Origin of the sequence: Brenneria sp. L3-3C-1 (assembly GCF_016456245.1) — a bacterium.
Taxonomy (GTDB): domain Bacteria; phylum Pseudomonadota; class Gammaproteobacteria; order Enterobacterales; family Enterobacteriaceae; genus Brenneria.
Window position 1 is genome coordinate 1 of the sequence record NZ_JAEMHF010000008.1, and the last position, 55620, is coordinate 55620.

Sequence of the window (55620 nt, forward strand, 5' to 3'; positions counted from 1 at the left end):
TTCAGGGCAAAAGCAATTTGCTCTTCAGTACAGCGGATCTTTTTCATGGCCGGATTGCCTCTTTTTTAAGGAAAAGAAGGGCAGAAAACTCCAGTTTAGCCTGGTCCTGTTTAATGGGAAGAGATCACAATGTGCGATAATGAAATGGACACCTCCCCACAATCGGCTTCAATGAGTCATGCTGTCAGTGTGTGCCAACAGCAAAATGGAAGAGGTGTCCAATGGAAAAAATTATCGGAATTGATCTGGCAAAGCGAGTTTTTCAATTACACATTGCCACTTTGCAAGGACAGATAAAAGCCAACAAAATGGTAACCCAGTGAAAAACTGATGGCTTTCATTGTTCAACAACCACCGTCAGGGATAGTCATGGAAGCCTGCGGTAGTGCAAATTACCGGGCTCGTCAGTTCAGAAAATACGGACATGATGTTAAACAAATCAGCCCCCGGTATGTTGTCTCGTTCAGAATGGGGAATAAAAACGATAAGAATGATGCCATTGCCATCGTTGAAGCTGATAGCCATCCAGGGATGCGCTATGTACCGGGAAAAAGTCTGGAGCAGCAGGATATGTAATGCCTGCTCCGGGGTCGCCAGCGTCTGATGAAAAACAGAACTGCTCTCATCAATCAAATACGAGGGTCAGGGCTGGAATACGGTATCGCCATACCGGAAGAGCCACACAAAGTGGCATCATGCCTGCCCGATTATCGGGAAGACGCAGAAAATGAACTGACGGCAATGAGCCGGCAGTTATTTCATGAGTTGTTGCAGGAGCTCAGGTAATATCAGCGGTGATTAAAAGAACTCGATAAACGCCCTGAGCATATCGGGTCACTGAATGAGGATACAACCCGCTTACAAAGTTTACCGGGCATTGGTGTCTTGAGCGCATTCGCACTGACGATTGCACCGGGGGACCGTTCCGATTTTTAAAACGGCCGGCATTTTGCCAGCTATTTGGGACTGGTCCCGAAGGAGTACAGCCGTGGTGGAAAAGTTAAATTGTTGGGCATAACAAAACAGGGTGATGCTTACCTGCGTGGTCTTCTTATCTATGGCGCTCGCTCAGTGGTGTACCGAATCGGTAACCTTCCCGATGAACGTTGTAACGGCCTGCAACACTGGCTCAGGGGGATAATAGCCCGAAGTTGCGTGAACAAAACCGTTGTCGCTCAGGCAAACAAGAATGCCCGAATGGCCTGGGCAGTGGTCAATCAGCAAACTATTTATGTACAGACGTGATATAAATTTTTAAGTAAAGTCAAAGAGCTGATGTGATGACAGGTAGAACCGACTCTCTGTGAACCTGACAAATAATCTGGTTATAACAGACCATTGCGATAATGAGGCCAGAGAATACGGATGTTCATCAGGGCTCGTTGACGCCGAATATAGGTTTGTGACTACATTGTCAGAGAAAAGGAACGCCCACGCTTGCATTGGGTCTGTGTCCATATGAGTTATTTAGGCGTTAAATATCATGCCGACATTTCCCGGATATTATCCACCGCAAGCGTATATCCAGAGAAACGAATTGATATCAAGCGTCATGGTGAAACCGCGACTGAGTCCAGCAATAACGTTTATCCGTTTGATGTGGTGTCCGCCGTTTTCCGTCAATCGACCAAGGCGACGACACGATCCCCTGCGCCCGGCTGACATTCTGCCGCAATAGGAGACCATCCGTGGCTCACGACGACTTGCTGGCCATCGAGGCAAACCTCCAGGCGTTCGCTGCCTGGAATTTTCTCCTGAATGAAGGTTTCGACAGTTTGCGGTAAACTGATTTTCAGGCGCATGGCCTCACGATCCTCCTTGGGGTGATCGTCCAGATGTACCAATGGCACAAAAGTCGATGCCAACATCATCCAACGCGAGGGGATCTCAATGGGGTCAGGCGTATAGGGTGCCTTACGAAGCCAATCTTGCGCTCGCCCGCGTAAGTCCGCACCATCGGCAAGGTTTCCCCACGCCACAGCAAGCAACTCCATGACCCATTGGTTACAATTCTGATAGTCTAGGCCAAAGGCATAGGCGTTGGCGCTGTAGTTCGCAGCCAGCAACCGTAAGGCCAGCCGCTTGTCGAGTGCCGCTGAACGCAACTTCCGTGCGGCTACCGGAGGGATCTTGATGATCGAGATATAACCGAGAGATGCATTTTCGGTTCCCATAACGAACCCAGCCAGCCCTTGATCATAGATTCGTGGGCGTCCTTCATCGCAGGCGTAATAGAGCTGGCGAGCGGTCCAGCGACCATCCTCGCCACGCAGCGCCACAGCAGCATGTGAATAGCGGATATTAAAGCGTGACAGGTCAAGACCGGAGCGACTAATCAATACCGTATCCCCGTCGGTTGCGGCGAGTTCTTCGTTCACGACCGCAGCGAATCGCAGCAAGCGATCCTGCTGAACCGCGGAAAACTGCTGTGTGCGATCACAAAAGTCTGACCCCACTGAAGTCTGGGGAGACGATGTGACAGGACGTTTCGCGCACCCGGTGGCGAGCATGAGCACGGTTAGAATCCAAGCTACCTGGCAGCGCTTCCTCATCACTGGGTAACGGCGCGCGCGGCGAGATCGTCATGCCAGTTGTCAGCAAGTACCAGGTAAAAAGCTTCCTGCGTATCGCCACGAGCGAATTCGAGACCATAGACCCTCTGCTGCGCAAGTACGATGTCGCCGGCCTCCAGGTCTTGCGTGTCGAGAACCGCCTGGGGCAGATCTAGCACGAGATGCCGCTGAGCATTATTGCCTTGCATGGTGACACGGCGAAATCCGGTGCGGTCAGGCGCGTCAGCGACATCAATGATGCGGTAGTTGCCGCCCGCCGTCTTTTCATCATCCTTTGAGCTGTCGCTCGATCCACTTAACGAATCCGATACGCTCCCACTGGATGCCGAGCCGGCACTTGAGGCGGAGGATGCGGATGAAGCGAAGATTTCAGCCTGCGCGTGGAATGAAGCAGCGGTGATTGCCATGATACAGACAAGACGAAAAATCGTTAGAGACGCCATAGTGGCTCCTTAAGTAAAGCAAACATTGACTACGTTGCTCTTGCTAAGAAAAAGTGGCGGTTCAATGCCGACACCTTTCTTTATGCTTTATGACAACCCCGCAGCAACGACTATTCCGGCTTAAGATTTGTGTCGTGCGCCATGGGTTTGTGGTCGATACGGTCAGCCCCAGAGTCTGATGCTCGAGGACGATATTGACTGTATAACGATAGATTACTAATGACCGATCGTTCATTATCAATCTAATCTACTACCGAATGATCGGACAGTAAATACCCGAAGCGACAATATCAACATATCTATTGGCGACAGACTCGGGGCCAGAGACAAAGAGATCGTATGGCCACTCCGAGTGCGAAAGGAGCAGGCAGCCCGCCCCTAGCGAGCTGCACAAACCGGGGAAGGAGACAACGCGGAGAGTAACTATTCGCCAGGGCGTAATAATAAAGTCAACAGTTTGCGATGCGTTTCTTTGATTGCTTGCAGTTCGCTCTGTGCCTTCTCCTTACCCATTACCATCTGAGCCACGGCCGAATAGACAACGGGGGCCATCACAAGGTTGAAATTCTCGGTCAATGGACTGGACTTTACGACTCCGGCCGCCACGAACCCATCAATAAGCGCTTGACGCTCCCTGCGCCCCTGCATATTCCCCGCATCCCATTTTGCGAGCAGGTGCGGCACTCGATGCCCTTCGGTGATGAGAAGTCGGGCAATCGCAATTGTGTCGTCGGTTAACCCGCCGTAGGCAAAATCGACAAGGCGCTCGACCAGCTCGTCAGCGTTCTCCACATCCCGCAACAAGCTCCAGTTGCTTTCCGAGCGGCTCATCAATTGCTCAAGGAGCGTCTCGAATATATCGTCCTTGTTGGCGAAATGAACATAGACGTTGGCTTTGGATATGCCAGCCCGGCGAGCGATCCTGGCAATGCTGGCGGCGGTAAAGCCCAATGCACTGAACTCAATCAGCGCCGCTTCGAGGATCTGCTGGCGCCGAACCTCAAGGGGCAAACGTGTTCTTTTCTTTTTGGGAGCAACCTCGGCCAAGGAGGCTGATGGATTTTTTTTCTTCATGCTGCCGTGTCATGTAAGCGCCGGATCGCAAGATCTGTGCGAAGCACCTAAACATATCCGACGAAATTAACGGGGCCAGGAGGAAAGCATTTCCCTCGCTTTGGCGTCGTTCAAGGCTGTCAACATTGAAACGAATGCAACGTCGCGCGCCATTTATCGCAGACCACTGCATCACTGACGGCGAGAAATGCGACTAAACGGGTATTGGCTAGCCGCCTCGTGGCCAACAAGCTATGGGCGCAGCCCTGGTTCGTCAGAGTGTAAAGCACGGGGGCGTCCAACGCTCTCTTTTATTGACCGCTCTCGCATACCGGGCGTTTTAAACCATCAATGAATAGCTCCCCAGCCCGGGGCAACCTATGTTTCCTCTCATCACAAAAAATCAGCAACTGAAGTTGATGAAACTTGCTGAAAAAGTTCTACTGACCGATCGTTCATTATGGTATAAGGTTTCTCACCCCCTACAGCACCGCCTGTTGCGGGAAGAACATGGCAAGCAGATGTGTTTTCCCGCTCCCTGCTGCATAGCCGGGCCACGTTGCTGAATGGGGGCGCGTCAGGCGGCCAGACTGCTTGATGATAATTCCGGCTTGACCAACGCCTTCTTCACAACAGGAAAGGAATACACTTATGAATGCATGCCGCTTCATCCTGCTTACCCTGGTTGTGCTGGTTACCAGCGCTTGCGCCGGCGATAACGTGCAGCAGAAAGCCGTCGCTTCAAGTTCCCCTACGCCGATTGTCGTTGGTCGGGCCGATGAGTCTTCAACCCCCGACTTGAAAGCCACCCGCGCAATGGGGATAGCGGGTTCCGCTAGAACTGAGACGGCTGCGGCACCAGCCGCATCTCGGTCTGCGGGAGATGCGCCAGTCGCCCGGACGATGCCCCCCCTTATGTCGGCTAACGACACTATTCCGCCCGGCCCGAAAGGCTCCACGCGGGATCCGTGGGAGGGATTCAACCGTCGGATGCACAGTGTCAACAATGGCATCGACAGATACGTGACCCGTCCCCTAGCGATCACCTATGAGAAGATCACGCCAGAGTCGGTGCAATCAAGTGTGACGCGGTTCTTCAAGAACCTGAGCGAACCGACAACGGCGGTCAATCACACCTTGCAAGGCAGGCCGGGCCAGGGCGCCCAATCATTGGGGCGCTTTGTTGTCAACTCGACCATCGGGATCGGCGGCCTGTTCGATCCGGCGTCCCACATCGGCTTATCCAGGCAATCCAGTGAGGACTTTGGGCAAACGCTTGCCACATGGGGCTGGCGCGATTCCCGTTATCTCGTGATGCCTTTACTCGGCCCTCGTACCGTCCGCGACACCGTGAGCATGGTCGGCGACCAACCTCTGTCTCCCATCGGCTACGTGGAAAACAGCGGAGTGGTATACACGCTGCAAGTCATGAAACTGGTGGATGGGCGCGCGCGCGCGTTCCCCATGGACGAAGCCCGCAAGCAGGCGGAGGACGAATATGTGCTGGTGCGTGATGCCTGGATACAGCGACGCGATAGTCAGATAGCTCAGGATCCGTGATGAACGCCAGAGGGAGGGGTAAAAACAGCCACGGCGATCGGCATCTTTCGCCAGATTAATTAGTTACGAACATAACTCGCACCACATTTAACTGTTAGGCCTTATTCCAAAATATTGAGAGGGAGCCTGGGGTTATGGCTCCCCCCGACTTTTCTCCTGTTGCGCGGATAGGATATGAGTTAGGCTGTATCCCTTAGCTCAACAGCCTCCTCAAAAATAACTGGATCGTCCCCAGTTTGAGCATGCTCAGATAGTTTCTTGCTGTTTTTTCTGAACGTATAGCGATCCGACGATTTTCTTTTAATGTTGCAAAGCAGCGTTCCACTACATTGCGTTTTTCGTACAACCGGATATTGAGTTTTCTGCGCCAGAACACAGAACCCAAAATATGCCATTCATAACATGTCTGTGTGCAAGGTAAGGTCGCCCACCTCTGGAAGAGCCTCTCTCAGGAGGCAGCATGGGGGAAATTAGAAACCATGCATCATCAGGAAAATCGTAACGAGCCAAATTAAAGGACTTTTTGTGGTTGAACCATGCTCCGTTTTGTACAAAAAATAGTTATGGGACACAGCCAAGTATGATTATCAGTGCAAAAATGCCAAGCTAAGTGGATAGTCAGATTAGCTGCACAGAAAATCCGCTTAAGTTTCCTTTAGCGGCCTTTTTGCTACAGTAGGCGATTTGGCAGGTTAAAGCGAAAAGTATCGCTCGATATCCTGAAGCAATTCCGGATGGGCTGGGTGCCAGTCTAGGCGTTTCCGGGTCAGCGCACTTGATGCCCGCATATCCATCTGTGCAAACATCGCCAGCCAGCCAAAATGGGCGTTAGCGGCTTCCGAGGAGAGGCTGGCCAGCGGGACATCCAGGCCCACGCTAATCGCTTCCGCGATATCACGAAGAGGAATGCCTTCTTCTGCTACCGCATGGTAACGCAGCCCGGATTGCGGTTGTTCCACCACAAGCCTGTAAAGCGTAGCCACATCAAGAAGATGAGCGGCGGCCCACTGATTGGTACCCTCACCCACATAAGCGGATACCCCTTTCTCTCTGGCAAGCGAGATAAGTGAAGTGACGAACCCTTGTTTACACTCATTATGGACCTGCGGGAGCCGGACAATCGAAACGTTGACTCCATTGTCTGCTACGCGGGCCCCGGCCAGTTCGGTTGACTTACGCGGATTCCGCGTCGCGGGATCATAAAAATCTTCGGTAGCCAGTTGACCCGGCGCGGCACAGCCCATGGCTGCAACAGAAGTAATGATCAAGGGGCGTGTAGAGCCCTGTAGCCCTCTTCCCAGCGCTTTGATGGCCTGGGTTTCTTTTTTCACCATCTCTTCCGGATGGCTAAAAGTGTTGTCATAAGCACAATGAATCACCGCATCGGCCTTTTGTGCCCCGTCAACCAGACTTTGAATATTTTCCAGCGCTCCCCGATGAGTTTCTGCTCCGACACGAGCAAGAAGTTGTTCGCCTTTATCCGAACGAGCCAGGCCCATTACCCGATGGCCAGCCCGAATAAGTTCTGTGGTGATCGCGAGTCCAATAAAACCGGTGGCTCCCGTTAAAAATATATTCATAATTTCCCCCGGTAAGCAGTTCAGATTAACTATTTCACCCTTAAGTGTCAGTGTAAAAGAGGATGATCGGTACGGTCTCTGCTATAAATTCGTTATTCTATGCAGATCGTACGGTATTTTATGGATCCTCTTTCAGAAGTTCTGTCATTGCTCAAACTGGAGGCTTATATCTCCGGCGGTTTTCCCCTAACTGCGGGAACCGGGCTTGAATTCAGGCGACACCAGGGCATCAAATGCTACGTTGTTATCGACGGAAACTGCTGGGTCGCTGTCACCGGGAGCCAGGAGGCAATCTTTCTAAAATCGGGCGACTGTGTGTTTCTGCCTTCCGGCGCCCCCTTTTGTCTGGCGACCGCTCCCGACAGTCTACCGCAGCCTTTTATCCCGCCGGACAAGGAGACGGGCTCAGCGCTAACAATGCAAGCGCCCCGGGATGGGGCGTTTATTCTTGGTGGACGTTTTACCTTCAGCAGCGCCCATGCCAATATCCTGCTGCATTCCCTGCCCCCACTGATACCGGTCACCGAAGGTATCGGGCAAAAGGTTATGCGTAATGCCATGGAATGTCTGCGAGAAGAGATGCGCGTGCCCCAACCGGGTGGTGATTTGATCGCGCAGCAACTGGTACAAATCATGCTGGTTCAGGCGCTAAGGGTATTCCTTCAGCAGAAAGGGAATGAACACGTTGGCTGGATGTTTGCCCTTTCCGATCCGCAGCTCAAAGCCGCGATTACTTATATGCACCAAGAGCCAGCTTTCCCCTGGACTTTGCAGGAATTGGCAAAGCGGGTTGGTATGTCCCGGACCGTTTTTACCGAACATTTTAAGCGCAAGGTCGGCATCACGCCGATGAAATATCTCTCCCAATGGCGAATGTTGCTTGCAGGAGAGCGCCTCAGAAATTCCCGCGATTCAATCACTCAGATCTCGCAGTCCGCCGGGTACAATAGTGATAGCGCGTTTGGTCGGGCGTTTAAAAAAGAGTGGGGATGTTCTCCGCGTGAGCATCGCCAACAACTTCTTCGCGCCTTTACCAGCCACGAACAATGACAGACCGTCGGTATCCGTTCAGGGTCTAGATTTTGCCGGTGGTGCTGGCCTGCCGGACGACGGCATTGGTTAATGCCATGGAATATGCCTCCTTTAGGGGGAAAAGAGGTGTACAGCGTACAGGGAAGTAACTCAGCAAACTTCTAATCCCGCTCATTATATTGTCATCAGCCCCCGCTTTTCATCCAGTATTTGGGCCACCAGAATAGCGGCGTCCAGTTCGCTGATCCCTTGCTCCCGCATCAGTTGAGCCCGTTGCGCTTTTTCGTGTTTTTCCGTCATCCCCAATGCCAGAAACAGGCTGGGCGGGACCACCCGAAACAGCGCTTCCACTTTGCTGGCTAACACTACGCCTTCGGTGTATTTACCGGGGGCTTTCTGCGCGGACAACAGCAACAGGCGCTGTTCTTCGGTCAGGATTTTGAAGCGCTCAAGTTGTTCTACTTCCTCGGGCGGCATAACCAGCAGTTCCCACCATTCAATCATGTTCAGCAGCTTTTTCGCGTCATCCGGAAAGTCAGCCAGGTTTTGCGTCGCCAGCCACAGCCAGATACCGAGTTTACGCCACATTTTTGAGCCTTTGGTCAGAAAGCGCGCCAGCAGCGGGTTGACGGTGATGATATGGCTTTCATCGGTAATATTGACGATAGCGCGGGACAGGTGCTGATCGCGTTCACCGATATTGTTGATGTGATTAATCAATGAAATATAGGCGATGGCAAGCTGGGCCTCGTAGCCTTCGCGGGCGAACGTGGCCAGATCGACCAGAGTGATATCGGCATCGGGCCAGGGCTGTCCTTCCCGGTTAAACAACTCACCCTCGAAGCCGGAGCAGAACATGTTCATGGATTCCGCCATTTCATAGGCCCGGTTGCGGCGGGGTTCCGGCAGCGTGGCGTCGCGGGAGAGGTCGAACAGCGCATCGCGCACATCCTGCGTCAGCGTCTGACGCCCGACCCGGTGGCACGTCGTGGCGGCATTGATGATCGCCTGGCGGATCATGGCGCGGTCAGGGCGAGTGAGACGCGCGTCTTCCCGCGCTTCGCCACCGGTAATCATCAGTCTGGCGGTGATCTCCATCTCACCCAGGATATCGCGCTGGTCGTCATCGTCCTGTTTTTCCTCCTCGTCGCTATCCGGCAGGTCGGCGCTGATATCCTGCTCCGCCAGCCGCCATGCGTCGGCGAAGACCGGCAGGGTGAGCCCGCTGCCGGGTCTGAGGCTAATTTTGTTGACCGTCAGTCCGTGCCGTTTCGCATAGTCAGCGATCAACCCAAAACTGTTTCCCGCCTCGACGATAAACAGGCGGGGGCGGTGCAGCGCCATCAACTGGGCGATTTTGCCATTCAGGGTGGCCGATTTCCCCGCCCCGGTCGGCCCCAGCAGCAACAGATGCGCGTTTTTGGCTCGATCGGCCGGATTCAGGGGATCAAAGTCGAACGGCGCGCCGCCCCGGTTGAAATAGCTGATGCCGGGATGCCCGGTGCCGGTTTCGCGTCCGAAGACCGGCAGCAGATTGGCGATATGCTGCACGAAATTAAACCGGGTATGCAGATGACGCTTGTCGCGGCCCGGATCGAAACACATCGGCAGCCAGCGCAGGTAGCTGCTTAACGGCGCCACTTCATCACCGTCCTGTACCGGCACCAGTCCGGCGTTGAGCAATACGCTGTTCAGTTCCCGGCTTTGCCGGTTCAGTGCCGCAACGTCCGGGCCCGACAGATAGAATGCCAGCGTACTGCGATACATTTTATGGCCTGCTTTCAGCCATTGTCTGACGTCCCGGCAGTCTTTCTTTGTGTATTCCGAATCGACATTTTCACCGATGGCGCGGTCTGCCAGGCGGTTCAGGTGCGCTTCCAGCCGGTCCTGCGGATAAACCACCATCGTCAGCGCCATGATGGCGGATTCTGGCAACAGGTCGAACAGGGCATTGATGCCGTCGCCCTTGCGGTTTTCCCCGGTCAGATGGCCGATACGCGGTGGTTTGCGTAAACGATCAACCGTCACAATCTTGTGAGGCAGCCGGTCAAAGCACCAAATCCCTTGACGCGCGTCGGAAACAGGTTCGCTGAACAGCAGTGACTCGGCAAAATCAGTCATGACCGGCGGCGTTGCTTCGTCGAGGGGATCTTGTTCCGGGGCCATGCCGTAAAATGCCTGGCGGTCGTCGCACGGCGGGGCAGGATTAAACCAGCGCGTCAGCCAGCGCTGAACGTCGGCGCCGGTCTGACGTCGTGCGTGAAGTCCGGCGCCCGCCAGCGCGGATACCAGCCTGTCGCCAGCATTATTCAGCGCCAGCTCCGGCGACAGGTCGCTGGGCTGCGTTCTGGCCGGCGAATAGCGGTAAATCACCAGCCGGGTGCGGCGAATTTGCCCCCGCCACGGCGTGCGAGTCACCACATCGTCAAAAAACAGACCGCCGGTGCGAGTGATGCCGTTCAGGTGCTTTTCCATTTCGCTCAGCCAGGCTTCGCTGAATGCCGACCCTTGCGCTGCCGGCGTCACATAGTCGCGTAGCTGTTGCAGATAGCCGCTGAAATCGTCCTCGTTCTGACAGAAAAACTGCACTACCCACGGACAGCTATCCAACTCCTCAAAGGTATCCTGAAGCGCGTCTTTGACGATATCCCGGATCTCGGATAAATGCTGCTGCGAGCGGCCTTCGGTGCCGACAGGGGTGATATTGTAAACAGCGCCCACCGAGCGGCCGTCGTCAAGCAGTAACGTCTGGCTGTCGTGCTGGTATTCTACCCACGGCAGCAAATCGACAAAGGAGGGGCCTTTCTGATACGCGGCGTTCGCCGCCTGTTGCGTGAGTTTCCCGGTACGAGGCTGTGCGGTCTGCATAATTACAGCGCCTCCGTGCGTTCGCCGGGCATGGCGTACTGCACCCGCGTGTAGAAAGGAAATACGGTGGAATAGCCCGGCACCGGCGTGGGTTCGCCGTCCGTCAGGTGTGGGTAGACATACATCAACATATCGGGGTTGGGCAGGCGTCGGAACTGCGCCCGGATTTCGTTTCCGGCGGTGCGGGTATAGGACTGCTGCTCTTGCGTCAGGGGCTGTTCCAGCGGGCGGCGCAGCAGGCTGCGCTGGTCATACAGCGTGCGGTTGTCGCCGGTTTGACGTCCCCACAGGCTCAGCATGGTGGTGTTTTCATCCACCGGCAGCAGGGTTTCCTGCGAGGTGCTGCATCCTGTAGCTGCCAGCGTCAGCAGCAGAAGAGAAAGAAAGTGGCGTTTCATCAGTCCAGTCCTCCTTTATTGCCGGTGGCCGGCGCGTATTTCACTTTGCGGCCCTGTTTTTCGTAATCAATGGCGAGTTGTTGCGTGATATGTAAGGCGACCGGGTGGCCGGGTTGGACGTAAACGGCATCGAACATCTGACCGTAGCGCTGTTTGAACCAGTCGGCGGATTCTTTCAGGCCGCCGCCCAGCGCCTGCCCCAGGACATACTGTCCGCTGTTGCCGGTGACGGCGGAGGTGATCGAACCGTCTTCCACGGTGGAGGTGGTCTGTCCGTTGGCGAACGCGCTGGCGGCTGCGGACGATCCCGACAGTAAAAATTGCGACGACAGATACTCTGCGGCGTTGGATTTACGCTCACCGGGAATACAGGGCAGGCCGTGTGGATCGGACAGCCAGCCGATCCCGCTGCCGCTGTTTTGTGAACTGTTGCCGCCACGGCCTGATTGACCGGCGGCCTGCGGAACGGTACGCACGGTGCCGTCGCGAAAGACGAAGGTGATGCTGTGAAGCGTACCGCGCACACAGGAGAGCGTCCAGTCGCCGGATGCCGTACCGGAAACGATAGCGCCTTCGACGTCGGGCAGTTCGATGCCGTTGGCGGTCAGGTTATCGCGGCCGATCAATACCTTGAAGGGATACGGATCGCTGACCGTGCCGTTAATCGGGATCCGCCCCAGCAGCGCGGTCATGGCGACCGAACCCGTCAGGGTGCTGTTTTCTGGCAGCGTGTAAATCGGCACAACCTCTTTAGCTGCACGTTTGCCTGACGTGTCCTCACCCTGAGCCTCCTTCTGCCGACCGTTCGCGCTATCTCCGGCTAAGCCGAACGGCATCGGGAACTGCACGCCGGAAACGGCGGGTTGACCGCGTTTGTCCACGGGCATGGCATCGGCAGGCTCTATCCAGCGCAGGGCGCCAGCGGGAACCCCCTGATTTTCCAGCCCCAGTCCGAGAGGAATATCGTCCGCGGCGGCGGGCTTCTGCGTCAGCTGGCTGAGTTTCTCCTGAACGCTGTCCAGCAGGGTACTCTGCTGCTTTTGTAGCGCTGAACTGAACGTCTCGCGCTCCCGGCTGATGGCGTTATTGATGCGGCTTTCCACATTCTGGTCGCGTTCACGTAGCCGCCGGTTCTCCTGAACCAGCGCGGCGCTGTTCTCACGCATTTCCGCCATTTCCTGACGGTACTGTTTCATCTGGCCGACCAGCGTGGCGACGGTATCCCGGGGCGTATCGCCGTCGATGCCCAGCGCGGTGAGCTCGTCGCCGCTTAAATCGGCCGCGGCATGTTCGTCCTGCTCGCTTTTTTCGCTGCCGGCGGGCTGGCAGGATTTCAGTCCGATAAATCCTGCGCCCAGCAGCAGGCAGGGGAGAAGCAGTTTCAACAGGTTGTTGGCCTGTAATTTCATCGTTTTGCCCCCTTGTTCCCTTTTTCGACAGCGGGCGGCTCCGGCAGTATGGCGCGATCCGCGCCGCCGTCTGTGACCAGGTACGCCACGGTGGTGTCTTGCGGCGTACCCTGTGCGCCGATCCAGTCGTGCTGAAACGTGGCGGCGACAAAGGCACCCTGTAACGTGCGTGGATCGAGGTGAATACGGCCCGGACTGCGGTTTTGCAGCCTGATGGCCGTGACCGCGTAGCCGTCGAGTTGCCAGGCCGCCAGGGGCGTGGCGGTTACCGGCTCAGTCGGCAGCAACGTGGTGACGGTAGCGGGCAGACGCGCGGGAGCCTGGCGAATTCCCGCGACCGGCTCGACGGTGCGCAACGGCGCATAGAGCATTTGCGCCGCATAACGGGTGAGCGCGACCGGCACGGGGAAAGGCGTTTCCGCGACGCTATCGGCCGGGGCCTCGGTATCCGGCCTGTCGGGGATATCGTTACGGTAAACCGCTTCGTCGTAACGCAGTTCCAGCGGCTCCAGCGCATCGCCGTCAGCGGCGCGCACATCCAGTAAAATCAGCTCGCCGCTCTCCACGTCATGGAGCTGAAGACGGGTATCGGTAAACGGTTTACTGGCCCGCAGGTAGACCGTTCCGCCGCTGCTCTGGATCCGTAGTTTGTCGCCGAGCTCGGCGGGGTAGCCGACGCGGACGTTTTTGTTGATAAGCAGCACGCGTTCATGGCCGACATGCAGTTCAACCGGCAGAGGGATGCGTTGCCATTGCACCAGCTCTGTTGCGGTAGCGAAGAAAGGGCAGAACAAAAGCAGGAGAGGCAGGATGACCTTTTTCATTTTTCCTCCGTTGCGCTCGTCGCTTCCAGTTTTTGCGGGGGGCGGGCAAAACAGTCGAGTGCGAGTCCCCAGGGATTTTTTTCAGCGTCCACGTCATAGCGCACGACGCTTAACGGGTAGCGTGCCAGCGCACGCTTGACGGGCTCCGCGCGATAATATTCATCCACGGTAAGATCGAGGGTGACCGTCCAGCGATCGCGATCCAGCACCTCCACGCGTTTGTGGTTAAAGCCGCGTCCGGGGATTTCATAAACGCCGCGCACCCGGTCGCGCAATTCTCCGGCGTCCCGGCGCTGACGGTAGTCTTGCTCCAGTTGCGCCCGGCAGGCGGGCGTCAGATAGGCGCTCAGTGCGGAAAGATTGCGCGGATAATCCCGATCGCCATCAACGGGCCAGCGGTTAATTTGCTGAAAGATGTAAAATGCGAAGGCGTAGACATTGCCCGGCGGTACCTCCCACCACGGACGGGTGCTGCCGGCGCGCAGATCGGGCGGATTATGAATGGTCAGGTGTCGTGGCGCGCTTTGCCAGCCGTACCAGAGTGCGGCGATAATCACCAGCAGCAGGCCCAGCGCCAGACGCAGGGTGATAATATGCGCATCGCGGGCGGCCAGCGCGTGTTTGAACTGGCTCATGATTTCACGCTCCTGCGGGTAGACCAGACCGCATTGCTTTGCACCAGACGGGGATCGCCGAAACCCTGACGGGCCAGCCAGGCGTCCGCCGAGCGGTATAGCCAGGTATCCGGTCGCCCCCGTTTCAGGCGCGCCAGATAGCGTCCGCCGACCAGAATGGCGAGCGCGGCGCCTGCCAGTCCGCCGGTGGGGATCAGCGCCCAGACGCCGAGTAACAGCGCGGGTGGTATTCCGCCGGTTAGTCCCGACAGGAAGCCGGCAGCCAGCGAGATAAAAAGCTCGGAAGCCGTCATCCCGCGAAACACGACCGGTTCGCGATTGAGGCGGTCCGGCAGAAAATCGATCGTCAATGTCATCACAGCACCTCGCTGGCCTGCGTCAGCAGCCAGATGGTCACGACCAGCAGGATGGCGCCGACGCCCGCCATGGCGCCCAGATCCTTCCACTGTTTTTTACCGTTTTGGATCTCCGAATAGGTGGCGATGCAACTGTTGGCGACGACCAGAAAACCTACGGCGCAGACGCCCAGCGACAGCAGGATCACGATGTCGTAGCCGTAATTTTTAAGCGTATCCATGATGCCGCTGCCCTTGCCGCGAGAGGGATCTTCCATCGTGGGTAAATCGGCATAGGTGGAAAATGAACAGGCGGACAGCAAGACGGCGAAATAAAAACGACGGATCAGGTGTTTTGTAGACATGGCACTCTCCGGATGAACGGCATTAAAGAAGACGGGGTATTAGCTGAGAACCAGCCAGAAGCAGACCAGAAGCAATAGCGTGGTGCGGGCGGCGATCCCGCCGAACTGGCGTAGCGTCAGCGCGTTGCCGGAATAAGCCTGCCAAGAGCGCAGCAGCACCCAGGCGGCCCACACGAAGAGCGCGGCGCACAATAATCCCAGCACCACCACGTTGACCTCGGCGGGCTGTGCGGAACTTCCCGCCTGAAACGCGGTGATTTGTTCAGACGTCATTGCGCGGCATCCTCAAGCCGGTAACGGCCTGAAAGTGGGATGATGTGGCGAGGCTGCGCCCGGGCCGGCATCAGATAGTGCTCAATACCGGTACGGATAGTTCCGATATCCGCGTAGGCCTGCGTGTAATCGAAAAAGAAGCGTTCAGCCGGGGCCTGGGCGGCTTGTGTCTGCGCACATTGCAGGGTGGACTCGATATGATTGAGTTGCGTTAGCATCAGGGCAAGACTGGCCTGTTCCGTCGTCGGTGCGGCATAAACCGGACCGGCCAGCAGCATGGCGGATAAACACAGTCGCGAAAGAAAAGTCATTCTGGCCTCCAGAGACAATTGAGGGGAGGCTTGCAGCGTGCCAGAGCGGTTAAACGGTTTCCGCAATCAACTGATTAGCGGAAAAAAAGAAAATTCTTGGGGAAGGCGTTTGGAGCATCAGACGCTATTGTGCTGAACGAGTAGTTCAGAATCCTGTCTCTCCTGTAAGATAACGCTGATTGATAACCATCAGGATGACGATAAATGAGTGAAACTCTTAAGGTATTAAATAACATACGCTCCCTGCGCGCTTTGGCACGCGAAACCGATTTGGCAACGCTGGAAGAGATGCTGGAGAAACTGACGGCCATTGTTGAAGATCGCCGCGAGGAAGACTCCCGAAATCAGCAGGAACAGACTGAACGGCAGGCTAAAATAGAGGCTTTACGCGCCAGATTGCTGGAAGACGGTATTGATCCTGCTGAATTGCTTGGCGATGTAAAAAACCGGCCAGCCAAAGCCAAACGCACGCCTCGTCCCGCCAGATATCAATACACGGATGAAAACGGCAACGAGCGGACATGGACTGGGCAAGGCCGAACCCCTGCCGTCATCCGTGAAGCCATTGAAAAGGACGGCAAGACACTGGAAGATTTTGCCATCTGAAGTCTGGCTCAGATGTTCCCGGGCATGAGTGACATCGATTACTGCGCCAAATACATTGTCAAATCATTCACCCGGCTACGATAATCGTAGTATCGGTAATTCTTCATAACTACGATTATCGTAGTTATGAATGCTCATCGATCGCACAGTGATATTTTCAGTAAACGTTTAAAGGATGCCCGTCAGCTTCGTGGGCTGTCCCAGAAAGGGCTGGGTATCGCCGCCGGGATTGACGAGTTCGTTGCCAGTACGCGTATCAACCGGTATGAAAAAGGCGTACACGAAGCCAATATCGTGACAGCCGGCCATCTGGCGCTGGCTTTACAAGTCCCGCTGGCGTACTTCTATGCAGACGACGATAATCTGGCTAAGATGATCCTGAAATTTGCCGAACTATCGGCAGCTCAACAAAATGCGCTGCTTGCCTCGCTGGAAAATAAATGGATCAGGTAATGCGTTCGTGTTACTTAGCCCGCTTCCCTCTGATTTTTATCTTACGGTCGATTAATCTTCCCTCAGAATCATAGTAACGACTTGGCCAGATCTCGGCAGGGTAAATGCCCAACTTCTCGGCGATTAACCATTCTCCTTTCGGCCAGGGACGTGTCAGAACATTTGCCAGCGTCGATGAACTCAATCCGGCAGAACGAGAAAGCGCGGCCATGGTCGTACTCTGTTTGCGTAAGGCGGCGATGATATCCGCCTGATGCCAGTCGTTTTTCATGTAAATCCCCTAACTTTTCGTCGTAAAAGGAACATGTACCACCTGATGCTACATTATTCGTAGTATGACGTTCAAGCAAAAAAACTACGATTATCGTAGCCATGAAGAGCAAACCCAATTACCACGCTATTTTCTATCAGCGGCTTAAGCAGGCGCGCCAGGGGAAGGGCTATCGCAAAAACAACTCGGCATTGAGGCCGGGATCGATGAGTTTGTCGCCAGTCCCCGTATCAATCGCTATGAAAAGGGCGTGCATGAGGCCGACTCCGAGACGATTCAACGGCAAGCGGATGTGCTGGACGTGTCGTTAGCCTATTTTTATACCGCTGATGATGAACTGGCTGGCCTGAGCCTAAATAGCTGCGCGGAATAGTAGATCAATTTGTGGGAACTCCGTCCGGATTATGCGATCTGATCAATCACCAAACATCACAAATCACCAACCGGACTGAGCGATGCCGAACATTGCACCAATACCCCGTACCGAACGGCGCCTGATGCAGAAAACTATCCATAAAACACGTGATAAAACCATGCCCGCAGACTGACCGCCATGTTGATGTTACATTGGGGCGAACGTGTCAGCGACGTCGCCAGAACGCTCTGCTGTGCCCGCTCATCAGTGGGACGCTGGATTAACTGGTTTACGCTGTCGGGTATTGAAGGTCTCGTCTCTTTACCTGCGGGGCGCGGGCGTCAGTGGCCGTATGAGCATATTTGTGCGTTGCTGCGTCGACTGGTAAAACACACGCCAGGCGATTTTGGTTATCAGCGTTCCCGCTGGAGCACAGAACTGATGGCAATAAAAATCAATGAGATAACCGGGTTTTCAGGTGCATGCCGGGACACTCCGCCGCTGGTTACCCGCTATCGGACTGGTGTGGCGAAAAGCTGCTCCCACACTGTGCATCCGCGACCCGCACAAAAAAGAAAGAATGGCGGAAATTCATCAGGCGCTGGAGAAATGCAGCACAGAAAACCCGGTGTTTTACGAAGATGAGGTGGATATCCATCTCAACCCCAAAATCGGCGCGGACTGGCAGGTACGCGGCCAGCAGAAACGCATAGTGACGCCCGGTCAGAATGAAAAGTACTATCTGGCAGGGCGTTACACAGCAGCACAGGTAAAGTCAGCTATGCTGGAGGCAGCAGCAAAAGTTCAGTCTTATTTATCAGCCTGTTAAAGCATTTGAAGACAACGTACCGGCGGGCAAAAACGATCACCCTCATTGTGGACAATTATATTATCCATAAAAGCCGGGAAACGCAGCGCTGGCTGAAACAGAATCCGAAGTTCAGGGTGATTTCCCAGCCGGTTTACTCGCCGTGGGTTAACCATGTTGAGCGTCTGTGGCAGGCACTGCACGACACAATCACCCGCAACCATCAGTGCCGTTCAATGTGGCAACTGTTGAATAAAGTTCGTTATTTTATGGAAACCGTCAGCCCATTCCCGGGAGGCAGGCATGGGCTGGCAAAAATGTAGCGATATTAGGCGCTAATGAAATGGACACCTCCCCACAAAGGCCTCAGTGAGCCATGCTGTAAGTGCAAACCAACAGCAACATGAAGAGGTGTCCCATGGAACAAATTATCGGAATTGATCTGGCAACGCGAGTTTTTCAGGTGAACATCGTGTCTGCGCAGAGCAGGAAGAAAGCGAACAAAATGATCAACCGTGAAAAACTGATGGCGTTCATTGCTCAGCAGCCTCCGTCCCGTATTGTAATGGAAGCGTGCGGCAGTGCGAATTACTGGTCTCGCCAGTTCAGGCAATACGGACATGACGTCAGGCAAATCAGTCCACAGTATGTCGCTCCCTTCAGGATGGGCAGTAAAAACGATAAAAATGATGCAGCGGCAATTGTAGAAGCTGACAGTCGCCCGAGTATGCGCTATGTGCCGGAGAAATCTCTTGAACAGCAGGATATTCAGTGTCTGCACAGGGTTCGCCAGCGGCTGATGAAAAACAAAACCGCGCTGATTAACCAGATACGGGGTCTGGGCCTGGAATACGGTATCGCCATACCGGAAGGGGCCCATAAAATCATGGCGTGCCTGCCAGATTACCTGGAGGATGCGGGAAATGAGCTCACCACGCTCAGCCGTCAACTGTTCCACGAAATGTTGCAGGAACTTCAGGGCAGTCAGCAGCGAATTAAAGAACCGGACCTGCGTCTTGCGCGTATCAGTCAGCAAAATGAGGATACTCTCCGGCTGGAAAGCATACCCGGTATCGGGCCACTGGGCGCTTCAGCCCTGACGGTGGCGCTGGGTGACAGCACAGATTTTCAGAATGGCCGGCACTTTGCCAGCTATCTGGGTCTGGTTCCGAAAGAGTACAGTAGTGGTGGTAAGGTCAGACTACCCGGGATAACAAAACGTGGAGATGGTTATCTGCGTGGGTTACTTATCCACGGCGCTCGCTCAGTGGTTTACCGGATTATTAACCTCCCGGAAGAACGGTGTGGTGGTTTTCAGCGATGGCTGAAGGGTGTTATTGCCCGAAGTGGCGTGAATAAGGCTGTAGTGGCGCTTGCCAACAAAAATGCCCGAATAGCCTGGGCGCTTATAAACCAGAAGACAGCGTACATGATCAAGTAACTAACTGATTTTAATAAGTCCCAAGAGTTGATGTGCTGACAGGTAGAACCGACTCTTTGTAAACCTGGCAAATAGCCGGGCTGTAACAAGCCATGGCACTAATGAGGGCAGAGAGTGCGGATGTTCATCAGGGCTCACGAAGCCGGATATATGTGTGTGGCTACTTTGTCAGAAAAAGATCTGCCCGTACTTGTATCGGGGAGGTGTCCATATAAGCTATTTAGCATTTCAGGTTCTATCGCCGGAGGACGAAACGGAAATTTTGGCGCTAGTAAAAAGTCGAATGGGTGGTGAACTATCAGTAATTTAGCATCCTGCCGATTGCCCAGTGCTGTATCAATGGTACAGGGTATGGCGGTATTTTTCAGTTTTACTACCTCAGCGAAGGCGATAGAAGTGATCTATTCGTGGGAAGATAGAAAAGCATTGTTGAGTGGCAATTTTGTGATGAAAAACCAGTCGCTTGTTCTGCCAGCTAGGGGCGTCAGTGTCAGTCTTGTTGAAGAGAATTTTGCCTAACTATAAACAGCTGAGAGTTATGGAGCGACGAGCACTTGATTTTGCGTGTTTGGTTGATAGATGGCGCAGGTAATGACGAACCAAAACATTCTCATAAATTTCTCCGTATCGGTTAATCAATCGGAGCACAACACTGTTTTTCCCACTGACCAGTACGTCGGACTTTGAGCTGTCTGATCCTACCCACGAATAGTGGACACGCTGTTAAGCGAGTAAAATCGTTAACAAGGTGAACCATGACGCAAGCAAAATCTGTGAAGAAGACATCCCGTAATCAATATACCCCGGAATTTCGCCAGCAGGCGCTGGCGCTGGCTGAGCGCATCGGTGTGGCCAAAGCTGCCCGGGCGCTCGGCCTGCACGACTCTCAACTCTACGTCTGGCGCAGTAAACAACGTCAGCAGGGCTCCACCTCTGAGCGTGAGCAGCAACAGGCAACAGAAATCGCCCGCCTCAAGCGCCAACTGGCCGAGCGGGATGAGGAACTGGCCATCCTCCAAAAGGCGGCCACCTACTTCGCCAGACGCCTGAAGTGAAGTACGCTTTTATACACCAACATCAGGCGGCGTTCTCAGTGAAAAGCCTGGCCCGGGTGTTGCGTGTCTCGCGCAGTGGCTGAAGCGCCGGCAATCCTCCTCGCTGCGGCAGATGCGCCGCCAGCAGTGTGATGAGCGGGTGGCGCAAGCTTTTATACAGGCAAAACAGCGCTATGGCGCGCCCCGTTTGACGCAGGCGTTGCGTGAAGCCGGCCATGGCTGGAACCGTAAAACGGTGGCAGCCAGTCTGTGACGTCAGGGATTACGGGCCAGAGCGGCGCGTAAGTTCAAAGCCACGACAAACAGCCGGCATAACCTGCCGGTGGCGCCGAACCTGTTGCAACAGGACTTCAGTGCAACGGGGCCGGACCAGAAGTACGTTGGGGATATCACCTATCTGTGGACAGAGGAAGGCTGGCTGTACCTGGCGGTGGTTATCGACCTGTATTCGCGTCGGGTGGTGTGTTGGTCAATGTCGGAACGAATGACGGCGGAACTGGCGTGCAATACGTTGAAAATGGCGCTGTGGCGGCGAAAGATGCCGCGAGGCGTGATAGTTCATTCTGACAGAGGTAGCCAGTATTGTTCCCATGATTATCAGGGTGTTATAAAAGACAATGGACTGATATGCAGTATGAGCGCAAAGGGCTGTTGTTTTGATAACGCCTGTGCGGAAAGCTTCTTCCACAGCCTGAAAGTGGAGCTAATCCACGGAGAGAGGTTCAACACGCGGGAGGAGATGAAATCGGCGGTATTCGAGTATTCGAGATAGACTACAATTGGCGCCGACGGCATAGTGCCAACGGCGGGCTAAGCCCGGTGCAATTTGAGGAAAGAAACCTCGCTTAAGGCTGTGTCCACCGTTGCTGGGCAAGATCAGTCAGGAGTAACGATACGCTTAAAGACGACAAACCAGATTACGTATAACCTTAATTCCTTGCAGTTGTTATCATGTTCGACTTAGCACCGGTTATCTTTACGAATCTGTTCGATATGAATGGCAAGAAACATCACTTCTTCTATTGTTAATTCATACTGATAGTGATTCAGCAGATGCGCTTTAATCTTTTCCGCACATTCCCACGCTTGACTATAATTGATTTTGATCGCAGAGTGTAAATTGGTATCGTCATCCTGAACCGTAGAGCGGTTCAGCATCCGTTGCGCAAAGAACTTTAGATGAGTAACAAAGCGATGGTAACTTAAGTTATCCTCTTTATACTCCAAATTGAGCTGATATTTCGTGATATCCAGAACTTCATTTACTATTTGAGTAATGTGGATTACTTCTGGCATTTCATGACCGAGTTGAGCAGTGACCAGATGTAATGCAATGAAGCCCGCTTCATCCTCAGTCATTCTGACGCCAAGACGATTGTCAATGATATCAATCGCTTCAAGACCCAGTTGATATTCTTTAGGATAAAGACGTTTTATTTCCCATAACAATACGTTGCGGATATTGATGCCTTTCTTATGGCGTTCAAGCGCGGAGTAGCAGTGATCGGTAAGTGAGATATAAATATTTTCCTGCAATTCCCCCAGTTTTTGCTTTGATACGTTGATAATACGATCGCATGTCGTCATCACTTCAATAGGAATCTGGCCGAGTAGCTCGCTTAATCTGAACGTGATTTCATCATTTTTTAAAGAAAATATTTTTTCAACTTTTCTGTCATCAAGCATATCGTTGGTTTTTTTTTTAAATCCTATGCCGAGCCCCATAACGACCTGCTCTCGATGGTTTTCGTCCAAGACCACAACGATGTTGTGGTTAATGACTTTGGCAATTTTCATCATAACCTCAGAAAAAATCTGAAAGATTCAGGTTTACCTGCCAATAAAGTAACAGATATGCATGCTAAAATAGCACTTTATTTTTTTAATTCAATATGAAGCAACATCCAGTATTTTCATTCAACTAAGCCGGGAGGTTAGAATAGTCGCATAACGGAAAAATAGGAAATGAAGTGTTGAAAATAACTTCATTCCCAAGATAACGATTATTTTAGGTGAGCCGTTCCTTCCTCCAGGACGGATATTTGCAATATCGTTTGTTCATCAGAAACAAATTTTTCTTTACCACTCACGATGGACTCATAAAGCATATCATAAATACGTCCATAATCGCCTACTTCGGAAGTGACTTTCTCTTCATGATAAGTACCTTCATCATCATAATAAATGATGGTTCCATAGTCGCTGGGATTATCTACGCCAAAGTCGTCGTGATCGGGTAAGTAAAAAAGTTTTAAATGTTCTTCCTGCCGATCTTTTTTCTCTTTGATGAACATTCCGTGTTTGCCATATACGACAAAACTGGGGCGTTCTTTTACTCTGAAGAAACTGGATTTTACCGATACTTTAACAATGCCGTAATATAAGTCCAGATCAAAGTAATCATTCATTCTGCCCTCGCCAAGCAACTGGCGAACATCATAATGAATACGATCGGGATTACCAAAATAAGATAATACTTGATCTAATGTATGACATCCATGACCGTATAGGTAGCTATCGATCTGTGCATAATTTTTACATTGTTCCGGGAAGTAGGGACGATAATAGTCATAGTGCATTTCTACTTCCAGCAGATCGCCTAATTTTCCTGATTCAATGACTTTCTGGGTAGTAAGAAAATCACTGTCCAATCTTCTGTTTTGATAACATTGAATTACTCGATTTTTGTTTTTCGCCAATTCGAATAATTCTTTTGCCTGGCTGGTGGTGTGAGTGAAGGGTTTTTCCACCAGACAATGCTTATTGGCATTAAGAACTTGTTTTGCCAGTTCGTAATGGGTGACGGCGGGCGTACAGATCACAATCAGATCAATATCGGCATCATTTAACAGAACATTAATTTCGTTTGTGTATGTGACATCGGGGATCTCCACCCAGTCTTTTTTCCCTTTATTGGGGGAGTAAATCGTTTTTACATGAAATTTGTCTTTTCTCTGTAATACAAAGGGTAAATGGTATCTATTGGTACTTTTACCATTTCCGATATAACCGACGGTAAGCATCTTATTGCTTTTCATTCTTAATATCCCCCTTTATTGATTCGTGCGGAATCAATAATATCCAAGGCTTGTAAACTGACGTCCAACATAGCATGAGCGCGCTCATAATCCAAATTATCTATGATATGAGAAAATGTTTCAAACTCATAATATAGTCGGTGTTTGTTATCGTTACTATCAATTAACTCCGATTCACCCGTGTTTTTATTCAGAGTGAATGATTTAAGAACGTTCATAGAGCTTTCTATAGTAATATTACCTTCAGTTCCTTGAATCGATATCATAATCGGCGCTTTACAATCTTTTGCGCCAATGCTGGACACTTTGAATTTACCATAGTCTAAATAGAGAATCCCGCTGGTGTCGACGCCTTTCTCTACATTTGAAAAGTATTGCGATGCTTTTGGCGAACCGAATAATCCAATAATGGAATGTATGTTATAAATGTTCAAATCCATTAATGCGCCGCCATGCTTTTGCGCATCGAATGCTGGATGAATTATACCTTTCTTGAAATCTGCGTATCTTGATGAGTACTGGCTGTAATTAAATTGAGCGATTTTTATTTCACCCAATATCTTGATTTTTTCTTTCAGTAACGTAAATGCAGGAAGGTAATGAATATTCATTGCCTCAAGAATTATCAGGTTGTTAGCCTGAGCGATCTGTTGCATTTCAATAAGCTCGGATTTATAAGGAACAATCGGCTTTTCAATAATGACGTGTTTTCCTTTTTCCAGCGCTTGTTTTGCAAAGACGAAATGTAAATGATTCGGGAGAGCGATATAGATAGTGTCGACATCGCTCTGTAGCAAGCTGTTATAGTCAATAAAAACATGCTCAATTCCATAGGCATCGCTTAATTTACGACCTTCTTCAATCGTGGCTTCTGTTGCCAAAATAGCGACTAATTTGATATCCAACTCGTTGACCGTGGTCAGTAAATCATTAACGATCATTCCGGTGCCGATAATTCCAATTTTCATAGATTATCTCTGCTCTTTATTTAAAAATCTAAATGGATTTTCATTAATCTTCAGGGTCATTCCATCCCAAAACTAATGTCATGGTAAAACATAGTATGAAAGACATTACCGCCGCAGTTACCGCGTAAATTAAATTGGCATACTCGCTGCTTTTCATAAACATTAATATCGCTACCAAAGAGGGCACGCTGAATGCATATGCTTTAAGTGACACCACACCGATAAAGATACCCGTTATCCCTGACCCAATCATCGTTGCAATGAAGGGCTTGCGAAGTTTTAACGCCACGCCATAAATAACGGGTTCGGTTATGCCGGATATCGCTGCGGTGATGAATCCGGAAATCGAAATGGCTTTCAGATTGGTATTTTTAGTTTTCCAGGCGACGGCCGCACTGGCGGCGGAAAATCCGATATTTACCGCCAACATGGCCGGTAATACAATGGACTCGTGTCCGCTTGTTCCCATTGAGCTAATCATATAGGGCACCATCGCCCAATGCATGCCGGTAACGATAAAAAACGGCAATACTGCTGAAAAGATACCCAACGTCAGCCAACTGAAACTTCCCTGGCTGGCCGAAATAATTACCGACGCGATCCCCGAGCCAATAATATTTCCCAATGGCGCCAGCAGAATCAATGAAACAGGGACGCAAACTAGCAGTATCAACATGGGTTTTAAAATTGTTTTAGCCCATCCTGAAATATACTTATCGGCAATAGGTTCTATGATAGATAAAAACCATACGATAAGAAAGGCGGGAATAACTGACGAAGCATAATGCGAAGCTACCACAGGAATGGTTAAAAATGACGAATTCCCTTGTGTAAACATCGAAATAAGATCAGGATGAATAAGAATACTCACGGTGGCGACTGATAACAACGGGCTGCATTTCATCCTCACCGCAGCCGAATAGGCCACCATGATAGGCATAAAGTAAAATGCCGTATCACTGATAATGCTGAGGATCTTGATCGTGGGATATTCTGTCGATATATTGAATAAGTCCAAAAGCAGGATAACTATCTTAATCATTCCGCAGCCAATAAGCACCGGCAGCAGGGAGCTCATGGTTCCGGTAATAACATCAAGGATTGCGTTGCCAATTTGTTTGATTGACAACGATTTGCCGCGTTCTGATAGGTTTTCTTTTGGCAGGACTAACTGGTCAGCATTATCATTTACTGATATTAATTTCATTAAATCGGCGTAAAACCGAGATACATCCGTCCCAACTATTATCTGATATTGTCCGCCTCGGCGGGATATCCCCATTACGCCTGCGATATTTTTAACGCGTACATCGTCAATTGTATCGTCATTTATTAATACAAATCTTAAACGTGTCATGCAATGGGATAGTGAAACAATGTTCTCGACTCCACCTATTTCACGCAGTATGGCTGATGTTGAGTCCACCGTTTTCATAATAAAAACCCGCCTTTATTTTTAGGAAAAAAAAACCTGATTTGGCGAAATTCCTATTGAAATAGAAACTTCGCCAAATCAGGTTTTGCCCGCTATGCAGCCACAATCCGCTTTGCAGTCACAATCCACATGTATAATTTAATAAAAAACTGGTATTGACAATGTAATCAACACAATATTGTGATCAAGGTCTCATCACTAACTGAATATATGTAGATATCTGACTTACATCGATGTGGCTTCCGTGAAGGGCGTATTAAATAACTTAGTATATTGTGGTGACGACGCTAATTAATTGAATTTTATTGAAAATGAAAGATTTTAGGTTGAATGTGGAGAAGCGTATCTTGGGTCACTGTAGAGAACACATCCTGATTTTTGCAATCTGTATCAGATGAAGCCTTATCGGAATTTCGGGGATCATGACGTAATCACAGAAACAAATCTGTGGACTTCGATTTACTGTGTTGATGGATAACAGGAATACTCGCCTCCTTCGCTCGCCGGTCAGTCTCTATAGCTGGTCGTTCATAACGATTGGAGTGCCATTCATATCGAAGGAACGACATAAATATTGCGGCTTAGTTGAATAAATCGAACTTTTAGGCGATTGGCGGATCTTATCACGAAAGTCGTTTCAACAGTGGGCTGCCATGGCAAAGCAAAAGTTTAAAATTTCCAACTGGTCTGCCTACAACAATGCGCTCAGGCAGCGTGCCTCCCTGACTGGGTGGCTCGTGCATGGACTGATTGTGCTCACCCTGAAGGTCGTGGCCGACCGTTTCACTACACCGATATGGCCATCACAACGGTTCTGATGTGTTTAACCTTTCGCTCCGGGCATTACAGGGCTTCATTGACTCTATTTTTAAATTAATGACCTGTATTATGTTGCCCGGATTACTCTCTGGTCAGCAAACGAGCAAAGGGCGTCAATATCAGTATAAAAATGCCTACCCGTGGCGAAATCTCCCACCTCGACATTGACGCCACCGGACTGAAAGTCTTCGGCGAAGGCGAATGGAAAGTCAGGCAGCATGGGGCTGACAGGCACAGAGTATAGTGCAAGCGTCATCTGGCCGCGGACAGTACAACGCATGATATTATCTGTGCCGATTTATCGCTCAGCGGTACGACAGATGCGCAGGCACTGCCGGGACTGATTAACCAGACCTACCGGAAAATCAGGGAAGCATTAGCTGACGGTGCTTATGACACCCGTTACTGTCATGATGGGTTGCTGAGGAAAAAAATCAGGCCACTTATTCCGCCACGAAGCGGTGCGCACTACCGGCAGACAAGTACCAAGAGTGTAACCGCGCCGTGGCGAATCAGTATCTGAGCGGCAGTAATGATACCTGGAAAAATAAAGCTGGTTATCACCGGCATTCAGTGGCAGAAACGACGATGATTCCGAATCAAAACCCTCTGGGCGGTCATCTGAGCCTGCGGGATTATGACGCGCAGGCAGGCGAAGCGATGGCAATGGTTAAAGCGCTTAACCGGATGACGTTGTTGGGGATGCAGGACAGCGTCAGGATCGCATAACGAGTGCATCGGTGGGAACCCTGCTGTTGGCTGGCTCTGAATTATTCAACAAAGCCAGATATTGCATCAATTTTCTCGGAACAGCCATCAGGTAAATCAGAGCGTTGTTTGTTACGCAGAGACATAATTGCAATACGTTTCATGAATATGTGATGTATCCAACCATAGGATAATATCTGCGGTCGGAAAACGTAGATCGAATGTTCTGCGATGATAACTACTTTCACATTTCCAGCGAGAATCTCTTATCACTCTGCTACTGAACTTACTTGCCATTAGTTTAGGCCAATTTTGCCCTCATGTCGCGATGGATCTCTGGGGACCGGCCTGTTTTCCCCTATTTGGTGCCTAATGAAGATCTTCCAATTTATGCATTTTATAAAATAACAATACGTTTTTTTGGGGGGAGCAACGTTATGAGTAGGTTAGTTGAAGAGAAAAGTCCAGAAAGGAACTTGTGTTTTCATGATGTAGTCATTCGTTGTCGCCAAATAAAAAAGGTGTATTACAAGGAGAACAATACCTGAATAATAATTTTCCTTTGGTTTTTCTTGTTGTTATTAAATTGATGATATATGGAGACATCTTTAATGTCAAATGTATTCGATGTATTTTTGTATATAACATTGTCCTTTATGAGTTTCATTACCTCATTAATTTTATCTTGTATTGAGTTGTTCTCAGTTACGTGAATTCAATGCTTAAGGTGAAAATGAGGAAAATCAATATCAGGCCTCTCTTTCCAAAACGAAGGTGGAACACTCTAGTCAGATAAAAAACCATAATGAATGAATTGCCCTCCACGTTTTAGTGCATAAGATGTGCACATAGCATCATATCCACCCACACAATCAAGTACGGCGTCAACACCATCTGATTTTTTATTTAATTAAGTTCATTATAGTAGTTCCTATTGCCAAGTATTATGATGCTGTAGACTGTGTAATTATTAATAAAACCTTTTTCAGGCCTATGTCTTATGATGGTTATTTGGTTTTTTTTCATGCAGTTGGCGATGCGAATAAGCATTCTTCCAATCGATGAATTAGCCGCATTAATTATAAGATTTACGTTATCTCTAAGTGGTAATCTTTCTGACGTGATTAATAATGCTGTCATGGAATTAATATGACCGATAGCTGCTTGTTGTTCTGATATATCATTGGGGATAGAAAAAAACATTTCGCCTAAATATTTTTACTGGTTTGCCAGGCTCCCATGCTGCCAATAGGTAATATGAGCTATTTTATATTTAGATCCGTTGCCGATGAACCAATATTACTGATTCTACCTACCCCCTCAAAGCTAGGAGATAAGTGGGTTTATTCTCGATTTATATGCTCAGAAAATAGTGATTAAATCTGGTGAATTAATGGTGAAGAATCATTCTCACTCGTTCCATATTCGGTAATATATCTTCACAGTTACACGTTGATTCTATTTCCCGGGGTCTCTTACAATCGATCTTGTATACTCTTCTCTATACATATTAGTATCCTCCCCCATATGTTTGTTGATTTTATCATTTGCTATAGTATGGCGGAATAGTCTTTTTATAAAAATCTGGTTGTTATGAATAGTAGGATACTCATTATTATATAATTCAATCTATTGGTGGTGATTATTTCTTATAATCATGTTCTCTGATGTTGAATATTTTGTTATAACTGGTATTGTCAGTGTTTTTATATGAAATATCCACTTCTATATATAAGGTGTGTTGGATTTTTTTTTCGCCAGAAAATAATGGCTCATCGCCTAATCCGGTTAATAACCAATTCAAATGTTATCATCTTTCCAGTTTCATCTGTAGGCTATGTTTATTTGTTTCGGGAAATTGTTGCCTGGAGCGGATTTCTGTTGGTGTGTGGCATTTTAATAGAAATAGATTGTAAGTTAGATGTTTCTCATGTTTGGTGCTCGCATTATATTAAATAGCTTCGCATAATAGCGCTACACATGTAGATCATAACAGGTCTCGCACGATTAGACGTGAAGCATCAAGGTGAAAGTTATTTTATTTAGATGTTCACATGTATTTCTTAAACGCCCCCACTGTAATTGAAACCGTCACCCCCAGCAGAAATGCCGCCGGCAATAAAATCACGCAGGGATTGATGGAGGACGGCAATGAAAGATAAATCATCCACGCCAGAAAAAACGTCGGGATAATGGTTCTTTTGGCGTGATGATAGATAAAGCCGGACTCGTATCCACAGCCGAAACGGCGAATATCACGACGCACCAGTCCGTCAACGATCCCAGTCAGCGCCGCGAGGATAAAGAGTAGAGAGGTTAATAGCAGAATAAATACTCTCAGTACAAAGGTCAGCGTGATATAAATCGTTGCTTTGACATAACTGTCTAACCAGTAAAACCAGTCGCTGTCTTGTTTATGGCGTAGCTGTTCCAGCCAGGGAACGAATCCGGTATCCATAAATACCCACTGCCATGTTTTACCCAGAATAATATCCAGTTGGTTCACCGGATCCGACATTAGCAAACTCCGGGTGACATTTTCCGCAAACCAGTTTAATTCCGTCTCCATCATTATACGGCTGTGTTCCGCGCCTTGTTCGGACCAAAGAAAAGCGATCCCCAGCCATTCAACAATCAGGCTGAAAAACAACGAACCGATAAGCGCTGCGCAGATCTTTCCCAGACTCGACAACAGCGTGGAAAGTACTCCTTTTGGGTGGGCAACAGGCTGGTTCGGGGTCTCACTCATCCATTCCTTCCTGTAGTGTGGACAGCAAATCTGCATGATGGGGGACGGTATCGGGGAGTGTTGCGCTATTCCACCATTGCTCCCCGGTACGATAACTAGCTTTCATATATTCCGTCAGTTGCAGGACACTGTCTGGCATAAAGGTGTCGTCAATTGCTGCGGGTAGCGGCATCCTGATTTTCCATAATTGCCCGCCTTCCAACAGAGCGAAAGCTTGTCCTTTCGGAAGCTGGATCAATGCAGCCGGGTCGATAAGCGGCACGCTGACGGCACTGACGCGATCCTGAGTATTGCTGATAAAATCCGATTCATGATCGGGATTGGAGGAATCAGTGACGCCCGAGATGACCGTATTGGTCAGCACGTCCACATTGTGTAACTGCGCGGTCATCAGCTCTGCAGTGGCGGTTTCGCGCACGCGCAGCATGATCAGATTGTTGAAGTTGCCGATAACCTGCCGGGCTTTTGCCGCATTGCCGAGACGAGCTTCAATATCACTCAGCGTTTGGGTGTAAGCGGTGACCTGGATATTTGCGCCGCCGCCTTTGTTAATCAACGGAATAAATTCATCGCCCATCAGTTCGCTGAATTCGTCGCAATGGAGATTAATCGGGACTTTTGTCTGGCTTTCATCCTCAGGCAGGCCATCATTGACGCCGAATTTATAAATATATCCGGCAACGCTGACCAGATCGGCGAACATACTGTTACCCACGGCGGCGGCTACGTCGGTATCGGATAATGCGTCCAGCCCCACGTACACAATACCGCGCTTACGGATGATCTGCTGCCAGTCGAATATCGGGCGGGGATCGTCCAGATCGCTGTACGAAGGGGCCAGTAATTGCGCCGTTTTCCCGGTAGTCAACTTTTCTAATAACGGCAGTAATGAGGCCACGATTTTATCAAAATACGTCTTATCATAACGCACCGCTGAGCGCAGACCGTCCAGAATGGGATCATAGAGCCGTGTTGCGGCCAGATACTGCTCCAGCGCCACGACATAGTTATCCCGACCCTGTAGATTACGCGGCGTATTTTTGTCGGTCACTTTCCCGGCTATCTGCGCAATAACATCCCAGGCTTTGGGTTCATGTTTTGGCAGGTAATACTGCGCATAGCGGATAAACAGATCGTCGATATTGATAACGTGCCGGGAGATTTGCAGGTAGTCCGGTCGATGACCCAGTTCAATCAGGGCGCGAGCGATAATATTTACAAATCGCCACGCAAACTCTTTAAATGCGGCGCTATCCCCCTCGCTGGAAAGCTGTCCAGCGATACGCCCGGCCACTTCAGAGATACGGCCAAATCGCCCGATGGCGTTATAGCGCGCGCTGATATCCGGCCAGCCGAGATGGAAGACGTAAAATTCATCTTCGCGACCGGCGCGTTTCGCTTCAGCGTAAGTCCGGCGCAGTAAATCCGCGTCACCTTTCGGATCAAAAATGATCACGACCTCGCCACGGCGGATATCTTGCGTAATAAACAGTTCTGCCAGCCGGGTTTTGCCCACGCGGGTGGTGCCCATGACCAGAGTATGACCGACACGCTCGCCCAGCGGCAGGGTGACGTCGGTTTCATGCAGTTCGATGCCGTGCAGCAGGGGGCTGCCGCCAACCGGGGGCAGCGGGCGTACCGGGTTCAGCCAGTGGTTGTGGGAGAGACAGCGTCGGACAATAGGAAATGGCGCATCGCAGACTTTTTCCAGTTTCCGGGCCTGTTGATACAACCAGTGAGGATGCACGTATTTGGAGACTTCCGGTCGTCGGCAGGTATGCAGGCGCTGGGTGTGTTTTTGCTCCCAGCGAAATCCGCGTCCGATAAACAGCAGGTGGCGGCTGACCGGCACCCGATCGCTGGACATTACATAACACGGCAGCCGGCGAATATTGCGTCGATAGCGCAAAATGGTCAGCCCTTGCCGTCCTCTGAATCCGGCAAACAGCAGAAAGCCCCCGGCCAGCGGATAGCTGACGGAAGGCGAGAGCATCAGTGACCACGGCGCGACCAGACAGATGGCGCCTGCCGCCAGACCCGCTGCGGCGCTGTAGAGTTCCACTGCCGGACGCAACAGGGTTTCGATGACGTGACGGTCGCTCATTGCGACAGCCCGGACGCCGTGATGAGCACCGGATACGCAGCCAGTTGCAGACGCTGCGCCAAATCGTCGCCGTTGACGGGGAGCAGCGTAAGATCGCCCGCTTTTTCACGCAGTGCGCGTAAACGTTCTGCGGACGCCACGCTGACGACCAGCCCGGTGGCGTTCAGTGATGTCAGCTTCGTTTTGTTTTTACCCAGCCATTGCACAGAAAGGGGGTCGTCGCCGATTAAAAACAGCGGTGTCATGCCCGGCAGCGACAATCGGCGCGGTGTGACGGGGCCGGGATGCAGACGTGAGGAAAGAACGGGGAAAACGGCTTCCGGTAAAGGAACAGGAAGTGCGGAAGAAGAGGCGGGTGCGTCCGGTTCAGGCGCAATGGCGCTGAATAGCGGGGCGGTGGATTCGCCGCCAAGATCGGCGATGACGATCGGTGACGCGCCAGCCTGAAATGTGGTAGCAAGCAGAACGATGGTTGGGGAAAAGGCTTTCAGCATGGCATGAATTCCTTATTTTCTGATTTCATGAGTTCATGGCGGAGATTACAGGTGACGGAAAACCTGCTGGCGATAGCGTTGCGCCGGTTTTCCGCCTGCCGGGCGGTGGTAGCGTCCGACGGCTTCGGGCCAGCTCTGCCATTTGTCGTAGTGGCGGCGCAGCAACGTAGCGGTGAGGTGCAGATTGGGATACGGCGCAAGCGCCTCACAGGGATGGGAAAAATGGTGGCCGTTCCAGCCGAGATTGATTTGTCCCAGTCCGGCATCAATGCGCTTTGGGCTGGTGGTGCGCAGGAACCGGTGCAGGGCGGCGCAGGCTTGCTGTCGGGTGGCATAGCGGTAACCTTTTCCAGCTACGTTGAGCGTCCATGGCCATGGTCTGACGTCCTGCGCCAGGCGGGCGCCGCTTTCCGTCAGCGCGACGGCGTAGAGAAGATCAGCCGGAACCTTGTTCAGCCAGGCGACCTGCCGGTAGCCATAGGGAATATCCGGCGCCGCATGGACGGACAGCGCGAACGGCAGCAAAAACAGGGATATCAGGGTGTGGTAACGGGCAGCCATGCGTCCCCCCGGCGTTCGAGTACCGCAGGCATTTTCCCCTGGCCATTTTGCATCCAGCGCCCGCCGTCATGGTTGAGGGTAATTTCCCTGCGCTTCACCCGCGTAATATCAATACGTTTGCTGATGGCCCAGCGCCGCAGGCGGGCATCATCGTTGTTGCTGTCGACCAGATAGAGGTCGAGCGGATGGTCGGATTGAAGCAGGACGCTGAGCCGGGTATCGCAGGCCGGACAGTTTTCCGACACAAAAACCGCCAGACGGCTGTCTTCATGCGCAGTCGGGAGCGAGGCTGCGGCTACCGGCAGCACATCCGGGAAGCGGCGTTTCCACGCAGCGTCGTAGGCGCGTTGAAACGCCAGCTCTTTTTCCACCCGCTGAAACTCTTTTTCGACCAGCAGGTCGGCGTATTTACGGCGCTCGGCATCGGTGGCGGCCTCCACGCCGAGTGTGGTGAGCGGATCGAGATCCGGCGACCAGATGCCGCGTTCGCCGCGTTTGAGTTGTTCGTAGCGCGTCCATTCTTCCGGCGTCAGTCCCCAGCGTTGTGCGCCTGAGAGCGTGGACAACGGTTTTTCAGCGCTGCGGGTGGTGTCCGTGGCGGTTTCGGTGGCGGCCTGCGCCAGTGGTATGGCGCAGGCGAACAACAAGGGCAGGATTTTCATGTCGCCTCCCGTCAGCTCATCAACCGGTCGGTGGGCGCGCGTTGAAAACAGACGGTGCGGGTCACTTCATCCGTGTTCATAACCCATGCCTCTCCGGCAATCACCCGGAGCGCATCGTCTATTCGCATTGGTCCCATTGAACGCTGGATATCGGGCAGGGGGCTGGCAAATAGCTGCCGCGTGTCACGGGTCACGGGCAGACACAGTCCGTAGCCGGTGCCGGAAAGCCAGGCGCGCAGCGCATCGCCTCGGGTGGCGGTCGGCCGGTTTTTCTTTGGCGCGGGAAGGGCATGGCTTGTCACCTGACGCAGTGGAAATGTCAGTGTTTCATCCGGCGTCAGACTGACCAGCGTGTATCGTGCGGTATGCACGACTTCAATGGGCGCGGGAGTGGCGGAGATGCTCTGGGTGTGGGTTTCGGAGGGCGTAACGGTGGCCGTCTTTGCTGTACAGGCTGACAGGATAAGGATTACGGTGATGGGCCATAAACGGGATTTCTTCATGATATGCTCCGGTAGTGGGAAAGGCCGGGACAGAATGAAAAAAAACGCGGGGAAAAGCGGCAAGAAACTAAAATCCTGACGTTGGACATTTTATCCTTTGAACTAAACTAATATGACTTAGTCCGTTAGTTCGTCTGGAGGTATTATGCAAACAGTGAACATTCATGAGGCGAAAACCCATTTGTCCCGGCTGGTTGATATGGCCGCGAAGGGGGAGTCCTTTATCATAGCCAAAGCCGGTAAGCCGTTGGTCAAAGTAACGGCATTGAGCGCGCCGGAGCCTCAGCAGGAAAGGCGGTTAGGGTTTATGGCGGGCAACATCAACGTGCCCGATGACTTTGACCGGATGGGCGAAGGGGAGATTGAGCAGCTTTTCGGCGGTGACAAATGAAATTTTTACTCGACACCCATGTGTTGCTGTGGGCATGCCGGAAAAACTGTCTTCATCAACAGCGAAGTTGCTGGGTTCGCCGGAAAATGAGCTTTTTTCAGCGTAGTCAGTCTTTGGGAAGTCGTCATTAAGCGCGGGCTGGGACGTGACGATTTTCAGGTCGATGTGCGATTGCTGCGCAGGGGGCTGCTGGATAATGGTTACAGCGAATTACCTATCGCCAGCGAACATGTTGTTTCGGTCGAGAGTCTGCCTGCCGTTTACAAAGATCCTTTTGATCGTCTGTTGGTGGCGCAGGCGACAATGGAGGGCATTACGCTGTTGACCACCGATGCGCTGGTTGCACGGTATCCCGGCCCAATACAGCAAATTTAGGCGACGTCTTTCACCTGTAATGGCTATGGAAACCTTTACTGAATCATTATTTTTTCATGTCATGACGCATCATAAGAATGACGTCCGTTAAGACGTAATGGGGTTACATTACGGGATATACGAATTCAGGATTGATTTTGCGCAGCGAAGTATTCAACGCATAATGGATGCGCCGGTTGCTGTTTTAAGAGAACGGGGAATTAGCTTTCCAATAATATCGTCAGGCATCCAGCTTTCAATAATCACTATGCCGGCGCAGCTGCGCAGTTGAGCATGACGTACAGCAACTTCCTCTATGCTATTGATGTTGATCGTGGTATCGCTGCCACATGATTTTTCCATCGTTGCTCCTCAGGTGTTTATGTTGTCGAAGTCATGACGGCTATTTCACTTATACCACCATGTATCAAATTGTTCGGCGAAATTTGCCGCCTGCTGGAGATCTGCACCGAAATGTTGTGTGAAATAACCTTCGGGCGTGGCGTAATTTACCCTGCAGCCATTGTTATGGCACTCCATTACGGCTGCGTTGGTCTGGTATTTTTGGGCCAAACGAATGAGATCATCAAGCTGGAAGCCATGTTGCAGCGCGGTGACCAGCATGGTCTGTACCGCCTGCATTTCAATATTGTACAGGCACTGGGTCAGGTTCTGGATGTTGGTGTCGGTCATGGGGGCTCCCGCAGGGATAATGAAAAGAGGATTTCCGGTTTGCGCTCTCTGCTTGGAGGAAATAGCAGAGATAGGGACGCTGTCAGCGACAGCAGACTGCCGGCGTAGTGAATCTATTCCGGGAACAACGCTGAATAAAAAACTCACATTCGGTTAAATAAGAAAACTGCCTGCTTTCGGCAGGCGGCTTATTATTAAAGAGATGCTGACAGATAATTACTGATCCGTGCTCCCAGCCATTTTATAACCGGAACCGGCATTGAATTGCCCAGCGCTTTATAACGCGGAGAATCTGGACAGTCCTGCGTCGTTTTCCCCCTCCAGGGAATACGCGTGTACTGATCGGGAAAGCCCTGCAAACGTTCATACTCCACAGGCATCAGGCGGCGAACCGCATATTCACTGATGACGGCATGCAGGGTATGCGACGTATTATACAGGGGGTAGCACAATTCAGCCGAGAGGCCCGTATGATGCCCGCTATTTTTTGGGGTACGATGAATAATATTGCTGGCAATACAGGTCGCCGGAAAGACAACCAGATCATGCGCATCTTTATAATCGCAGGCATTACAGGTGCTGCTGATAGGGCTGGCTTTGTATTCACCTAATCGCTGTTTGTTATAGACGATCGCGGACATGCATTTCTCGTCAGTACCTGCCGCAGAGGTTGGGGTAATCGTCGTCCGGACGCATCTGCCCGGCGCAGGATCCCTGCGCACGCTCGGTAACTCAAACAATATTTCGGCGGGATCGACGTGTTCTCCAGCACTTGCGATAACAAACAAACGCTTGCGGCGCTGGGCGAGTCCGAAATGTTGGGCATCGAGCACTCGCCATGCAATGGCCCTGTGGGCGCCATACACACAACCTGCGCGGGGCCATTTGGGAATATGCCGACGGTATTTTTTCGACCAGCGCCAGAATGCCGAAGATTTTTGCGGCGTGGGTGGGAGACCGGGTCTGAATGGTATATCCGTGCCAGCCAGTCCGGCAAGGAAATGCCCAAAGGCGTTGGTGGCGTCACTGAGGACTCCGGGAACATTTTCCCACAGGATGAGTGCGGCATGTTTATTGTTCTCCTCTCGTTTAACATCAATGGCGTCAGCCAGCCGGATATACGCCAGAGTAAGTTGTCCACGCGGATCGGCCAGACCCCGTCTCATGCCGGCCACGCTGAAAGACTGGCAGGGTGTGCCTCCAACCAGAATATCCGGGGCGGGAATATCACCACTCGCGATCCTGTCGGCGAGCAGCGTCATGTCGCCGTGATTAAGGATGCCGGGCCAGCGATAAGCTAATACTGCAGAAGGAAAAGGCGCTATTTCACTAAACCAGAGTGGTCTGAAGTGCAGGTTCTGCCATGCAACACTGACAGCTTCAATGCCACTACAGACAGATCCGTACGTTAATGTATTGTTTAATGTCACTGTTCCCCTCCGTATGGCTGGGATGCTCATGGCATTCGGTTAGGCAGCTCAGTGGCTGTGGGTGAAGTGATTGATGGTTTTACAACGCGGACACTTGATATGAAGGCTGGAGAATGGACCTGCAAAGGCCAGCAGGCGCTGACATTGCCCACACCGCAGGGGGTGTTCAGTTTTCTTTTCCGTCATGACTCCTCTCTTCGATAAGGATATGAAGTTGCATGATGAGACCATGCAGAGAAAAGAGGTACTAGAAATTCAGACTGCCGGCGCGATAAATATGGAAAGCGCCCGTTAAGGGCGCTGACAGGTGTTTGCCTGGAAATATAAGTGTAATAAATTCCCGGATATGATCTTACCAATCATACCGATCCGCATATGAGGAAGCTCACATGGAAATGATGCTGTGGTGGTCGGATTATCTGGACATCAGCCGCGAAGGATATGTCGCGCCGTATATTTTTGCGCGACAGCATAAGGCCGCGGGTACAGCCTGGCGGTTAATTCTCTGACAGGAGCAGATCCTGACGAACGGGATCTGCTTCTTTGCTTTCTGAAAGGTTTTACCTTCGTATTTTCAACGATTAATCGGGAAACGTCTAAAATTATTCCGGCAGAATATTTTTAGGTCGTTACCTATCAATACGGGAAGTTTTTTAAAGGAAAACTTATCGTCATAGCGACGATAAAAAATCTGCACCATAGGATGGTTTTCTGCCGACACGACACTGCGCCAGAACCCGATATTCCGGCTAACTGCACCAGTTGCCATCCGTCGGGAAAACGCAAGGTTGCACCAGAGACAAGAATCATCCATCGTTTCAACACCCATAAACCTGCGCCACATAACGCCCGCGCCCGTCGCCGTGGCCCAAATCCATCGCCGTCAGCGCCAGCGCCTCTTTTTCACTGAATCCCTGCGCCAGATAATGACGAATGGCATCCTGCGCCCAGGCGTAGCGCAATGAATGCGGGGAATATGCGCCGGTCAAGCCGATACGCGACGCCTGACCGTGCCAGTATTTCATCGCAGTTTTCAGGTCGGGCCTGTCAATCAGCTTGCCGTTGCGGCTCTCTGCCACAGCCAGCGCATTTTCCAGCGCTTTTCTGACTGCGCCAGCATCCAGAATTACCGTTTCGCGAGGCCGTCCGCCTTTAGTGCCGAACACCACGGTAAGCCGGGTTTCGCCGCGCTCCAGCGCCTGTTTCCACGTCCTGAGCGATTGCGCACACTGCACTGCTTCCTGAGAGCGCAATCCCATCAACCTTGAAAGCTCCAGCGCCGCTGCCATCCCGGTGTTTTTTTCACGAGCGGTTTCCAGCGCCTGCCGGTAATGCTCCGCAGTAATGGCCTGCCGGGTGCCGTTACGGGATGCGCCGGATAAGCCGAGAGATTTATTGGACAGCCGTTCACTGGTGGCTAATCGATCACGCCCGGCTTGCTTCAGCAGACAGCGGAGCGCCGCCATTTCGTTTTGCAGGCTGCGTTTCTTTATGCCCTGCTCCAGTCGTTCCCGAACGTAATTCTCAATATGTCGGGCTTTCAGTTGCTCCACCCGGCGGATCTGTACATTCTGTTCCAGCAAGCGCTCACAAAATCGCTGCGCCAGCGCCATGCGATCGTGGACGGTTTTATGACTGCCGCCCGCCTGCCGCGCCAGCGTTTTCATTTCCTGCTCCAGAATGCCCATTTTCTCTTTCCCCTTTTCATGATTGCCGCAACTCCAAAATCTGATACAACTTTTCCCCGGCGCGTAGGCCGATAGCCCCTGATATTCGTCGGGGCTGCGAACGATACCTGAGCGCCGGGGCGGCAGCCGTTGAGGTGTTGCGGGGCTTCGGTTGTGCTCTCTGAGCAGCCGCCAGCGTTAGCTGGTTATCCCCCGGATCGTCCTGATCCCCCTCCGGTATCGGTTCAAGTTCTCCTGTGAGTGAAAGTGGGTTGAATCACGGTGTCAGAATCCCGCCGTGCGTTGGCGCAGTTGAATTGTCTGGTGCAGTAACATGGCGCTGGTGCGTCACTTTCCCGCTCTACGCGGTTAAAGTGACGCACTGGACTGGCGCAGTGATTAAAAATTGGAATTCTGGTGCAGGATTGCGGCCACGCGACAGTAAAGCCGCTGTCTTTACAGGCCGAGTTCATAAAGGTTAGAGGCGCTGGTAATCAGCAGGTCCGGAAATGTCCGGCAGCGTTAAGCAGTGGCAATAAATTGTCGAGTGTAACGTATGACCCCGACCGGGATGCGGTTCGGCAGTTTTCAGGGGCATTGCCGTATTTGGCGACCAGCCTGCATGTCAGGCCGCTTCTTGCAGGTCATGAAGCGTAGGTGTTGTCCGCAGACAACCTGTTGCATGGCAGAGCTTATATCGTCGCCACGATTGCTGAAAGTAAAAACTATCTTGAGGAAGAAAAGGTTATTCGCTGCCGGGACATCATTCCGCCCAAATAAGCAAGGGCGCTATTGCAGCGCCCCCGTACAGTTAACATAAAACGCCATCAGCTAAGGATTGTCCCCAGTCGGGCCAGTACCTCGTTTACGATACTGTCCGGGATACGCTCCAGCCTTCTGCCGTTTCTGGCTGCCATATCAATGGTTCTGGGCTGGTCACAGCGAACAACACCTGTCGTTTTCGTTCCCGCGCCATCCAGTGAAACGGCAAAACCAGCCGTTCGGGCAAAGTTTCCGCCGCTGGTGACGGGAACAACCACAGGCAACCGGGTGATCTTGTTAAACGGTGCCGGTGAAACGATAAGCACCGGGCGTTTTCCGCTTTGCTCATGCCCGGCAGTGGGATCAAGTGACACGAGCCAGATTTCCCCTCTGTCCATTTACAGGATCTCCTTCCCTGTGGCAGGCGCGTCAATCCATTCCCGCTCTTCATCACTTATTTCGGCATGTGGATCGCACTGCGCCAATAGTTCGGCAAGCGAATAGTGAGGCCGTTTTTGAGGCTCAATAATCAGGCAGCCATTATCAACGGTCACACCGACCTCACTATCCGGCGACAAATCCAGCGTTTTCAGCACGGCGGGAGGCACTGCCAGCATGACAGATCCTCCGACTTTTTTCAGACGAGTGGTATACATAGAACACCTCCGGATATTATATTTTAATATAACATCACCAACTGGCGATGTACAATTATCAATCAGATTCATCATAATCTCCTTAACGTCACGAATAACGAAGCATCAGCGGAATGCACCTGTTGGTTGAAGAGTGGGTTTAAATGCGGGGTTGATTACAAAGTAATGAAGTATGAGGAAGCCTTAATCCATCCAGCGACAGACCCGGCAGTTCTCAAAGGCGGCATTGCCGGTAAAAGGCGACCATCCTGATACATCAGGCGCTTCTCTCAGGTCATGAAGCATTTTGTGCCGGTGGGATATTACTGCTCAGCACAAGGTGCAGATAAGAGAAAACTGTTTTTCCCTTTTAAAGGATTATTGGTCGATTTTTGGCAATCTGATAAACAGGAAACGGCGCAGAACCCGTATCGGATCTGCGCCGGTGGAACATCAATGGTAGCGAGAAGGCCAGATTTGCTCAGGCGCGACGCCCAGCGCTTCAGCAATCAGCCTTTCCCCTTTGGGCCAGTGTTTTGTCAACGCATTCGCCAGCGTGGAAGAGGCCAACCCTGCGTTACGCGAAACCGCTGCCATCGACGTTCCGCGCTTTTTCAGCGCCGCAATAATATCGGCGGGATGCCAGTCCTGTTGGTTCATGCGGTCACCTCATCAATGCATTTCACGCCGTCAGCAGTGCGTATCCAGCGCGGAGCTTTCAATTCAGCGGCAAAGTAATCAACCAGTTCTGCCAGGAGCCAACACAATTGTTCTTCCGCTTGTGGCGGAAACATCCGGCAAAGCAGAAGCTGAGTCAGGGTAAAACAGTAATCGCAAAGCGTATCCGCATCAGGGGCAAAACGAGGAGAGTTTGTGGGCAAGGTATCAACGGTCAGACTGTCTATCAGGTGAGGCGGAATAGGATCGCGCAGGCCCGGTTTTAACAGCGCAAGCGCGGCGGCGAGCCTTCCGCACAGTGCCATTTTTAGCGCCGGATCGTAGCTTTCTGCCTGAGTCTCTGCGAGCTTTTCGCAGCGGTCTGCCAGTACGGTGAAATCCGTGGCGGCGCTGAAAGGAACGGTAAGTAACGGGTGAGTCTGGGTGAGGATTGTAGCCATATTGGCAGCCTCCTGTAACGGGTAATAAACCCACCACCGAAGAGACCAATCTTGTGGGTGGTGGACTGGACGGAGTTGGTCTTACCGGCGTTACAGGAACCGGCGCATCTTTCGATGCCCCCGCCCAGCCCACCATAATTCAATAGTTGTGCTGGATTTACGGTATAAAAAAAGACGCAAGGCGCGTCATATACCGCCTGTAACAATTCGGGAGACCAATCCCGGCACCTGATTTTGCAGATGCGCTTAAAAGATACTGCTTTCTGTTAGCAGTAGCAAGCGGGGTTTTTAGAGATAGATCGCAGAAAATAAAAACGTTATTGATGAGTCTATAACCAGCTAATAAATAACGGTTTGAGTGACGATGTAGCCTATCAAAAATATAAAAAAACGCTCATAATACCTGACGTCAGGTTCTCTGTGTTTTCTTGTTACTATGTTTTTTTTGATTGCTGCTCATGTTCATAAATGTCGATGGCTCTATATGCAAATATTCCTTACAAGAAATTAATAGTGACATTTTGAGTTTTTTTGAGGATCTCTGTGTAGCCAGAAAGACAGATTGGTGACATTATCATTCATTCAAATAAAAAGATACTTATGATTATAATAAAAATATGAAATATTAGTTCTGCAAGAGCAAATGATTAAGATTATGGTGTCCGGATTTGCGGAACAGATTGAAACATATCCCGAACTGAACGATTTCATCTCAATACAGAGCTATACAGCTTTATCTTATGCGGCACACTTAATTGTGTGCGATGGTTTTCCGCAATTTCCAGCGTTGAATAATATACTGCGCGATTATTTAAAATGATTATCCAGCGCTATTTCCGAGGAGACAATAACGCTTGTCCGTACATTAAAACATGCCGTTCTGGTTGGCACTGGTTTGCGGCACGGGCTGCACTACGTCCCAATGTTCTACAATCTTCCCGTTGTCAACGCGCAGGATATCGACAACAGCATTTCCAGTATCTTGCGGATCGTTTTTAGCGAAAACATGCAGATAGACCAGATCGCCGTCGGTCGAGGTGCGAATGATGTGGCTTTCAGCATTCGGATAACTTGCAAAATAGTCCCGGAGCGTGGTTATAAGCGCTTCCCGGCCTGTCGCGATGAACGGATTATGCTGGATGTAATCTTCGCTCAGATATTGATACGCCAGATCCACATTGTGGTTGATTAAAACGGCGGTATAAAACTCAATCACCAGCGCCCGGTTTTGTTCTTCCTGAGCCAGGTTTCTTTGACTGCTTTGCGTTAACTCCGTCGGGGCAGGTGACTGAGCTTGCCTCTGGGTACAGGCAGACAGCGACATCGTCAGGCAGAACACGCAAGCAATAACAATAAATCGTGGTTTCATCTTGTTCGCTCTCCAGTTCGACAAAAATATCGGCTTTCCTACCGGAATCATACCAGCATCGTGGCCAATTCCGTCGTATATATTTGGCGGCGTCTTCCTGTCAGGATAGAAAGCCAAGCCTGGTCAGATGGTTGACGGGGGAATGTACGTTTTCTTCATGGTGCGAAATTCGCCATGACCAGGTGTCCGAGGCCTACTTCGGTATAGATACGCCGTGGGGGCGCATAACCGGGAGGCTGGGCGGGACTCATCAATTCATCGATGGCGGCGTTGCGGCGCACACCTCGGTGTGATCTATCCTTGATTTAGCACCCATCTTGTTTTCAAATCAATTAACGAAAGCGAGGTCACTATGGCAAGACAACAATATACCCCGGATTTCAAGTGCAGCGTCGTGGCATTACTGTTCGAAAGCGGTAAATCCGTTGCGCGCATGGCACAGGAGTTCGATATCAAAGAGAACACATTCTACATCTATGGACTATCTCCGTTTTGCAAGTACTGAATCTAGTTTTGGGTTGTTGCTTACATCTATCCGGCATAAGGAAAGCCTGTGCCCAAATGGGTAATCCGCACACAATCTCCTCAACAACTGGACGGCCTCTAAGGCCAGTGTAAAAATCAGGTTCCGATTGTGCAGGTGCAACCTGTCACCATTTATCAGTACGCAGCAACTTTTCTGGCTGGGTATTAACTTCCGGCTGCTTGATATTCGGTATCATTTCTCAGCATCGACCAGATTATTCTCGCGTTCTTGTTAGCTAGTGCCACTGTCGTTTTATTAAACCCTCGCCGTTCCTTTACCCACTGATGCTGATAGCCATCAGTGTTATTCTTGGCAACCCATGGCGCCATGAATAAAAAGTGTCCGTAAATGCTTGTCGTCTTTTTTAGTCATATTCATTAGCACTTGCCTGTCGCCACTTGAGTGCTGTCGAGGAACCAGACAAAGCCATGCGGCAAAGTGACGACCATTTTTAAATTCAGTTCCTTTGCCAATCGCGGCAACAACAGCCTTGGCCGTTTTAGGACCAATACCTTTAACTTTGGCAATGCGCTGACAGGCATCTGATTGCCTGAATACAGCATCGATTTCTTTATTAAAAAAGTTTATATGACGCCCAATATAGTTAAAGAGATCATAGAGTTCTGCAATTGTTCTGCGTATTCTTGTACTGAGTCCATTTTCTGCATCGTTGGATGCATCAGAGACACTGCTATGGCCCGTGTTTCATTACCGTCATTTTTTGCCCACGGATAAAGGGTTTTACATATGAAGGGTTGATGACCTTTACTTTATGCCCCTGTTTTTCAAACTCTCGCTGCCAGTAAAATGCCCCTGTGGATGCTTCAATGGCAATCAAACAGACCGGAATATTAGCCACCGTCTGGAGTAATTCTTTTCGGCCGATACGGTTTGAATAAACCGGCTTACCGACCTGGTTTAACCCGCAGAGCTGAAAGACATTTTTAGCCAGATCAATACCCGGAAATATGATATTCATGGTAACTCTCCTGCTGAACGTATTTCGTACAGTTAACCGCAATGGGGGAGGAGGTAGTCCATCCCATTGACTGGAAAAAAACGTTATCAGGATCAGAAGGATGTTGCTTTTTCTAATTCGCCCCACCTATCCGAACAGAAACGAGGAATTCGCCGTCTTATAAGCCAAAATTTCCGAACTGGAAGAGGATAAACCTATCCTGAAAAAAGTGGCGGTGTTCCTGGCGCGGGAAAGCTGCTGAGATACGCTATGGTCGCTCAGTTACCAGCTTTCCATGCCGCAACCTGTGGACGGCGGAAGGCTGGCTGTATCTGGCGGTGGTTATCGACCTGTATTCACAGCGGGTGATTGGGGAGCGATGTCGGAACTGATGAAAGCGGAACTGGTGTGTTATGTGCTGAAAATGGCGCTGTGGCTGTGGGAGATGCTGCGCGGAGTGATAGTGTACCCAGTACTGTTCCCATGACTATCAGGAAGTTATGAATGATAATGGTCTGACATGCAGCATGAGTGCTAAGGGGGGCGGCTATGACAACGCCTGTGCGGAAAGTTTTTTCCATAGTCTGAAAGTGGACGCTATCCACGGGGGAACAGTTCAACACGCGGGAGAAGATGAAATCGACGGTATTCGACTATATTAAGATTGATGACAACCGGCATCGGCGATATAGCCGCCAACGGCGTGCTAAGCCCGGTGCAATTTGAAAAGAAACCTCGCTTAAGGCGATGTCCACCGTTACTGGGCAAGATCACTGACTTGCATCCAGTATCTCGCGGGCGATCATTTCCCCTTCTCGGTCGGCGTCGGTGGCGATAACCATGGATGAGGATTTCTTCAGGAGTTTCTGGATGACGGTAAACTGTTTTTTTTGCATCTGCTTTCACCGCCAGTTTCCACTGAGCCGGAATGACTGGTAAATCTTCAAGCGCCCGTTTTTTATATTTGCATCATAACGTTCGGGTGGCTCCATCTCCAGCAGATGACCAAATCCTCAGGTGACGGCAATATTTTTGCCGGTGAGGCAGCCATTACCTTTTTGCGTCGCGCCGAGGATACGGGCGATATCACGGCCCTGGGACGGTTTTTCACATAAAAACAATTTCATCGTCGCTCCTGAAAAAAAGCGGGCATCAGGGGATGATGCCCGAACGGGCGGGGAACCCATGTATTACGGGAAGGAAAGTCGTGTCAGAGTAATAACGACAGGATGTGCGCTACAGGGGAAACTCAGTTTGGGATAGAGATGAAAAATGCCGGGAACGGTCTGCGCGAGTTTAGCGTCATCAACAGGCAATGGTTCCCGGCTCTGGCAGACAAATAGATAGGGTGTTATCAATCATGTTGGAGAGATTTCTCGACAGCAGAAGGTCATAATAAGCTCAGCAAACTTCCAGCAAAGGGGGACACCCTATGAGCAATAATTTCAATCTCGGGGGATTTATCTGCTGAGGCGCGCGACAAAATTAATGTCGATCTTGCTGCGAGCGGCGTCGCATACAAAGAGCGGTTGAATTTGCCTGTCATCCCGGCACTGGTCGAAGCGGAACAACCCGAGCAATACAGAGCCAATTTGCGCGAGCGATTACTGCACTACAGGGAGATCAGCAAAACGTTGCCTAAAGGTACAGATCTCGCCTATCAGAAAATGGCGGAGACCAACAATAAAACGTAATCACTGATTTCGACGCATGTATAAAAGAGAAAAAAAGAACCCTGCCGGAATGGCAGGGTTAGTGTGAGTATCAGGCAACCAGTTGTTTAGCTAAAGCAATTTCAACCGAATCACCGTCAGCGTTGAGAATATCCAGGCCGGACTCCGGCACATCGCCCGCGGTGCTTTGCGCTACGGCGATTTTTCGTGCCATCAGGTCGAGACAGGCGATTTGCGACGTCGCGGCATAGCCGAGATAAATCACTTTTACCGCCCGTTTCTGCCCGATGCGCCATGAGCGGCGCGCCGCCTGAAGCAGGGTATAGACGTTAAATCCGGTCTGCATAAACACGATGGTGGGAAACTCCAACAGGTCGAGCCCGGTTTTTACCAGCTCCGGGTTCGATACCAGCACGTCGATGCCCTTGTCTACCTGTTCAGCGACCCAGTCCTCCCGTTGCTCCGGGCTGACGGTGGCGCGCAACACGGCGACTTTTAGCCCGGCTTGCGTCAGCAGGGCTTTCAGCCGCGAGGTGGTATCGCGGGTGCCGCTGTAGGTGGAGTACGCCAGTACCTTACGGCCTGCGGCTTTCTCCGCCAGACAAAGAGCAATCAGTGCCTGCTCTTTGGGCGTCGCCTCCGTGGCATCGAACAGCGCGGGTACGAATGCCAGCGTGTCGCGGGTACGCGGATGTTTCACTACTTCCGGGCGGAAGCAACACTCCGGCCAGGCCAGCAGCACATTGAGCACCACGCCCAGCAGGGTGGTATCCCGCTTTGCCAGCGCCTGACGCAGCATCGTCGTCAGCGAGACGGACAGTTTCGTGTAAGCATCGCTTTGCGTCTCCGTCATCGCCACTTCCCGGAATTCTTCATGATAAGGCGGCAGCACGTCGCGGCCCAAATCACTCAGTTTCAGAAAAGCGGTATAGGGCAGCAGGCAACGCAGCACGCCTTTTGGGCCGAATCCCGGCGCCTTGGATACCCGGACAGCGGTTTTTTTCCCTCTGGCGGTTTTATGCGCCTCACGGTTGTTTTCGGAGAGAACCTCCTTTAACACGCCGTGATCGTGCATAAACCGCATGCCGGCGGCGGTCAGGCTGCCGTTGCGGCCGGGGCGATAGCCTTCTTCCAGCATCCTCCGGGTCAATATGCGAAACAACAGATAAAAAATGTCGTCCGCATATCCCCCCATCAGCGTGCCGGTCAGCAGCAGGATTTTTCTGACGTGACTGGCCAGAACGCCCATCGCCTGTCCCTGTGCCGAACTTGCGCCCTTGTACTCATGCCCTTCGTCCACCACCATCAGGTCGAACGTGTTTTTCGGTAAATGGCGCTTGATGTATTCACTGGCCTGGTAATTTCCTTCGCCGAAGCCGAATTCAACATTGGCCATCGCACGCTCCATACGCTGAGCCTGCCGGTCGGAAAACACCAGTTCGCCGCTGTTGTCCATCAGGTTGATGAACTCGTAGAGGTTATCGCCGAGCATGGACGCCAGAAACGCGTCGCCAAAGGCATTTTTCAGTTTTCTGGCCGTCGCATCGCCAATGGTCGGGATGCGTTTCAACGCCTTATTCACCATCTGAGACTGTAAATCATCAGGCAGGGCATTCGGGCGCATCAGCGTCCACAGCGGCGTCTGGCAGTGCGAGCATTTGCGGGGTTTTTCTTCCTGTTGCAGGTGGTTTACTGCAAGCCAGTTGCCGTCCGTATCGGTAATGCGCTGACCGCAGTCGGGGCAAACGCCTAAGGGGATGCCCTGCCGGCGCCGTACCGCGCAGGCGGGTTTCCAGTGGTAGCCCATGCGCATCCGTACCCGGCCCAATATAAAAAACTCCGGGCCGGTAGCGGGAACGTGAAGCTGTTCGCGCAGCAACATCAGCTTGATGAGCGTATCCGGGCCGTTGAGCACCCAGATACGGGCATTTTCAATGGTCTCCAGTATTTCCCGCCGCCACTTGTAAACCAGATGCGGCGGCGAGAGCACCAGCGTGCGGCGGTAGCCTTCGCGGTACAGCACCGCCGCCGTGGCTATGGCTAGCAGCGTCTTCCCGCAACCCATTTCGCCATTGATGATGGCGGCATGTTCGTTGCGATCGACCAGCAGTTTTACCACCGCCTGTACGGTATCGGCCTGTGCCGGGAACGGGCGGCGTTTCAGCGCGTCCATGACGGCCTGCCTTTTCAGATCGGGCGTGCCGTCATAAACGGGGGGAAGGGACTGGTTCAGCGATGCCAGCAGGCTGTCGCCGAATTCGTCGATAAACTGGTTCAGTGGAAAAACAACGGGCGAAGTCGTTGAGGGAGAGGTCTCGGTCATGGTCATGTTCCTTGAAATAAAAAACATCGGGAATGTTTTTAACGCCGCTTGCGGCGGCCCGCAGGGTGGCCTACAGGGAGGTAGGCCATAAAAAACGGGACAGACCATTCCCCGTCGGGAACGCTGTCCCGTCAGAGTGAGTGAAGTGATAAAACTCAGGGGTGAACGGAAATCACGGTCTCGCTGCGATCGGCGCAGGTATTGATGACCACCATGCGGATGCCATTAAACGGGTGGAAATAACAGGACAGCAGGCTGTTGTCATATTCCAGCGCATAGTGATTGGTCAGGCGTAATTTTCGGGGAACGTCGCCCCAGTCGCCTGACGTATGACGGCGAAGCAGCCTTTGCAGGTTTTCCGTACTCAGTGCGTTTTTATCGTCATTGAGCAGAGCGTTGCCGCAGGGAAAGACGGTTTTGTGCGTGAAAGCCGGAAGGCTCAGTAATCGATGTGTCATGATGAAGTTCCTTAAACGTATTAATGGTGGCGGGTTAACGAATGGCGATCAGTTGTCCGAACGTTTCTGATCCCGGCGTCATATCCCAGGCGGAAATAGCCGGAATGAAACGATCCGTCATCGTGATGGTCTCGGTAATCTCACCCTCGTCGTTTTCAGTGAATTCGGTTTTACGGTCTTTCACTTTGTAGGTGTCGCCGCGAACAACCAGGGTGCGGCCCGATGGCGAGGTGATCACGCCGGTGATCGCGCCCGCGGCCAGTGCCAGTGCGAGATGCCAGCGGGAAAGTTGTTTTGCCGGTGGTCGTAGTGGCTGTGGCTGGAGGCAAAGCTCGGTGGAGAACGCAGGCCATAGCCCTTTCAGTTGGCTCATTTCCTCTTCGAGTTGAACGGGTTCGAGCGTGACGCGGTAAAAATGTTTCAGTGTCTGTCGGACGGTGGGGACGCGGTAGGGTACTGACCAGGCATCGGGCAGCGCCGGTGCGGTCTCCTCACCTTGCCCGACACGCAGCAGACGTCGCTGGAGTTGCTTTACGGCATTGGTATGTTGCTGATGCTGGCGGATCCGGCGGCCAAAAATCACCACCTGCTTAAACTGATCCGTGGCGGCGGAAAATAGCCGCACATCCGTAAAGCTGTTTGCCAGCCAGCCCGCGAATTCGCGATCGAGCGTGTAGTACGGGATTATCAGCACCAGAATGCCGCCATATTGCAGATTGCCCAGGGTGCGCTGATAAAACAGCTTTTCCAGCCGGGCGCGGCCTTTGTGGTCGGTTTCCTGTTTCCCATTGACCAGATCGCCGTAGGGTGGGTTAAGAAACAACAGCGAAAAGGCCTGTTGAGAGATAACCGTGTCCATCAGATCGCCGTGCAGTGACAGATCGGCCAGGGTGGCGCAGTGCGCGGCACGCTCTGCATCGTATTCCACGGTACAGGCCTGGACACGCTCTTCGTCCAGATGGCAGGCGATCTCCGTAATGGCGACGCCTTCGCCGGCGCAGGGATCCAGCAACCGGAGCGTACCGGTGGGACTATCCGGCGTCAGCGCGGTGAGAATACGCTCCAGCGTGGCCTCGTCGGTGGGGAAGTAGCCGTTGCGCACAAAATTGCGCGCCAGGCGGGGGAACATAAGCGCCATAGAGGGTTTCCTTGTGATAAGTGACATGTTGATAAGGAGCGTACCCGGCAGGGAAGGTACGCTCGTGGCGTCATCAGGCCGCGAGAGGCGGGGCGGATGATAAAGGCGAGTCGGATGAAGTCCGCAGTTCCCCTCGTGAAATGGCCTGACTCATCAGTTCAGTCAACAGGGGGATATCGACGGACAACCGCCAGCCGGACAGGCCGCCATAGCCGCCGGGCAGCGGGGCGAGCATCTGTGAGGTTTGCAGGATGTCCAGCACGATAGTCTGCCAGTGGTCCAGGAGCGGCACTGAGCAGGTTTCCCGAAGCAGCGCCCAGGCGCGCTGGCGCCACAGAGGATCGTCTTTGGCGGTCAATAAAATGGCCTGATGGTTAGCTCTGTCGGGGATCCGGCAGCGTTTATCGAATAACCAGAGATGCACCAGCGTGCCGAAGCGTGTCTGGCCGTGTCGTGACGTCCGCTTGTCCAGATTATCGGTATTGCCGGGAAACAGCGTATGTTCATGAAGGGCGACATCGGTCAGCGTCAACTGCGTCAACGCCTCTTCATTTTTGAGCGTCATCCGCGCCAGCAGTTCCTGAATCGCGGTATCGCGTCCCCAGACGGACAGGAACGCCAGTGAACGCCGTTCGTCGCAGACGTAAGCGTCAGCCATGATGTGGGGACATTTGTTAAGTCGTAGCAGAGATGCCATGGGAAAACCCTCCTTTCGGTTGTTAACAGGGTTTTCCCCAGTCGGGAAAACCCGACAGTGGGTGAGATAATGCGGAAATTACGACGTGGTTTCTTCTGCGGGAACAGCCGTTTTAATAAAATGCTGCTCCTGAGCCCTGAAATCGTAGCCGAGCCGGGACAGCCGAGCCTTCTGCTGGCGCAGCACCTGCCGGGGGGCGGTGGCATCGAGTTTAACGATGTCGCCCAGCGGCCAGAGCGGGCCAAACAGTTTCTGGTCATCGTCTTCCTGCTCCGCCGACGTCGGCACCACGAATTGCGGGCGTCTGGCGGCGGTGTTTTCTGCTGGCGTCGGTTCGATTGCTTTTCCCGCGGGCGTTTCCGGTTGCGGCGACTGCGCAGGCTCTTCTTCATCCAGCGGATCGTTAACTGGCGGAGTGAGTTTCTGTTCGTCGCCGGGCGTCAGCGCCTCATCGGTGGCAATATTCATGGCATCAAGGCGAACGCGCATTTCAAAACCGGAGTTTGCGCCGTAGCTCCATGAATGCAGGTAAATTTTGCCGATCACAAACTGGCCTTCATAAATACCGGCGGTATATTGCTCCAGTTCGCGGTTTTTAACGGAAAAGCTGCCGATGGCGGTTTCCAGCAGGCCAACGTTAAAATCGCCGTTTCGCCCGTGAATGGTTCTGACCACCAGTTTCCCGGCAACCATCACCGGGGCGGTTGAGGTGTTGTTCATAGTCAGTCCTGATAGTGGTTAATGGGGAGAATAAAACGTTATTCTCCCGATAGGGTTGGTGAAGGGATCAGGCGGCGGCGGGTTGGCTTTCTTCAGCGTTTTCCCGGTAGACTTCAAAGCCGTCAATCTTGATGGTGGTGATTTTGATCAGACGGCCTTTAATCGAGCAGCCTGACTGGCCGCTTTTCGCGCCTGACTGGTAGGTGAAAACTTCAGGGTAAATATCGCCGACAGTAAAAGCGATAAGCACCTTCTGTTTTTTACTCAGCGCATCCTGGCAACTTCCCAGCAGGGAGGCGGCTTTTTCGTTATAGACTCGAACGTCAATATAACTGTATTCAGGGGAGTCCTTCGTACCGCGCAGGGCGGCAATGGTGCATGCCATAAACGGATCACCGCGTTTGGGCGTCACGGTGCGCAGACGGTTGACATAGCCAATGCCTCGGGTATGCAGATCAAAATATTTGTTTTCGGTGGTCATGGTCTGTCTCCATAAATATAGATATGGGAGACAGCCCCGCTGGGGAGTTGTCTCCCGGCGGGGGTAAGGATATGAGTGAAGGATGACGACGATATGCTTGCAGGCATATTGCTCATTTTCAGTCGTATTGAGCATCAGGCGAGCATCACCAGAGGTGGACAGCTTGCAGCTCTGCTGTACGGGCCATCGCAGGGATGGGTAAAGCAGGCACAGTAAACAACGGCAGAGATTATTCGGGAAGAAAAAACTGTTTTTCGAAATGAAAAATTAAATGCCGCATAAAAAAGCCTCGCTGAATAATAGCGAGGCAATGAACTTTTAATTATTTTAATGCGGTGATGGCGATTTCTTTATCAGAAAAAGAGACTGCAATATCGCTGCGGTCATTAATGGCGGACTGTAATGCGCTGTGCTGTGCGGATATCTCTTCGACGCGATCATTTTCGCCGCATAGCGTATTTAAGCGCTCACGCCATTCATCGGACTCCTGCCTGTCAGGGCTGAATCCTTCGGCATAACACAGTGTAATCCCGCGTATTGGCATCATATAAAGTCCCTGATCTTTTACCAGAAGGACTGAACAGTTATATTTTATTGCATCCTGAATGACGGGAATAAGCGTTTCAGATTTGAAGATGATGTTTTCTTTCATGAAGAATTCCTTATGAATAAGATGGAATGTGTTTGTGACGGTAAGCCAAATAAGGGGAGCGCCTGTTTAAACCGCATCAGGCGTACAGGGGAGAATTAAACAGTATGAAGTTCCCTCTGCCGTTGTGTTGACAGAGGGATGTCGTATATCATTTTTTACGTGCTTTTAACTCAAATTGCGTGTCGGTGAACGTCACGACAAGATGACTTCGGTTATCTGTCACGGCTGAGAATACGGAGCTGTTTATATCAATAAATTCTCCGAAGTCATCTCCGCCGCAGATAGCGTTTAATTCATCGTACCATTGGTCAAATTCCTGTATGTCGGGATTAAATCCCTCTGCATAGCACAATGTTTTTTGTCTTCCTGTGCCTGTGTCTCTCTCGCCTTTTTCAGCCATCATATAAAGACCATGATCTTTTACCAGAATAATACGGCATTTGTTTTTTCTGGCCTCCTGAATAACCGGGCTGAGTGTTTCTGATTTAAAAATGACGCTTCTTTTCATGGTGATTTCCTTCATAAATTAAATGGAGTGTGTTTACGGCAACGATGCAAATTAATTGCACCGCCTGTTTTCAGTTGCATCAGGCGTAGGGGATGAACATCGTATTGCTACGGGTAACTTCCAGTTCGCGTTACCGGGCGCCATAAGGCGATGTTGCCGGGAAATTAAACCGGCGAAGCAGAAAAATCGACAGAAGAAACCCTATTCAGGCAGGCGTAAATTATTCACTTATTCGCAGATCCCGGTGTAAATACTGTGGCAGGGTTTACCATCATTTAATGCGGCAATATCATCAAACAGCTTTCCGCCGTGTTTTGAAAACGCCCAGCCGCGGTATGTCTGGATACCGTGGCTGTCGAGGCTGATTTTATAGGTATCTTTTTCCGCTTTTCCCGGATCGCGGGTGGAAGGGAAAAAGGTCGAGTTGCCGCGCGTGGAGCAGGCTGCGACAATCCGCTCCCACTGCGCTACGCGTTCGATCTGTTCCGGAAAACGGCGGAAAATCACGCCCAATTCTTTTTTTCGAGCATGGATACAGGGCATGCAGCCCACTCGTGCGCACCCCAGTTGGTAGAGCGGATTCGGCGGAATGCCGTGACGTCTTGCCAACGAAAATACGTCCTCATGCGTCCAGTGCAGTAAAGGACGATAGACGTGCAAGCCCATTTTATTGCCCACATCCTGTTCCAGTTCTGGCAGTCTGGCGCGGAATGCGGATTCCTGGGCGCGCACGCCTTGCCAGCTAATCACATCGTCATACCGGGCCAGCAATGGGGTGATTATTTGCTCGTCAATGGGGCGATGCTTCAGTTCAAATGTGCAAAACCGGGCGCAGGTGCTGGGAAAGCGGCCTTTCAGAATACATAAATCAAGGAAGGGAATATGACGCGGATACATTTCTGCCAGGGCATAGTGAATACGTTGTTCCGCTTCCTGCGGCGTAAAATGATATTTTTCAACCAGCTTTTGCGGCCAGATTTGCTGAATATAATGGCGCTTGTTGATGATACGTTGCCGAAAATCAGCCCTGACGCGCATCACGACGCCCAATTTTTGCTCCAGCACAGAGAGATAGTCATAAGTATAAGGATGTTCATGACCCGTATCGGCAAAAACGACGGTCGCGTTTATGCCCTGTTCGCGAGCCAATAACCACAATGCCAGCGAATCTTTGCCGCCCGATAAGCTGATAACATGCCGGACTGAATCTGTTGGAAAATTTTTATGTGATTGCATGTAGGTGACCTCATGGAGACGAATGAGATCGGTTAATTAACCGCTGCGAACCGGCACGGTCTCGTATCAATTCAATACGGTAAAAAAAGAATGACGCCCGTCAGGGCGTCACCAGAGCGAGTTACTCGTTATTTTCCGTTTCAGGAGAGGATCCCGGTTCTTTGTCTGTATCAGGTTTACTGCTCAGCATGTGCAGCGTGCCGTTAATATCGATAACCACCTCGGTGGACAGCCGCTCCGCGCCCAGGTTGTCCTGCCATTTTCTGACTTGTAACCGTCCTTCCAGATACACCTGCGTTCCTTTTTTCAGGTGTTTTGCCGCGATTTCCGCCAGTTTGTTGTACACTACAATCCGGTGCCATTGGGTGCGTTCTTTGGTTTCCCCGGTTTCCTTGTCTTTCCAGATATCCCCGGTGGCGATCGAAAAAACGGTGACTGGCTGCTTATCCGCTGTATAACGCACCTCCGGATCCTGTCCCAGAAAACCGATCAGGCAGACTTTATTCAATCCACGTTGGGCCATATTGATTATCCTCGTATTGATATGTTGCAGGGGAGGCTGACGCCGATAGCGCGGCTGAACGGGCGTCAGCCATTTTGAGGGAGCATTCACGGATCTGGCACAGCAGAAGGTGGTTATCGACATCTGCATGTTGAAGAGGATCCGAGCCTGTTCGATCGCCAGCAGCGCGTCCCTGATTTGCGGCGGTTGTGAGGCGTCCTGTAGCAGCGCGCGCCATGCCGGTGTGCCGGAGCGATTGTTCTGCTGATTGCGCCAGCGCAGAAAATTTGCACCAGAGCGGGCTGGCCCACGGCATAACAGCAAGGGTAAGTTTCGTAACGGCCAGCGCCAGGCACGGTGAATGATCCGCGTCTGTAGCTGGTGCAGGGTCGCCGCCGCGTCTGCCGCAGATTGCGCTGATAATTGCGGCTCCCTTACCCTTAAAAGGCCTTTTAGACAGCTTTCGTAAGCAAACCAGTCCTCGCGGGTCAGCGCCTGGTATATGGAGGCTGGATCAGTCATCGTCGTCTCCGGGCTCTGTCGCAGTAACCGTCGATACGTCAAGGTCTGGCCCATCGGCGGAAGGTTCATCTGGCGCAGAGGCCGGAATATCAGCCACAGGTTCAGGTCTATCCTCTGA

62 protein-coding genes and 6 pseudogenes (1 of these 68 only partly in view) are annotated in these 55620 nt (G+C 51.7%); 19 read left to right on the forward strand and 49 right to left on the reverse strand.

Annotated elements, in window-relative coordinates; translation table 11 throughout:
* The first annotated feature begins 330 nt into the window (after positions 1-330).
* From JG725_RS20675 to JG725_RS20685, 3 genes are all read left to right on the forward strand, one after another.
* Positions 331-576: a hypothetical protein gene (locus JG725_RS20675; RefSeq protein ID WP_233356443.1), complete on the forward strand. Its 246-nt coding sequence runs from the start codon at positions 331-333 to the stop codon at positions 574-576.
* Positions 577-603: 27 nt separating this feature from the next.
* Complete coding sequence (locus JG725_RS20680; RefSeq protein WP_223881709.1) at positions 604-786, forward strand: hypothetical protein; 183 nt, start codon at positions 604-606, stop codon at positions 784-786.
* 174 nt (positions 787-960) lie between these two features.
* Positions 961-1245: a transposase gene (locus JG725_RS20685; RefSeq protein ID WP_223881710.1), complete on the forward strand. Its 285-nt coding sequence runs from the start codon at positions 961-963 to the stop codon at positions 1243-1245.
* A gap of 374 nt (positions 1246-1619) precedes the next feature.
* On the opposite strand, the gene JG725_RS14795 is transcribed toward JG725_RS20685, so the two are convergent.
* From JG725_RS14795 to JG725_RS14805, 3 genes are all read right to left on the reverse strand, one after another.
* A complete protein-coding gene (locus JG725_RS14795) occupies positions 1620-2378 on the reverse strand; it encodes a DUF2145 domain-containing protein (protein WP_199378693.1) in 759 nt (252 codons plus the stop codon).
* Positions 2379-2551: 173 nt separating this feature from the next.
* Positions 2552-3016, reverse strand: coding sequence for a hypothetical protein (locus tag JG725_RS14800; RefSeq protein WP_112092784.1), 465 nt, complete (start codon positions 3014-3016; stop codon positions 2552-2554).
* 423 nt (positions 3017-3439) lie between these two features.
* Positions 3440-4090 carry a TetR/AcrR family transcriptional regulator gene (locus tag JG725_RS14805; protein ID WP_112092783.1) on the reverse strand — a complete coding sequence of 217 codons (651 nt, stop codon included), beginning with the start codon at positions 4088-4090 and terminating at the stop codon, positions 3440-3442.
* A gap of 894 nt (positions 4091-4984) precedes the next feature.
* On the opposite strand from JG725_RS14805, the gene JG725_RS14810 reads away from it, so the two are divergent.
* Complete coding sequence (locus tag JG725_RS14810) at positions 4985-5629, forward strand: VacJ family lipoprotein (RefSeq protein ID WP_172290862.1); 645 nt, start codon at positions 4985-4987, stop codon at positions 5627-5629.
* A 324-nt stretch (positions 5630-5953) separates the two neighbouring features.
* Here the strand turns inward: JG725_RS14810 and JG725_RS20690 are convergent, their stop codons facing one another.
* Together JG725_RS20690 and JG725_RS14820 are read right to left on the reverse strand one after the other, a co-directional pair.
* The gene (locus tag JG725_RS20690) at positions 5954-6091 is read right to left on the reverse strand and encodes a hypothetical protein (RefSeq protein WP_370541768.1); all 138 of its coding nucleotides are present in this window, start codon (positions 6089-6091) and stop codon (positions 5954-5956) included.
* A gap of 230 nt (positions 6092-6321) precedes the next feature.
* A complete protein-coding gene (locus JG725_RS14820) occupies positions 6322-7209 on the reverse strand; it encodes an SDR family oxidoreductase (protein WP_199378695.1) in 888 nt (295 codons plus the stop codon).
* Positions 7210-7329: 120 nt separating this feature from the next.
* On the opposite strand from JG725_RS14820, the gene JG725_RS14825 reads away from it, so the two are divergent.
* Positions 7330-8259 carry an AraC family transcriptional regulator gene (locus tag JG725_RS14825; protein ID WP_199378697.1) on the forward strand — a complete coding sequence of 310 codons (930 nt, stop codon included), beginning with the start codon at positions 7330-7332 and terminating at the stop codon, positions 8257-8259.
* A 156-nt stretch (positions 8260-8415) separates the two neighbouring features.
* On the opposite strand, the gene JG725_RS14830 is transcribed toward JG725_RS14825, so the two are convergent.
* The 9 genes from JG725_RS14830 to JG725_RS14870 all read right to left on the reverse strand — a co-directional run bounded on the left by JG725_RS14830 (position 8416) and on the right by JG725_RS14870 (position 15659).
* On the reverse strand, positions 8416-11109 hold the full coding sequence (locus JG725_RS14830) for a conjugative transfer ATPase (RefSeq protein ID WP_112092721.1): 2694 nt from the start codon (positions 11107-11109) through the stop codon (positions 8416-8418).
* Between the two features lie 2 nt (positions 11110-11111).
* Positions 11112-11507 (reverse strand): TIGR03751 family conjugal transfer lipoprotein, encoded by a 396-nt coding sequence (locus JG725_RS14835; protein ID WP_112092720.1) that lies wholly within the window; start codon positions 11505-11507, stop codon positions 11112-11114.
* On the reverse strand, positions 11507-12916 hold the full coding sequence (locus JG725_RS14840; RefSeq protein WP_112092719.1) for a TIGR03752 family integrating conjugative element protein: 1410 nt from the start codon (positions 12914-12916) through the stop codon (positions 11507-11509). Before JG725_RS14840 ends, JG725_RS14835 begins: the two co-directional genes overlap by 1 nt.
* On the reverse strand, positions 12913-13740 hold the full coding sequence (locus tag JG725_RS14845; RefSeq protein ID WP_199378699.1) for a TIGR03749 family integrating conjugative element protein: 828 nt from the start codon (positions 13738-13740) through the stop codon (positions 12913-12915). The genes JG725_RS14840 and JG725_RS14845 overlap by 4 nt, the downstream gene beginning before the upstream one ends.
* A complete protein-coding gene (locus JG725_RS14850; RefSeq protein WP_112092717.1) occupies positions 13737-14375 on the reverse strand; it encodes a PFL_4703 family integrating conjugative element protein in 639 nt (212 codons plus the stop codon). The genes JG725_RS14845 and JG725_RS14850 overlap by 4 nt, the downstream gene beginning before the upstream one ends.
* Positions 14372-14731 carry a TIGR03750 family conjugal transfer protein gene (locus tag JG725_RS14855; protein ID WP_150437847.1) on the reverse strand — a complete coding sequence of 120 codons (360 nt, stop codon included), beginning with the start codon at positions 14729-14731 and terminating at the stop codon, positions 14372-14374. The genes JG725_RS14850 and JG725_RS14855 overlap by 4 nt, the downstream gene beginning before the upstream one ends.
* A complete protein-coding gene (locus tag JG725_RS14860) occupies positions 14731-14988 on the reverse strand; it encodes a TIGR03745 family integrating conjugative element membrane protein (RefSeq protein WP_233356446.1) in 258 nt (85 codons plus the stop codon). The genes JG725_RS14855 and JG725_RS14860 overlap by 1 nt, the downstream gene beginning before the upstream one ends.
* A gap of 126 nt (positions 14989-15114) precedes the next feature.
* Positions 15115-15348, reverse strand: coding sequence for a TIGR03758 family integrating conjugative element protein (locus JG725_RS14865; RefSeq protein WP_172290865.1), 234 nt, complete (start codon positions 15346-15348; stop codon positions 15115-15117).
* Positions 15345-15659, reverse strand: a complete 315-nt coding sequence (locus JG725_RS14870) for an RAQPRD family integrative conjugative element protein (RefSeq protein ID WP_172290866.1) — start codon at positions 15657-15659, stop codon at positions 15345-15347. The genes JG725_RS14865 and JG725_RS14870 overlap by 4 nt, the downstream gene beginning before the upstream one ends.
* Positions 15660-15863: 204 nt before the next feature.
* Here JG725_RS14870 and JG725_RS14875 point away from each other — a divergent pair, with 204 nt between their 5' ends.
* The gene (locus JG725_RS14875; RefSeq protein ID WP_172290867.1) at positions 15864-16265 is read left to right on the forward strand and encodes an H-NS family nucleoid-associated regulatory protein; all 402 of its coding nucleotides are present in this window, start codon (positions 15864-15866) and stop codon (positions 16263-16265) included.
* 126 nt (positions 16266-16391) lie between these two features.
* Positions 16392-16718, forward strand: coding sequence for a helix-turn-helix domain-containing protein (locus tag JG725_RS14880; RefSeq protein ID WP_172290868.1), 327 nt, complete (start codon positions 16392-16394; stop codon positions 16716-16718).
* 10 nt (positions 16719-16728) lie between these two features.
* Here the strand turns inward: JG725_RS14880 and JG725_RS14885 are convergent, their stop codons facing one another.
* Positions 16729-16989, reverse strand: a complete 261-nt coding sequence (locus tag JG725_RS14885) for a helix-turn-helix transcriptional regulator (protein ID WP_172290869.1) — start codon at positions 16987-16989, stop codon at positions 16729-16731.
* Positions 16990-17090: 101 nt separating this feature from the next.
* Here JG725_RS14885 and JG725_RS14890 point away from each other — a divergent pair.
* The 5 genes and pseudogenes from JG725_RS14890 to JG725_RS14910 all read left to right on the forward strand — a co-directional run bounded on the left by JG725_RS14890 (position 17091) and on the right by JG725_RS14910 (position 21497).
* Positions 17091-17362 (forward strand): annotated as a pseudogene (locus JG725_RS14890) (helix-turn-helix domain-containing protein).
* A gap of 82 nt (positions 17363-17444) precedes the next feature.
* A pseudogene (locus JG725_RS14895) lies at positions 17445-18475 on the forward strand (IS630 family transposase).
* Positions 18476-18570: 95 nt separating this feature from the next.
* A complete protein-coding gene (locus JG725_RS14900) occupies positions 18571-19593 on the forward strand; it encodes an IS110 family transposase (RefSeq protein ID WP_150435047.1) in 1023 nt (340 codons plus the stop codon).
* 351 nt (positions 19594-19944) lie between these two features.
* Positions 19945-20112, forward strand: a complete 168-nt coding sequence (locus tag JG725_RS14905) for a hypothetical protein (protein ID WP_172290870.1) — start codon at positions 19945-19947, stop codon at positions 20110-20112.
* A 236-nt stretch (positions 20113-20348) separates the two neighbouring features.
* Positions 20349-21497: pseudogene (locus JG725_RS14910) on the forward strand (IS3 family transposase).
* Between the two features lie 111 nt (positions 21498-21608).
* Here the strand turns inward: JG725_RS14910 and licT are convergent.
* The 4 genes from licT to JG725_RS14930 all read right to left on the reverse strand — a co-directional run bounded on the left by licT (position 21609) and on the right by JG725_RS14930 (position 26089).
* Positions 21609-22445, reverse strand: a complete 837-nt coding sequence (gene licT, locus JG725_RS14915; protein WP_150437372.1) for a BglG family transcription antiterminator LicT — start codon at positions 22443-22445, stop codon at positions 21609-21611.
* A 206-nt stretch (positions 22446-22651) separates the two neighbouring features.
* Positions 22652-23686, reverse strand: a complete 1035-nt coding sequence (locus JG725_RS14920) for a Gfo/Idh/MocA family oxidoreductase (protein WP_223881672.1) — start codon at positions 23684-23686, stop codon at positions 22652-22654.
* 2 nt (positions 23687-23688) lie between these two features.
* The gene (locus JG725_RS14925; protein ID WP_150437295.1) at positions 23689-24654 is read right to left on the reverse strand and encodes a Gfo/Idh/MocA family protein; all 966 of its coding nucleotides are present in this window, start codon (positions 24652-24654) and stop codon (positions 23689-23691) included.
* A gap of 43 nt (positions 24655-24697) precedes the next feature.
* Positions 24698-26089, reverse strand: coding sequence for a PTS transporter subunit EIIC (locus tag JG725_RS14930; RefSeq protein WP_150437296.1), 1392 nt, complete (start codon positions 26087-26089; stop codon positions 24698-24700).
* A gap of 653 nt (positions 26090-26742) precedes the next feature.
* Between JG725_RS14930 and JG725_RS14935 the strand changes: the two are divergent.
* A pseudogene (locus JG725_RS14935) lies at positions 26743-27637 on the forward strand (IS5 family transposase).
* Positions 27638-29666: 2029 nt separating this feature from the next.
* Here the strand turns inward: JG725_RS14935 and JG725_RS14940 are convergent.
* Genes JG725_RS14940 through JG725_RS14965 form a run of 6 tightly spaced genes read right to left on the reverse strand, consistent with a single transcriptional unit; the run spans position 29667 to position 34689 of the window.
* On the reverse strand, positions 29667-30365 hold the full coding sequence (locus JG725_RS14940; RefSeq protein ID WP_150437297.1) for a TIGR03747 family integrating conjugative element membrane protein: 699 nt from the start codon (positions 30363-30365) through the stop codon (positions 29667-29669).
* Positions 30358-32469 carry a type IV conjugative transfer system coupling protein TraD gene (gene traD, locus JG725_RS14945; RefSeq protein WP_150437298.1) on the reverse strand — a complete coding sequence of 704 codons (2112 nt, stop codon included), beginning with the start codon at positions 32467-32469 and terminating at the stop codon, positions 30358-30360. Before traD ends, JG725_RS14940 begins: the two co-directional genes overlap by 8 nt.
* A complete protein-coding gene (locus tag JG725_RS14950) occupies positions 32466-32963 on the reverse strand; it encodes an integrating conjugative element protein (protein WP_150437299.1) in 498 nt (165 codons plus the stop codon). The genes traD and JG725_RS14950 overlap by 4 nt, the downstream gene beginning before the upstream one ends.
* A gap of 45 nt (positions 32964-33008) precedes the next feature.
* Complete coding sequence (locus JG725_RS14955; RefSeq protein WP_150437300.1) at positions 33009-33524, reverse strand: lytic transglycosylase domain-containing protein; 516 nt, start codon at positions 33522-33524, stop codon at positions 33009-33011.
* Positions 33500-34186 carry a TIGR03759 family integrating conjugative element protein gene (locus JG725_RS14960; RefSeq protein ID WP_150437301.1) on the reverse strand — a complete coding sequence of 229 codons (687 nt, stop codon included), beginning with the start codon at positions 34184-34186 and terminating at the stop codon, positions 33500-33502. Before JG725_RS14960 ends, JG725_RS14955 begins: the two co-directional genes overlap by 25 nt.
* Before the next feature lie 11 nt (positions 34187-34197).
* Positions 34198-34689: a response regulator gene (locus JG725_RS14965; RefSeq protein WP_150437302.1), complete on the reverse strand. Its 492-nt coding sequence runs from the start codon at positions 34687-34689 to the stop codon at positions 34198-34200.
* A gap of 145 nt (positions 34690-34834) precedes the next feature.
* Between JG725_RS14965 and JG725_RS14970 the strand changes: the two genes are divergently transcribed.
* Complete coding sequence (locus JG725_RS14970) at positions 34835-35080, forward strand: type II toxin-antitoxin system Phd/YefM family antitoxin (protein WP_150437303.1); 246 nt, start codon at positions 34835-34837, stop codon at positions 35078-35080.
* A 138-nt stretch (positions 35081-35218) separates the two neighbouring features.
* Positions 35219-35455: a type II toxin-antitoxin system VapC family toxin gene (locus JG725_RS20695; protein WP_233356447.1), complete on the forward strand. Its 237-nt coding sequence runs from the start codon at positions 35219-35221 to the stop codon at positions 35453-35455.
* Positions 35456-35608: 153 nt separating this feature from the next.
* On the opposite strand, the gene JG725_RS14980 is transcribed toward JG725_RS20695, so the two are convergent.
* From JG725_RS14980 to JG725_RS15030, 11 genes are all read right to left on the reverse strand, one after another.
* Complete coding sequence (locus JG725_RS14980; protein WP_150437304.1) at positions 35609-35797, reverse strand: hypothetical protein; 189 nt, start codon at positions 35795-35797, stop codon at positions 35609-35611.
* Between the two features lie 45 nt (positions 35798-35842).
* Complete coding sequence (locus JG725_RS14985; RefSeq protein ID WP_150437305.1) at positions 35843-36127, reverse strand: hypothetical protein; 285 nt, start codon at positions 36125-36127, stop codon at positions 35843-35845.
* 194 nt (positions 36128-36321) lie between these two features.
* Entirely contained in the window at positions 36322-37557 is a 1236-nt protein-coding gene (locus tag JG725_RS14990; RefSeq protein ID WP_370541759.1) for a DNA cytosine methyltransferase, read from the reverse strand.
* Between the two features lie 48 nt (positions 37558-37605).
* On the reverse strand, positions 37606-37788 hold the full coding sequence (locus tag JG725_RS20890; protein ID WP_370541760.1) for a Com family DNA-binding transcriptional regulator: 183 nt from the start codon (positions 37786-37788) through the stop codon (positions 37606-37608).
* A 343-nt stretch (positions 37789-38131) separates the two neighbouring features.
* A complete protein-coding gene (locus JG725_RS15000; protein WP_150437308.1) occupies positions 38132-38386 on the reverse strand; it encodes a hypothetical protein in 255 nt (84 codons plus the stop codon).
* On the reverse strand, positions 38376-39245 hold the full coding sequence (locus tag JG725_RS15005) for an integrase domain-containing protein (protein WP_150437309.1): 870 nt from the start codon (positions 39243-39245) through the stop codon (positions 38376-38378). The genes JG725_RS15000 and JG725_RS15005 overlap by 11 nt, the downstream gene beginning before the upstream one ends.
* 806 nt (positions 39246-40051) lie before the next feature.
* A complete protein-coding gene (locus JG725_RS15010) occupies positions 40052-40384 on the reverse strand; it encodes a type II toxin-antitoxin system PemK/MazF family toxin (protein ID WP_137712517.1) in 333 nt (110 codons plus the stop codon).
* Positions 40385-40642, reverse strand: a complete 258-nt coding sequence (locus JG725_RS15015; protein ID WP_121588677.1) for an antitoxin — start codon at positions 40640-40642, stop codon at positions 40385-40387.
* A 432-nt stretch (positions 40643-41074) separates the two neighbouring features.
* Positions 41075-41281, reverse strand: a complete 207-nt coding sequence (locus tag JG725_RS15020) for a helix-turn-helix transcriptional regulator (RefSeq protein ID WP_094107104.1) — start codon at positions 41279-41281, stop codon at positions 41075-41077.
* Positions 41278-41739, reverse strand: coding sequence for a hypothetical protein (locus JG725_RS15025; protein ID WP_150437312.1), 462 nt, complete (start codon positions 41737-41739; stop codon positions 41278-41280). The genes JG725_RS15020 and JG725_RS15025 overlap by 4 nt, the downstream gene beginning before the upstream one ends.
* A gap of 865 nt (positions 41740-42604) precedes the next feature.
* Positions 42605-43108, reverse strand: a complete 504-nt coding sequence (locus JG725_RS15030) for an ester cyclase (RefSeq protein ID WP_150437313.1) — start codon at positions 43106-43108, stop codon at positions 42605-42607.
* 352 nt (positions 43109-43460) lie between these two features.
* Between JG725_RS15030 and JG725_RS20895 the strand changes: the two genes are divergently transcribed.
* Entirely contained in the window at positions 43461-43613 is a 153-nt protein-coding gene (locus JG725_RS20895; protein ID WP_150437314.1) for a transposase, read from the forward strand.
* A gap of 185 nt (positions 43614-43798) precedes the next feature.
* On the opposite strand, the pseudogene JG725_RS15040 reads toward JG725_RS20895, so the two are convergent.
* Positions 43799-44613, reverse strand: a pseudogene (locus JG725_RS15040) (IS110 family transposase).
* A 284-nt stretch (positions 44614-44897) separates the two neighbouring features.
* Between JG725_RS15040 and JG725_RS20700 the strand changes: the two are divergent.
* Positions 44898-45325: pseudogene (locus JG725_RS20700) on the forward strand (IS3 family transposase); the annotation flags it as partial.
* Between the two features lie 37 nt (positions 45326-45362).
* Here JG725_RS20700 and JG725_RS20705 read toward each other — a convergent pair.
* The gene (locus tag JG725_RS20705) at positions 45363-45488 is read right to left on the reverse strand and encodes a toprim domain-containing protein (protein ID WP_223881673.1); all 126 of its coding nucleotides are present in this window, start codon (positions 45486-45488) and stop codon (positions 45363-45365) included.
* Between the two features lie 543 nt (positions 45489-46031).
* Between JG725_RS20705 and JG725_RS15050 the strand changes: the two genes are divergently transcribed.
* Complete coding sequence (locus tag JG725_RS15050; RefSeq protein ID WP_370541769.1) at positions 46032-46286, forward strand: DNA polymerase III subunit theta; 255 nt, start codon at positions 46032-46034, stop codon at positions 46284-46286.
* Positions 46287-46356: 70 nt separating this feature from the next.
* On the opposite strand, the gene JG725_RS15055 is transcribed toward JG725_RS15050, so the two are convergent.
* From JG725_RS15055 to JG725_RS15080, 6 genes are all read right to left on the reverse strand, one after another.
* The gene (locus tag JG725_RS15055) at positions 46357-48594 is read right to left on the reverse strand and encodes a DEAD/DEAH box helicase (protein WP_199378701.1); all 2238 of its coding nucleotides are present in this window, start codon (positions 48592-48594) and stop codon (positions 46357-46359) included.
* A 149-nt stretch (positions 48595-48743) separates the two neighbouring features.
* The gene (locus tag JG725_RS15060) at positions 48744-49046 is read right to left on the reverse strand and encodes a hypothetical protein (protein WP_172290875.1); all 303 of its coding nucleotides are present in this window, start codon (positions 49044-49046) and stop codon (positions 48744-48746) included.
* A gap of 34 nt (positions 49047-49080) precedes the next feature.
* On the reverse strand, positions 49081-50184 hold the full coding sequence (locus JG725_RS15065; RefSeq protein WP_172290876.1) for a DUF6094 domain-containing protein: 1104 nt from the start codon (positions 50182-50184) through the stop codon (positions 49081-49083).
* Positions 50185-50257: 73 nt separating this feature from the next.
* Positions 50258-50881, reverse strand: a complete 624-nt coding sequence (locus JG725_RS15070; protein ID WP_199378703.1) for a hypothetical protein — start codon at positions 50879-50881, stop codon at positions 50258-50260.
* Between the two features lie 78 nt (positions 50882-50959).
* Positions 50960-51601, reverse strand: coding sequence for a DUF3275 family protein (locus tag JG725_RS15075; RefSeq protein WP_150437319.1), 642 nt, complete (start codon positions 51599-51601; stop codon positions 50960-50962).
* A 67-nt stretch (positions 51602-51668) separates the two neighbouring features.
* A complete protein-coding gene (locus JG725_RS15080; RefSeq protein WP_172290877.1) occupies positions 51669-52082 on the reverse strand; it encodes a DUF3577 domain-containing protein in 414 nt (137 codons plus the stop codon).
* Positions 52083-52175: 93 nt separating this feature from the next.
* Between JG725_RS15080 and JG725_RS20800 the strand changes: the two genes are divergently transcribed.
* Positions 52176-52298, forward strand: coding sequence for a hypothetical protein (locus JG725_RS20800; protein WP_255556162.1), 123 nt, complete (start codon positions 52176-52178; stop codon positions 52296-52298).
* Positions 52299-52404: 106 nt separating this feature from the next.
* On the opposite strand, the gene JG725_RS15085 is transcribed toward JG725_RS20800, so the two are convergent.
* From JG725_RS15085 to JG725_RS15105, 5 genes are all read right to left on the reverse strand, one after another.
* A complete protein-coding gene (locus JG725_RS15085; protein ID WP_150437321.1) occupies positions 52405-52734 on the reverse strand; it encodes a DUF3085 domain-containing protein in 330 nt (109 codons plus the stop codon).
* A gap of 148 nt (positions 52735-52882) precedes the next feature.
* Complete coding sequence (locus JG725_RS15090; RefSeq protein WP_172290878.1) at positions 52883-53242, reverse strand: DUF3085 domain-containing protein; 360 nt, start codon at positions 53240-53242, stop codon at positions 52883-52885.
* A 228-nt stretch (positions 53243-53470) separates the two neighbouring features.
* Complete coding sequence (locus JG725_RS15095; RefSeq protein WP_172290879.1) at positions 53471-54478, reverse strand: phosphoadenosine phosphosulfate reductase family protein; 1008 nt, start codon at positions 54476-54478, stop codon at positions 53471-53473.
* 121 nt (positions 54479-54599) lie between these two features.
* Positions 54600-55502: a single-stranded DNA-binding protein gene (gene ssb / locus JG725_RS15100; protein WP_191091674.1), complete on the reverse strand. Its 903-nt coding sequence runs from the start codon at positions 55500-55502 to the stop codon at positions 54600-54602.
* On the reverse strand, positions 55495-55620 hold the final stretch of the coding sequence (locus JG725_RS15105) for a PFL_4669 family integrating conjugative element protein (protein WP_150437325.1). The gene runs 696 nt beyond the window's last position; the window shows 126 of its 822 coding nt (coding positions 697-822); the start codon falls outside the window, past its right edge; the stop codon is at positions 55495-55497. Before JG725_RS15105 ends, ssb begins: the two co-directional genes overlap by 8 nt.

Coding starts and splice junctions, on each gene's coding strand:
- JG725_RS20675 (WP_233356443.1), top strand. CDS start 331: ATGGCTTTCATTGTTCAACAACCACCGTCAGGGATAGTCATGGAAGCC.
- JG725_RS20680 (WP_223881709.1), top strand. CDS start 604: ATGAAAAACAGAACTGCTCTCATCAATCAAATACGAGGGTCAGGGCTG.
- JG725_RS14800 (WP_112092784.1), bottom strand. CDS start 3,016: ATGGCGTCTCTAACGATTTTTCGTCTTGTCTGTATCATGGCAATCACC.
- JG725_RS14805 (WP_112092783.1), bottom strand. CDS start 4,090: ATGAAGAAAAAAAATCCATCAGCCTCCTTGGCCGAGGTTGCTCCCAAA.
- JG725_RS14810 (WP_172290862.1), top strand. CDS start 4,985: ATGTCGGCTAACGACACTATTCCGCCCGGCCCGAAAGGCTCCACGCGG.
- JG725_RS20690 (WP_370541768.1), bottom strand. CDS start 6,091: ATGCTGCCTCCTGAGAGAGGCTCTTCCAGAGGTGGGCGACCTTACCTT.
- JG725_RS14820 (WP_199378695.1), bottom strand. CDS start 7,209: ATGAATATATTTTTAACGGGAGCCACCGGTTTTATTGGACTCGCGATC.
- JG725_RS14825 (WP_199378697.1), top strand. CDS start 7,330: ATGGATCCTCTTTCAGAAGTTCTGTCATTGCTCAAACTGGAGGCTTAT.
- JG725_RS14830 (WP_112092721.1), bottom strand. CDS start 11,109: ATGCAGACCGCACAGCCTCGTACCGGGAAACTCACGCAACAGGCGGCG.
- JG725_RS14835 (WP_112092720.1), bottom strand. CDS start 11,507: ATGAAACGCCACTTTCTTTCTCTTCTGCTGCTGACGCTGGCAGCTACA.
- JG725_RS14840 (WP_112092719.1), bottom strand. CDS start 12,916: ATGAAATTACAGGCCAACAACCTGTTGAAACTGCTTCTCCCCTGCCTG.
- JG725_RS14845 (WP_199378699.1), bottom strand. CDS start 13,740: ATGAAAAAGGTCATCCTGCCTCTCCTGCTTTTGTTCTGCCCTTTCTTC.
- JG725_RS14850 (WP_112092717.1), bottom strand. CDS start 14,375: ATGAGCCAGTTCAAACACGCGCTGGCCGCCCGCGATGCGCATATTATC.
- JG725_RS14855 (WP_150437847.1), bottom strand. CDS start 14,731: ATGACATTGACGATCGATTTTCTGCCGGACCGCCTCAATCGCGAACCG.
- JG725_RS14860 (WP_233356446.1), bottom strand. CDS start 14,988: ATGGAAGATCCCTCTCGCGGCAAGGGCAGCGGCATCATGGATACGCTT.
- JG725_RS14865 (WP_172290865.1), bottom strand. CDS start 15,348: ATGACGTCTGAACAAATCACCGCGTTTCAGGCGGGAAGTTCCGCACAG.
- JG725_RS14870 (WP_172290866.1), bottom strand. CDS start 15,659: ATGACTTTTCTTTCGCGACTGTGTTTATCCGCCATGCTGCTGGCCGGT.
- JG725_RS14875 (WP_172290867.1), top strand. CDS start 15,864: ATGAGTGAAACTCTTAAGGTATTAAATAACATACGCTCCCTGCGCGCT.
- JG725_RS14880 (WP_172290868.1), top strand. CDS start 16,392: ATGAATGCTCATCGATCGCACAGTGATATTTTCAGTAAACGTTTAAAG.
- JG725_RS14885 (WP_172290869.1), bottom strand. CDS start 16,989: ATGAAAAACGACTGGCATCAGGCGGATATCATCGCCGCCTTACGCAAA.
- JG725_RS14900 (WP_150435047.1), top strand. CDS start 18,571: ATGGAACAAATTATCGGAATTGATCTGGCAACGCGAGTTTTTCAGGTG.
- JG725_RS14905 (WP_172290870.1), top strand. CDS start 19,945: ATGGCGGTATTTTTCAGTTTTACTACCTCAGCGAAGGCGATAGAAGTG.
- licT (WP_150437372.1), bottom strand. CDS start 22,445: ATGAAAATTGCCAAAGTCATTAACCACAACATCGTTGTGGTCTTGGAC.
- JG725_RS14920 (WP_223881672.1), bottom strand. CDS start 23,686: ATGAAAAGCAATAAGATGCTTACCGTCGGTTATATCGGAAATGGTAAA.
- JG725_RS14925 (WP_150437295.1), bottom strand. CDS start 24,654: ATGAAAATTGGAATTATCGGCACCGGAATGATCGTTAATGATTTACTG.
- JG725_RS14930 (WP_150437296.1), bottom strand. CDS start 26,089: ATGAAAACGGTGGACTCAACATCAGCCATACTGCGTGAAATAGGTGGA.
- JG725_RS14940 (WP_150437297.1), bottom strand. CDS start 30,365: ATGAGTGAGACCCCGAACCAGCCTGTTGCCCACCCAAAAGGAGTACTT.
- traD (WP_150437298.1), bottom strand. CDS start 32,469: ATGAGCGACCGTCACGTCATCGAAACCCTGTTGCGTCCGGCAGTGGAA.
- JG725_RS14950 (WP_150437299.1), bottom strand. CDS start 32,963: ATGCTGAAAGCCTTTTCCCCAACCATCGTTCTGCTTGCTACCACATTT.
- JG725_RS14955 (WP_150437300.1), bottom strand. CDS start 33,524: ATGGCTGCCCGTTACCACACCCTGATATCCCTGTTTTTGCTGCCGTTC.
- JG725_RS14960 (WP_150437301.1), bottom strand. CDS start 34,186: ATGAAAATCCTGCCCTTGTTGTTCGCCTGCGCCATACCACTGGCGCAG.
- JG725_RS14965 (WP_150437302.1), bottom strand. CDS start 34,689: ATGAAGAAATCCCGTTTATGGCCCATCACCGTAATCCTTATCCTGTCA.
- JG725_RS14970 (WP_150437303.1), top strand. CDS start 34,835: ATGCAAACAGTGAACATTCATGAGGCGAAAACCCATTTGTCCCGGCTG.
- JG725_RS14980 (WP_150437304.1), bottom strand. CDS start 35,797: ATGGAAAAATCATGTGGCAGCGATACCACGATCAACATCAATAGCATA.
- JG725_RS14985 (WP_150437305.1), bottom strand. CDS start 36,127: ATGACCGACACCAACATCCAGAACCTGACCCAGTGCCTGTACAATATT.
- JG725_RS20890 (WP_370541760.1), bottom strand. CDS start 37,788: ATGGTCTCATCATGCAACTTCATATCCTTATCGAAGAGAGGAGTCATG.
- JG725_RS15000 (WP_150437308.1), bottom strand. CDS start 38,386: ATGGGTGTTGAAACGATGGATGATTCTTGTCTCTGGTGCAACCTTGCG.
- JG725_RS15005 (WP_150437309.1), bottom strand. CDS start 39,245: ATGGGCATTCTGGAGCAGGAAATGAAAACGCTGGCGCGGCAGGCGGGC.
- JG725_RS15010 (WP_137712517.1), bottom strand. CDS start 40,384: ATGGACAGAGGGGAAATCTGGCTCGTGTCACTTGATCCCACTGCCGGG.
- JG725_RS15015 (WP_121588677.1), bottom strand. CDS start 40,642: ATGTATACCACTCGTCTGAAAAAAGTCGGAGGATCTGTCATGCTGGCA.
- JG725_RS15020 (WP_094107104.1), bottom strand. CDS start 41,281: ATGAACCAACAGGACTGGCATCCCGCCGATATTATTGCGGCGCTGAAA.
- JG725_RS15025 (WP_150437312.1), bottom strand. CDS start 41,739: ATGGCTACAATCCTCACCCAGACTCACCCGTTACTTACCGTTCCTTTC.
- JG725_RS15030 (WP_150437313.1), bottom strand. CDS start 43,108: ATGAAACCACGATTTATTGTTATTGCTTGCGTGTTCTGCCTGACGATG.
- JG725_RS20895 (WP_150437314.1), top strand. CDS start 43,461: ATGGCAAGACAACAATATACCCCGGATTTCAAGTGCAGCGTCGTGGCA.
- JG725_RS20705 (WP_223881673.1), bottom strand. CDS start 45,488: ATGCAAAAAAAACAGTTTACCGTCATCCAGAAACTCCTGAAGAAATCC.
- JG725_RS15055 (WP_199378701.1), bottom strand. CDS start 48,594: ATGACCATGACCGAGACCTCTCCCTCAACGACTTCGCCCGTTGTTTTT.
- JG725_RS15060 (WP_172290875.1), bottom strand. CDS start 49,046: ATGACACATCGATTACTGAGCCTTCCGGCTTTCACGCACAAAACCGTC.
- JG725_RS15065 (WP_172290876.1), bottom strand. CDS start 50,184: ATGGCGCTTATGTTCCCCCGCCTGGCGCGCAATTTTGTGCGCAACGGC.
- JG725_RS15070 (WP_199378703.1), bottom strand. CDS start 50,881: ATGGCATCTCTGCTACGACTTAACAAATGTCCCCACATCATGGCTGAC.
- JG725_RS15075 (WP_150437319.1), bottom strand. CDS start 51,601: ATGAACAACACCTCAACCGCCCCGGTGATGGTTGCCGGGAAACTGGTG.
- JG725_RS15080 (WP_172290877.1), bottom strand. CDS start 52,082: ATGACCACCGAAAACAAATATTTTGATCTGCATACCCGAGGCATTGGC.
- JG725_RS20800 (WP_255556162.1), top strand. CDS start 52,176: ATGCTTGCAGGCATATTGCTCATTTTCAGTCGTATTGAGCATCAGGCG.
- JG725_RS15085 (WP_150437321.1), bottom strand. CDS start 52,734: ATGAAAGAAAACATCATCTTCAAATCTGAAACGCTTATTCCCGTCATT.
- JG725_RS15090 (WP_172290878.1), bottom strand. CDS start 53,242: ATGAAAAGAAGCGTCATTTTTAAATCAGAAACACTCAGCCCGGTTATT.
- JG725_RS15095 (WP_172290879.1), bottom strand. CDS start 54,478: ATGCAATCACATAAAAATTTTCCAACAGATTCAGTCCGGCATGTTATC.
- ssb (WP_191091674.1), bottom strand. CDS start 55,502: ATGACTGATCCAGCCTCCATATACCAGGCGCTGACCCGCGAGGACTGG.